Genomic DNA, 57,277 nt, shown 5'->3' on the forward strand with positions numbered 1-57,277 from the left:
CGCATCCTGTGGGGCGGCCGCATCTCGGTGCGCGACCGCGCCCCCGATATCATCGCGCGGTTATTGCGGCGTGATCTGCTGAAGGTCTATCCGCAACTGCACGACGTGCGTATCGAGTACGCCTGGGGCGGCCTGATGAGCTACGCGCGGCACAAGATGCCGCAAATCGGCCGCAGCACGGACGGCGTCTGGTACGCGGTCGGCTTCGGCGGCCACGGCATGGCGCCGACCACCGTCTCCGGCGAATTGCTGGCGGCGGCCATCTCCGGCGAACGGCCGGTGCCCGACGCGTTCGCGGCCTTCGGCCTGACGCCCACCTATGGCGCGCTCGGTCTCGCAGCCGCGCAACTCACCTACACCGCCATGCAGACACGCGATGCACTGGCCGCCCGGCGCACCTCGACCCGGTCGACGCCGTGACTCTATTCAGTACGCAGTTCGATACGCGATTCAATACGCGGCCGCTTATGCCCAAGACCCGCTCCAGAGGCCAGTTTCGCCATGCTAGAATGCGCCGTCACTGCCGCTCGAATACACAATGAAAAAGGGAAGCAAGGCCGCCGAGCCTGATACCAACGGCATCGCGTCCGGCGCCCCGCGTGCCGACGCCCGACGCAAGTACGATCCCGAACAGACGAAGCGCAACATTCTCGACGTCGCGACCCAGGAGTTCTCCGCGATGGGGTTGACCGGTGCGCGCGTCGACGCGATCGCGGAGCGCACGAACACCACCAAGCGCATGCTGTACTACTACTTCGGCAGCAAGGAAGGGTTGTACCAGGCCGTGCTGGAAAAAGTGTACGGCGACATTCGCGCGCTCGAACAGGATCTGCACGTCAGCGAACTCGATCCGGTCGAGGGCATGCGCGCGCTGGTCGAGTTCACGTTCGACTATCACGACCGCCAGCGCGACTTCGTACGCCTCGTGACGATTGAGAACATTCACGGCGCGAAGTACGTCGAGCAGGTGAAGAGCTTCAAAGGCCGCAACGTCACCGTCATTCATACGATCGAAGATCTGCTCTCGCGCGGCATCGCGGCGGGACTGTTCCGCAGCGACGTCGACGCGATCGACCTGCACCTGATGATCAGCTCGCTGTGCTTTCACCGCGTCGGCAATCGCCATACCTTCGGTACGGCGTTCGGCCGCGATCCGTCGCACCCGCGCCTGCGTGCGCGTCATCGTGCAATGATCGTCGACGCCGTGCTGCGTTTCGTGCGCAAGGAAGACTGAAGCACATCTGAAACGAAAGAAGGGGGACGCGGCCTCGCCACGTCCCCCTTCTCTATTCCATCAGGCTATTCGATCGCGCTATTCCATCAAGCCGTGCGGCTCAATCCACCAGCACGATCCGCTTGATATCGCCGACGATAAAGATGTACGACAGCGCGCCGATCAACGCGATCGCGCCGATGAACACCAGCGCACCGACAAACGAGCCGGTTGCCGCGACAATGAAACCCACCACCAGCGGCGTCACGATGCCGGCAAGATTGGCGGCGAAGTTGAAGATGCCGCCTGTCACGCCGAGCAGGCCATCGGGCGCAATATCCGACACCAGCGTCCAGCCCAGCGCCGCCATCCCCTGCGCGAAAAACGCCACCGACAGAATCACGATCACCACCACGTTGCTCTCGACATAGTTGGCGAGAATGATCGTCGACGCGAGCAGCAGGCCGGCGATGATCGGCAGCTTGCGCGCCACGTTCGGCGACTTGCCGCGCCGCAGCAGCCAATCGGAGAAGACGCCGCCGAACATCACGCCGATCGACGCGGCAATGAACGGCATGATCGCGAAGAAGCCGATCTTCAGCCATGCCATATGGCGTTCGGTGGCGAGATACGTGGGGAACCAGGTGAGGAAGAACACCAGCGTCGAGTTACCGGCGAACTGGCCGAGGCAGATGCCGGTCAACTGACGATGCTTGAGCAGACGTCCGATAGTGCGCCATTCGAAGCCGCTCTTTCCGGCTGCAGCCGCTGCCGCCGGTGCGCCGGAAAGACCGGTGTCCTTCTTCCGGTGCGTCAGACCGCCGCCTGCTTCGATATAGTCGAGCTCCGCCTGATTGGCGGACGGATGATCTTGCGGCTCGCGATAGAACATCCACCAGATCACGCCGAACACGAGGCCCACGCCGCCCACCGCGTAGAACAGCGAACGCCAGCCGAACGCGCCCATCAGCATGAACAGGAACGGGCTGAAAAACGCGAGGCCGATATATTCGCCGACCGTGTAGGTGCCGGTCGCCATCGCGCGTTCGCTCTGCGGAAACCATGTGGCAACCACGCGGCTATTGGTCGGAAAGCACGGCGCTTCCGACACGCCGAGGCCGAGCCGGAACACGAACAATGCGCCGATGCCATGCACGAGCCCTTGCGCCAGCGTGCACAGCGACCAGAACGTCATCGACAGGAAATACGTGAGCTTGCTGCCGAAGCGGTCGAGAAAGAGGCCGCCCGGAATCTGCGAGGCCACGTAGCTCCACGAGAACACGGAGAACAGCAGCCCCATGAGCGCGGCGTTGATGCCGAGCTCCTTGGTCAGTTGCGGCGCCGCGATGCCGAGCACCGTGCGGTCCAGATAGTTGATCATCGTGCCGACCGCTAGCAGCGAGAGAATCTGGTAACGGGCTTTCGAGCGGCGCGCGGTGCTTGCCGTGGCAGCCGTTTCGCGTGTCGCGTCGGCGGGCGTGGATTGAATCGGTTGTGGCATATCGTTTCTGTCTCCTCGGTCGGGTTACGTACCGGATGTGTATGGCTTATGCACTACTGCTGCTGGCCTGACGTTGCAACAAGGACTGGAAATGCGTGTAAACGCGCTCGGCGTCGGGTTCCAGGCCCGTGAAGATCCGCATCGCGTCGACCGCCTGATACACCGCCATGCCGCCGCCGCTCAGCGTGCGGCAGCCGAGCGCTTCGGCGGCCTGCAACAGCGCGGTGCGGATCGGGAAATAGACGATGTCCGCTACCCACAAATCGCGGTGCAGCAATTCGACCGGCAACGGCAAGCCCGGCAATTTCGCCATGCCGGTGGGTGTTGCGTGAATCAGGCCGTTAGCGGCGGCGAGCGATTCGGCCAGCGAGCTGCCCGCACTGACGGTGGATGCGGGGAAACGCTTCTGCAATTCCACGGCGAGCGATGCGGCGCGCGCGGCGTCCACGTCGAATAGGGTGAGCGTTTGCGCGCCCATTGTCAGCGCAGCATGCGCGACCGCTGCGCCCGCGCCGCCCGCGCCCAGTTGCACGACGCGTTCCAGCGAAACATCCGGCAAGCCGCGTTGAAACGCGCGGGCGAAACCCGACCAATCGGTGTTGTGGCCGATCCGTTTGCCGTCCTTGAACAGAACCGTGTTGACCGCGCCGAGTGCGCGCGCGTCGTCGGAGAGTTCGTCGAGCAGCGGAATCACGGCCTGCTTGCACGGGTACGTAATGTTCAGTCCGTTGTAGCCCATGCGTTCAGCGGCGACGAGCAAATCGGAGAGCGCTGTGACGTCCAGCTTCAACGCGTCCAGATCGATGCGCCGATACACGTAATGCAGGCCAAGCTTGCTGCCTTCTTCCTCGTGCATCGCGGGGGTGAGCGATCCGCCGATGCCCGAACCGATCAGACCGACGAGAAACGATTGCGGGCTCGCTTGAGCGTTCGCTTGTGTGTTCGCTTGTGTGTTCATTTAGCCGCCCTATTCTTAAGGATGACCGCCATCCGCTCCAGAGCGAGCACATAACCCTGCGTACCGCAGCCGATGATGATCGCCTCGGCCACCGCCGACACGTACGAGTGATGCCGGAACGCTTCGCGGCGATGCACGTTTGAAATATGCACCTCGATGACGGGTTTTTCGATCGCAGTGAGCGCGTCGGCAATCGCCACCGAGGTATGCGTGTAAGCCGCCGGATTGATCACGATGCCGTCGACCTTGGTGCGTGCCGCATGCAGCCAGTCGATGAGTTGGTGTTCTGCATTCGACTGACAGAAGTCGATCGACAGATCCAGCCGCTCGCCCGCGTCACGGCAAAGTTGCGCGACGTCGTCGAGTGTTTCCGAGCCATAAATGGCCGGCTCACGCGTGCCGAGCAGGTTGAGATTCGGTCCGTTGAGGACCAGCACTGATGCAAAACTCATGACGACCACTCCTGCAAAAGTAAGGCATAAAGCGGACCACGGCACGCGCCGCGGCTCTACAACATGAGCGCAGTGTGCGCGCATTGGCCGCAATCGTCATTCGGGGTTTATACGAATTTGTACCATCTAGTTAGTTTGTATAAACTGTCGAAAAATTGCGTTATTGCGGGTGCTTCCGGCCTGCGCCCAGTTGGTTACAGGTAACTAGCTAGACCATTTTTCGCATTGCAACATGGTGGACCGCAAGCCATGCGAACGCGGCACAGCAACCGCATGGCACCGTCCCAACAGCCGTTTCATTGTTTTTGCAGGAGCCGTTCATGCAACGTTCGATTGCCACCGTGTCGATCAGCGGGACCCTCGTCGAAAAGCTGACCGCAATCCAGGCGGCGGGCTTTGAAGGCGTCGAGATCTTCGAGAACGATCTGCTGTATTTCGACGGCTCGCCCGCCGATGTGCGGCGCATCGCCGGGGATCTCGGGCTGAAGATCATGCTGTTCCAGCCGTTCCGCGATTTCGACGGGGTGAGCCCGGAGCGCCTCGAGCGCAATCTGGATCGGGCGAAGCGCAAGTTCGACGTAATGCACGAACTGGGTACGGATCGGATTCTGGTGTGCAGCAACGTCTCGCCCGACACCATCGGCGACGATTCGCTGATGACCGACCAGCTGGGCGCGCTGGCCCGTGCGGCCGAAGCAGCCGGCGTGATCGCCGGTTATGAGGCGCTCGCGTGGGGCAAGCATGTGAAGACCTACCGCCATGCCTGGAAGCTCGTCAACGCGGTGAATCACCCGAATCTCGGGCTCGTGCTCGACAGCTTTCATACGCTGTCGCTCAACGATACGGTGGACGCGATTGCCGATATTCCGGGCGACCGCATCGCCTTCGTGCAAATCGCCGATGCGCCGAAGCTCGCCATGGATGTGCTCGAATGGAGCCGCCACTACCGCTGCTTTCCCGGTCAGGGCGATTTCGATCTGGCCGGCTTCACCGCGCAGGTCGTGAAAACCGGCTACGCAGGGCCGCTTTCGCTCGAAATTTTCAACGACGGTTTTCGCGCCGCACCGACCGCCATCACCGCGGCGGACGGCCATCGCTCGCTGCTGTTCCTCGAGGAACAGACTCGCGCGCTGCTTGAATCCACCCGGCAGCCGGTCGGCGAGCTCTATCAGTCGCCCGCCGCGCCTGCGCACGTCGGCTACCAGTTTCTCGAGTTCGCGGTCGATCACACCACCCGCGCTCATCTCGTCGACTGGCTCGGCAAGTTGCGCTTTCGCCAGGCCGGCCAGCATCGTTCGAAAGATGTGACGTTATTTCAGCACGGCGCGGCGTCGATCGTGCTGAACGCCGAACCGGATTCGTTCGCCAACGCCTTCTTCCAGCAGCATGGTTTGTCGCTGTGCGCATCGGCGTTTCGAGTGGACGACGCCAATCAGGCGTTCGAGCGCGCCGCCGGGTTCGGCTACGCGCCGTTCTCCGGCCAGATCGGGCCGAACGAACGCGTGCTGCCCGCCGTGCAGGCGCCCGACGGCAGCCTGAACTATTTCGTCGACGAGACGCCGGACCAGCCCACCCTGTTCGAGGCCGATTTCGTGCTCACGGACGTCAACGGTCCGACTGAAGTGGGGCCGCTCGCGCGCATCGACCACGTCTGCCTGTCCGTGCCGGCGCCTTCACTGGATACGTGGGTGTTGTTTCTGCGGACCGCGTTCGGCTTCCAGGCCGAGCCAAGCGTGCTGGTGCCCGACCCGTACGGGCTGGTGCGCAGCCGCGCGCTGCGCAGTCGTGACGGTTCGGTGCGCATCGCACTGAACGCGTCGGTGGACCATCACACGGCGGTGGCCGAGGCATTGCACACCTACCACGGCTCGGGCCTGAATCACGTCGCGTTGAGCACCGGCGACATTTTCAGCGCGATTCCCGAATTCGTCGCCGACGGTTTGCCGGTTCTGCGCATCCCGCGCAATTACTACGACGATCTCGCCGCCCGCTATGCGCTGCCGGACGAGACGCTCGAGGCGATGCGCGCACACAACATCCTGTACGACCGGGACGAGCGCGGTGGCGAGTTCTTCCACGCTTACACCGAACAACTGGATCAGCGCTTTTTCCTGGAAATTGTCGAACGGCGCGGCGGCTACGACGGCTATGGCGCAGCCAATGCGGCTGTGCGGCTCGCGGCGCAGGCTCAGCGCCGTAAATAGGCGTTCGGCTGACAACGCAGGCGGGCTGTGGGCTGTGGGCTGTGGGCTGTGGGCTGTGGGCTGTGGTTTGCAGCCTACCGTCTGCGAATTCAGGCGGATCGGGCACAGCCCGTGCTTCATCGGCTTAGCGGACGCCGCACCGATATAATGGCGGTTGATCCGCGGCCCGGTGCCGCGCGCACTCTGCCCCATGCGGGCGCCGCGCGAACCGTCGGCCGAATGAAACGCCAGGAGAGATATGAAGAAGTTTGCCGTAGTCCTGTCAGTTCCCCTGCTTCTCAGCGCTTGCGCGTACTTCCAGAAGAACCCGGATGCCGGCGAGCCCGTCACGGACACCACCACGCAGCGCTCGGTCAACGATGTAGTCGCCTGCCTGACACAAGTGGCGACCAGCCACAACGCCGCGTTCAAATCGACCGAAATCCCGCAAGGCCAGATGCTCGACTTCGGCGATTCGAATATCGTCAAGGTGCGCAGCGACAACGGCGCGACCACCTACCGCTTCTACGCGGGCAAACGCCACGTGAGCAATCTGTGGATTGAATCAGCGAGCAAAACTTGCGCGCCGTAAGGTAAGCAAAGGTAATAATCGGCCAAGTGTAACGATCGGTAACTTGTTCCGGCGCAATCATAGTGTCACGGTGTTACATCACAATGGTGTCTTAAGAATCGTTTAAGACTTCATCCGCATGATCCACCCGACAGACACTATCCCGCACAAGGTGCGCTCCATGAACCAGCCCGATCACAACACGAACGAGACGACGGCACCGGCGAAGCGGCCCACAATTCTGCGCCGCCTGCTGAGCCATCACGAACTGGCGACACTGCTGTTGTTGCTGCACGCGCCGATCGACGCGTCCGCGAAACCCGAGATTCCGCAGCTTCACGAAGCCGGCTTGATCGAAACGGTCTCCGGCGACGCAGGCGCCTCGCATATCCGTCTGACGCCTGAAGGCAATGCAGTGCTGCGCGGGCTTGGCGTGAAGTAAGGCGAGTTTTACGTTTTCATTACGCCTGCCATACGGCGTACCCCGCTTCGCGCAGTCCAATCGCCAATTCCACTTCCATATCCTGTGCGCCGCGGTAAGGCATTGGATTGAACACTTCATACAATTCGGGCAAGAGGCGCAGGCCGTAATCGCGCACATAGCGATTCGCCTGAATGCCGGCTTTGTGCCGGTCGAATCTCAGATCCGGATCCAGTCCCGTCATTCCCACGTACACGCAAGGCTTGTCGAACCGGTAATCCGGATTCGCGCGGCGAAAGCGCGCCTCGTTCCAGACGGTGTCGTCCAGCGCGACGACGTAGACGTAGTAATGATGCTTGCGACGAACCATGTGTGCCGCGGCTCAGCTTCGCGAGGTTCCGTGCAGCAGCATCCGGTACTCGGTCGGCGTGATGCCAACGGTCGCCTTGAATTGGCGCGTAAAGGCGCTGTGGTCGGTGTAGCCGCAGAGCGCGGCGACGTCGGTGACCTTGTCGTGCGAAACCAGCAGCGCGGTGGCGGCGTCCAGCCGCGTTTTCAGCAACACCTGGCGCGGCGTCAAATGAAACACTTTGTGAAAGTAGCGCTCCAGTTGCGCTACCGACATATCCGCCATTGCCGCAAGCTGTTTCAGATTTAACGGCTGCACGTAGTTTTCCTGAATGGACTGCACCACCGCGGCCAGCCGGCTGTAAGCGGGATGACTGCTTTCGTCCGCTTTCAGGTCGCGGGAGATGCCGGCGAGGCCGACCACCTTGCCCGCCGGATCGCGCAACGGCTGCTTGCAGGTCAGGCACCAACCCGGCTGGCGGCCGGGATACAGGTGCAATTCCAGCTGATCGATCATCTGGCTGCCGACGTTGATGATCGCTTTGTCCTGTGCGGTGTAGATTCGACCGAAGCGGCGCGGGAAGACGTCCTCGGCGGTCTTGCCGAGCAAGGCGGCCTTTTCCTTGAAACCACAGCGCGAAGCCAGCGTGCGATTGACCAGCGCGTACCGAGCGTGCGCGTCCTTGACGAAGAACACGACGTCCGGCATCGCGTCGAACACGGGCTCGAGCAAAGTGAAATGCGACAGCATGCCGGACAGCGTTGCGTCGTCCGGTTCGAGCGGATGAGCCAGCGTGTTCATCGTGCGGGTTCCGTGGTCGGTGCGGTTTTGCGTTGGTGCGGTGGTCGTGCGATGTCGGTGCGCTCTCGCCGGTGCATTCGCGGGTGCTTTTGCTCCTGCATTTGCCGGCACGTTCATCATGCGCGCAGCTATGCGGTCGGGCGTTTGCGGGCGCTCGCTTGCGCTCGATTATAGGACCACGCGGCTGGGGACAATATCCAGCGGCCGCATGGATGCTGGTGTCATTCAGCCGGCGGTGGCTCCCCGCCCGCCGCCATCAACGTACCGATTTGCGCCGGACTGAACGGCGGGCGCGGAGCAGCGGCTTCCCAGCCGAAATACAGCCCAGCCGCGGCGCCGCAGATTCGTCCCTGGCATGCGCCCATCCCGCAGCGGGTATGCAGCTTGGCCTCGCGCCAATCCGGATAGACGCGCACCTCGCCGAGGCTGACGTCTTCGCAACGGCAGAGCAGCGTGGCGTCGTCGGGTGGCGTGCGCGCGGCGGCTTGCAGGGCAAACGCCGCTTCGACGCGCTTGCCGAAACGGCGCCATCGGGCTCGTTGCGCATGCAGTGCGGTGCGGTTTGCCGAGGTACGGCTTGCCGGGGCGCCGCTCGCGGAGAGCCCGGCGATCTCGCCTTCCACACCCGCCAGTTCCGCACCGCCGACGCCCGTGCATTCGCCGGCCGCCAGCACGCCGTCCACTGAAGTCCGCTGCTCACTGTCGACGACGATCTCACCCGCTTCGTTGCTAGCACAGCCGAGTGCTTGCGCGAGCGTGATATTCGGCACGAGTCCATAGCCGCAGGCGATGCGGTCGCAGTCGAGCGTCGACTCCTGCTGACCGCGCAGGATCGTCACGCGCTCAACGCGGCCATCGCCATCAGCTTGCCGGACGATGCTGCCGGTCCAGTAACGCACTCGTGCGAAACCGCGCGTCATGGCAATGGCTTGCCGCAACTTCGCCGGCTCGCCTAACAGAGAGATTCCGAATCGGGCGACCTCGAACGCCGACGCCTGCTCCACTACCGCCACCACCTGCGCCCCGGCAACACGCGCGGTGGCGAGCGCGGCGATCAGCAGAGGACCGCTGCCTGCAATCACGATCCGTTCGCCGCGCACCGGCATGCCGCCTTTGATGAGTGCCTGCAGCGCGCCAGCACCGGTCACGCCGGGCAGCGTCCAGCCGGCGAATGGCAATAGCCGCTCGCGCGCGCCGGTCGCGAGGATCAATCGATCGTAGCTGATAGACACGCCACCATGCTCAGCCGACTCAAGCAGCAAACCGCGCGAGCCCAAAGGCGCGATCACGCGAGTCGACGGCAAAAGGATGACGTTGGTTTGCATGCGTAAGGCTTCGAGCAGCGCGTGTAACTGAGCTTGCGGCGGATGGCCGGGACCTTGACGCCAGATTTGACCACCGGCGCGCGGACTGTCGTCGAGCAACGCGACCGTGGCGCCCTCGCGCGCCGCGGCCTGCGCGGCGCTCAACCCGGCCGGACCGGCGCCTACCACGACGATATCGAAGTGCTGCTTCATCGTGTGCCCGTGGTGGTAGTCCCGTTAGGCCTGTTGGTCCCATTGGATACGTTGGTCCCATTGGCTACGTTGGTCCCGCTGGCTACGTTGGCTGCATCGGCCGAGGCCGTGGCGGCAGTCGTCCAAACCACTTGCCCTTCGCGACAAAGAATCTGACACGCCAACGCATGCGCCCGCCCGTCGATCATGACGCGGCACTCCTGGCACACGCCCATCCCGCACAGTGCTGCGCGCGGCTGGCCGCTAACCGACGTCCGCGTGCCGCTCACACCCGCTACGACAAGCGCCGCGGCCACGGTCGACCCCGCTTCGACCACGGCGCTTCTACCGTCGATCGTCAAGTGGACGCATGCTGCATCGGCGTTAGTCATAGGCCACCTCTTGCGCAAAACGGCCCGGCAAGTACGGCTCAAACGGAATCGGTGCGGCGTTCCCAGTGATTTGCGCGGCGAGCAACTTTGCGCTCGCCAGCGAGGTCGTCACGCCAAGACCCTCGTGTCCAACTGCGAGCCACACGCCGGGTGAAAAATCGCCAGCCGGACCGATCAAGGGCAATCCGTCAGGCGACGCAGCGCGAAAGCCGGTCCACGCGCGGATGCCACTGAGTGTCGGCAGGACCGGCAGATAGTACGCGGCGCGCTGCAGCATCTGAGCGAGCACCGGCATGTCGACGGCGGAATCGGTCATATCGAACTGGCGCGACGAGCCGATCAGCAACTGGCCTGTCGGCCGCGGCTGTGCATTGAACGCCACCGAAGTGCCGGCCGCATGATGCGCGCTCTTGATGTAGCCGAGTTCGAGCAGTTGATGGCGAATGAGTCCGGGGTAACGGTCGGTGATCAGCAAATGACCTTTTTTCGGCTGCAACGGGAGCGACCTCAGCAGTTGTTGAGCGCCCAGACCATTGGCAACGATCACATGCGCGGCGCTGATGTGTTCGCCATCGGCCAGCGTCACGCCGCTAGCATTGATTGCAGTAACCCGCGTGCCGAGCCGCACACGTATATTCTCGACTCCTGAGGATTTCGTCAGCAGCCATTCGGCAACGGTGGGCGCATACACGATGCTGTCGTGCTCGATCCTAAAGCCGCCCGCCATCGAGTGCGCCAGCGCCGATTCAGACGTTCGCAGCTCGAACGCGTCGAGCAATTGTGCACAGACGCCCTGTGCTTCGAACGCGGCATGCATGGTGCGAGCGGCTTGCCATTCCTCATCGTCGGCTGCGACCCATAGCGTGCCGCAGCGCGCGAACGCGTCGCGCATGCGCAGTTGCGGCGCGAGCGCCAGCCACAAGTCGCGCGAATAGCGGCTCAACGTGAATTCCGCGGGAGAGTCGTTCATCACGACGATATGGCCCATGCCCGCCGCCGTCGCGCCGCCGCCGATGCCTTGTGCGTCGAGTACCTCGACCCGCATGCCGAGCGCGGCCAGCTCCGCCGCGCAAGCCGCGCCGACAATGCCAGCCCCGACGATCAACACGTCCGCCGTCATGCCGTGCGGATGCCCCACGCGAACGGGTCGCGCTCGTCGAAACACAAACGCCCTTCAGCCATGATGTGCGCGTGGCCGGTGATGGTCGGAATCACCGAGACACCGTCGCCGGCGTGACGATAGCTCGCCTCGAATACGCTGCCGATGATGCTCTCCTGCCGCCACACCGCGCCTTCTACGAGCTTGCCATCGGCGGCGAGGCAGGCGATTTTCGCGCTCGTGCCGGTACCGCACGGCGAGCGGTCGTACGCGTTGCCGGGACAGAGGACGAAGCTGCGGCTGTCGATGCCGTCGCGCGAGCCGGGGCCAAAGAGTTCGATGTGGTCGATCAAAGCGCCGTCCGCGCCGGTGATGCGCTGCGCGATCAGCGCGTCGCGGATTGCCGAACTGAACGCGGTCAGCTCGGCAATCCGCGCCGCCTCCAGCGCGCGTCCGTGGTCGGCGACGAGAAAGAACCAGTTGCCGCCCCAGCCGATGTCGCCACTCAAGCTGCCGTAGCCCGGCACGTCCACCGGCACGCCTTGCCGGTAGCGATAAGCCGGCACGTTGCGCACGGCCACACTACCGTCCTCGTTGAGCGTCGCCTCGACGATGCCGACCGGCGTTTCGATCCGATGACGCCCCGGCCCGATCCGCCCCATGTGCGCAAGCGAGACGACGAGGCCGATCGTGCCGTGCCCGCACATGCCGAGATAGCCCACGTTGTTGAAGAAAATCACGCCGGCCGCGCACGCAGGGTCGTCCGGCTCGCACAGCAGCGCGCCGACTACCACGTCCGAGCTGCGCGGTTCGGTGACGATGCCCGCGCGCCAGTCGTCGAAATGCGTGCGCAACACGTCGAGACGTTGCGCCAGCGTGCCGCCGCCAAGCTCCGGGCCACCCGACACCACCAGGCGGGTCGGTTCACCGCCGGTGTGCGAGTCGATGATATCGAGGGTTTTCATGATGCACATGGTAGGAATGCCGGACGTCGGAGTCTTGGTGTGCTTAAGCGTGGATTGTGACGATTTCAGCATAGCCTTTGCGCCCGTGCTCGCCCGCTTCGATCTTTGAAAACGGGCAAAGTCCACGCCTGAACAGCGCATGGCAACCGAACTCAAGAACGCACGGAAGGCCCTGCCCATGCGACTTCGACACATTTTGCGTGCTGTCCTGAAATAGCCAGCCTGCCTGACCTTGCTGGGCTTACAGGCATCGTCACTATGCTGAAATCGTCATCCGTCACGCGTGAATCACGCAAGACGGCGGCATTTTCCCTGCTTACACTGCGCTTCAACTCAACACACTCAGGAGAGCAGTCGTGGCGCATATCTGGGAAGGCGTATGGCCCGCAGTGACCACCAAGTTCCACGCGGATTTCAGCATAGACCGCGAATGGACCGGCAAGAATATCGAGGCACAGATCGAGGCGGGGGTGGACGGCATCATCGTGTGCGGATCGCTCGGAGAAGCGTCGACGCTCTCACTGGACGAAAAGTTGCACGTGCTCGACATCGCCGTCGAGGCCTCACGCGGCCGTGTGCCGGTTTTGCTGACGATCGCCGAGAACAGCACGCTCGACGCATGCCGCCAGGCCGAAGCCGGCAGCCGGCATGGCGCGGCTGGTTTCATGGTGCTGCCCGGGCTGCGCTATCTGTCGGACCGGCGCGAAACGCTGCACCACTTTCGCAGCGTCGCCGATGCGAGCGAACTGCCGCTGATGATCTATAACAATCCGCTTGCTTATGGCGTCGACATGACGCCCGAGATGTTCGCGGAAATCGCCGACGAAAAGAAGATCGTCGCGATCAAGGAATCATGCGGCGACGTGCGGCGCGTGACCGATCTGATCAACGTGGTCGGCGACCGCTTCGCGATTCTGTGCGGAGTCGACAACCTCGCGATGGAAGCGATATTGATGGGCGCACATGGCTGGGTGGCCGGTCTCGTGTGCGCGTTTCCGCGCGAGACGGTCGTGATTTACAAGTTGCTGAAGGCGGGCCGTCTTGAAGAAGCGCGCGCGATCTATCGCTGGTTCGCGCCCCTGCTCGCGCTCGACGTCTCGTCGAAACTGGTGCAAAACATCAAGCTGGCCGAGACGATTGTCGGGCTTGGCACGGAGCCGGTCCGGCCGCCGCGCCTGCCGTTGGCCGGGGATGAACGCAAGGTCGTTGAAGCGTTGATTCGCGGTGCGATTCAAAAGCGGCCAGCATTGCCGCCACTTTAATTTGCCTCGATGAACCTGGGCCCGCTTTCAGCCGCGTGCCGGAAGCGGGTATTGCGGGCCGGCGCGGACGACCCGCAATACCCGCCGTCCCATCTGCCGGCGCCCCGTTCAGGCCGCCTGCTTCTCCGCACCCACTTCGCCTTGCCGCAGATGCAGGAGCCGATAGCCGCTCTTGTATACGGGTTGCAGCCGGAAGTCGTTTTGCGGCTCGATCTCGAGCAGCAAACGCAGACGCGACACATGGCTGTCGATCGTACGGGTGAACTCGCGGAACTCGCGGCCCCACACCATCGCGAAGATATGGTCGCGCGACATCACGCGGCCAATATTGGAAAAGAACAGCGACGCCAACCGGTATTGCGTGCCCGATAGCGGGACCGGTTGACCGCGCAGCATGACGAGCTGGCGATGCGTGTCGAAATGGTAGGGGCCGACATCGAAGCTCGCGGAACTGAAACGGTCCGGATAGGCGCGGCGCAGCAACGCCGTAACACGCTCGCGGAACTCGCCCGGCCGCAATGGCAGCCCGACATAGTCGTCTGCTCCGCTGGCAAAGGCCCGCACCACGCTCTCTTCCGACGTTTCCGCCGAAGCGAACAGGACCGGCAGGCGGTCGCCGCCGACCGCGCGCACCGACCGCAGGACCTCGGCGCCGGACAGGCGAGTGCCTTGCCAGTCCAGCACCAGCATATCCACGGTGGAACGGGCGAGCGCTTTCGACATGGTCAAACCGTCGTCATAGACCATGCACGTATGGCTGGCGCTCATGAGGACCTTTTCGATCGACTGACGCATGACGGGGTCACGCTGAAGGATGGCAATGCGCATGGGATAACTCTTAACTGATGGCTCGGACGCGATTCTCGGAGGGACGCCCAAGTCATCCCATAGGAGCATTCCTAATTTGCGCACCAATCGCCCCGCTCCGACAGTCGGACACGGCATTCCTACACTCGAAGGCTACGGCTCGCACGACGCGCAGCCCTCGCCGTCCTGCCACCGTCGAAAAGGCATGTCTCGGGGAACTTTTTCCAATCTAATTAAGTACTTCCCGAAGTCAAAGGCTTTCATCCTGTAAAATCTCCGGCCTGGCCCCAGTCGTCATCGCGCTTGCCCTATCCGGGCCGGCGCGCCGGTGTCCCGTGCTCTACCCAGCGCTTGCCACACTTCTCGCCCGACGATCGCCGTATTTCCACGCGCTTCGTGTGGCTCCCAATTCAAGACAAGACACAAGCAATGCAAGCGACAAATCTGGGTGGAGCGCATGCTGTCACCCCACGCCCTCTTGGGCGAAGCGATTACAAGACGCTCGGTCTCGCCGCGCTCGGCGGGGCGCTGGAGTTTTACGACTTCATCATCTTCGTATTCTTTGCGCCGGCGATCGGCCAGTTGTTCTTCCCTGCGGCGATGCCTGACTGGCTGCGTCAGGTGCAGACCTTCGGCATCTTCGCGGCGGGCTATCTGGCACGGCCGCTCGGCGGCATCATCATGGCGCACTTCGGCGACCTGTTCGGCCGCAAGCGCATGTTCACGCTGAGCGTGCTGCTGATGTCGGTGCCGACGCTGATGATGGGGCTGCTGCCCACCTACGCCAGCATCGGCGTGATGGCGCCGGTATTGCTGCTGTTGTTCCGCGTGATGCAAGGCGCGGCGGTCGGCGGCGAAGTGCCGGGCGCATGGGTGTTCGTTTCCGAGCACGTGCCGCAGCGGCACGTCGGCTATGCATGCGGCACGCTGACTGCCGGCCTCACGGCGGGCATCCTGCTCGGCTCGCTGATCGCATCGGCGGTAAACCGCAACTTCGCACCGGCGGAAATCTCCGCCTACGCATGGCGCATCCCGTTCCTGGTGGGCGGCGTGTTCGGCATGTTCTCGGTTTATCTGCGCCGCTGGCTGCATGAAACGCCGGTGTTCGCCGAGCTAAAGCAACGCAAGGCGATTGCCGCAGAAGTGCCGCTCAAGGCCGTGTTACGCGACCACGGTCGTGCCGTAATCGTGTCGATGCTGCTCACGTGGATGCTGTCGGCCGCGATCGTCGTGGTGATTCTGATGACGCCGACGCTGCTGCAGAAGCAGTTTCATATCGCGCCGGCCACTGCGTTGCTGGCGAACTGCGTGGCGACGCTGTGCCTGACGATCGGTTGCGTGATGGCGGGTTCGACCGCTGGCCGGATCGGCGCGGGGCGTACGATTTTCATCGGCGGCCTCGCGCTGGCGGTGACGTACTACGTGATGTTCCAGCAGCTCGCCGTCGATACGTCGGCGCTCGTGCCGTTGTATGCCGTGGCCGGCCTTTTCGTCGGCGTGATTGGCGCAATTCCGTTCGTGCTGGTCAAGGCGTTCCCGCCCGTCGTGCGATTCTCGGGCATCTCGTTCTCGTATAACGTCGCCTATGCGGTGTTCGGCGGCCTTACGCCGATCGCGGTTTCGCTGATGATGAAGTCGAACCCGATGGCCGCGCCGCTCTATGTCGGCGCGATCTGCATTCTCGGGGCATTGACTACGCTGTTTATCAAAGACGCGCCGCAAGCGCGCTAGGCGAGCTGTTTCGCAACGGCGCACGCGTGGTGCGCCGTTGTTCCATCAGTTCCACGCCCCGCCTTTCCAGCAGTTTCGGCGACATCCACACTTCACGTCGGGCCGAAACATCGCGCGCTGCATCGGCTTACGATGCGTCTCATGAACTCGCCCAACTCACCCCATTCACCCGCCCTCGGCCGCATTCTCGCGACCGTCAGTGTCGGCTTCGTCGTCACGCAACTCGACGTGACCATCGTCAACATCGCGCTGCCGAAGATCGGTGCGGAGCTGCGTGCGAATGTCGCGGGCCTGCAATGGGTCGTCGACGCGTACACGCTCGCGTTCGCCGTGCTGATGCTGTCAGCCGGCGCGCTCGGCGACCGGCTCGGCGCGCGGCGCATGTACGCGGCCGGCATCGTGCTTTTCGCGCTCGCGTCGCTCGCCTGCGGATTGGCGCTCGATGCCACCATGCTGGTCGCCGCGCGCGCGTTGCAAGGCATCGGCGCCGCCGCCATGCTGCCGAACTCGCTGGCGCTGCTCAACCAGTCATATGGACACGATCCGAAGCTCCGGGCGCGTGCCGTCGGGCTGTGGACCGCCGCGGGCGCGATTTCGATCGCGGCCGGACCGGTGGTCGGCGGTCTGCTGATTGCGGCGTTCGGCTGGCGCAGCATCTTTCTCGTCAATCTGCCGATTTGCGTAGCCGGTTTGCTGGCGACTTTGCTCTGGGTGCCACGGCCTGAATTCGCACAGAAAAGCGCGCAAGGAGCGGCTTCGGCTTCAGCTTCGGCGACGGTTACGACCACGACTGGCACTGGGGCAAGGACTGGAGCGGGGACTGCGGCTGGAGCTACAGCAACGGCATCGGCTGCAGCCAGGGCAAGCCTTCGTGGTATCGACCTGAGCGGGCGGGCCCTTGCGATCGTCGCGCTTACCGCTTTCGTTGCCGCTGTGATCGAATTGCGGCCGCTGGGGTTGAGCCATCCGCTGGTGGCCGGCGGTTTCATACTCGCGCTAGTCGCAACCGGCGCCTTCATCGCCGTGGAATCGCGCGTCGCGACACCCATGCTGCCGCTCGCGCTATTCAGCAAGCGCACCTTCAATGTAGCGGTGCTGTTCGGCATCTGCGTGAATCTGACGTACTACGGCATGGTGTTCGTTCTGAGCCTGTATTTGCAGCGCGTACGCGGCCACACCCCGCTGCAGGCGGGCCTCGCTTTCCTGCCGTTGACGGGCGGTTTTCTGCTCTCGAACGTGGCGAGCGGCTGGGTGGTCGGGCGCTTCGGTGTACGCGTGCCGATGATCGCCGGTGCAATCACCGCGGGGCTCGGCTATGGCCTGCTGCATTTCATCGATGCGTCGACACCGCTCGGCGGCTTGCTGCTGCCGTTCCTGCTTATTCCCTCGGGGATGGGCCTTGCGGTCCCGGCGATGACGACCGCTGTGCTGGCCTCCGCTGAAGCCAGGCGCGCGGGCACTGCGTCCGCCGTGCTCAATACCGCCCGGCAAGCAGGCGGCGCAGTCGGTGTAGCCGCCTTCGGAGCGTTGGCGAGCGGCGCTGCCGCCACGCAGATCGTCTCGGGGATGCAGGCCGCGACGGCCATCTCGGTCGGTCTGCTGGTGATCGGCGGCGTAATGGGCTGCCTTGTACATCCGGAGCCGCACGCGTTGGCCTCGAAGCCGCACAAGACTGGCCCCGGGCAAATTCCTGAATCGCGCTGATCAGATCGTTACTTACAGCGTCGCTTCCTGAATCGTGCTGGTGTCGATCGCGCGCTCGATCAGTCCTTCGTTTTGCGCCTTGGTGATCGCGTCAGCAATCAGTTTTTCCGGCTGTTCGATTTCGGCCTTGATCGTGCCAATGAGGCCGGATGCATCCAGAACCACCAAAGTCTTCGCTGAGTCGGCAAGGCTGATGATGACGCGATGCGGCGTAGACCCTTCGCCGAGACTTGCGCACAACTGCGTGACCTTGCCACCAATGGTTTGCTCAAAACTTTGAATCATTATCTGCTCCCTCGATTACAGCCAGAATCAAAAGCGGCCTGCACAGACTACCCCAACGGCGTGATCAGCGATTCAGCCCGCCGCGTGGCGCACGCGCGCCGTCGATACTGATACGGCCCGCTCCGGTCACGAACAACAGCAGGAAACCACCGGCGATACCGACGTTCTTCCAGAAGTGAATCACCATATCGCGTTGCAAAGCGGCATCCGTGACATTCCAGAAATCGTGGCCCAGCACCGCGGTTGCCACGGTGTAGACGGCCATGATGAGCGCTAGCGGGCGGATCTTGAAGCCGACGATCAGCAGCAGACCGCCGAGTGCCTCGACCGCTGTTGCAATCGGTGCGGCGACCGGTACGAACGGCACGCCCTTCGAATGCAGATAGCCGACAAAGCCCGCATAGCCCAGCAGTTTCATCACGCCGCCCCACAAAAACAGCACGGCAAGCGCGATACGCGCGAAGAGGATGACGCCGGAATCGACGGGACGCGTCATGAGGGGCTCCAGTAAATGAATAAGCAGCAGACCCGGCCAGGCGGCCGCAGTTCCCCACTTTGCATCTGAGAATATGTGCATTGCCCGCCTTTTCCAAGCGCGGGCAGCCGTGGTGAGGTGCTATTGCTGCGGCGCATCCGGCGCGAGCAAGACACCCTTGGTAAAAACGAAGCAGCCATAACCGCGCTCTTCGCCAGTAGCGATCACGCAATAGGCTTTGCGCGCCCGCTCATAGAAAGCGAAACGTTCGACCGAAGCAAACGGCACCTCGCGCCCTTCCGCCGCATTGATCTCGATCTGCGCCTCGCGCTGAACGGCCGGAATCGTATTCGGCTCGCCCACCACTTCCATCCGCGAGGCAGGGTGCTCGATGAATGTATCCAGCGGCATTACCGACAGAATCGCGCGAATTGCACGCGGTGCGTTCACGCCATCGAGGCGAAGCAGCTTGCCCAACACCGTCTCCTGCGCGACGGAAGCGCCCGGGAAGTTGGCGTCGCAAACCACCAGTTCGTCGCCATGTCCCATCGAGCGTAGCGCATGCAGCACATCGGCATTCAGCAGCGGATCCAGATTCTTCAGCACGGTGTCTCCTTGAGGTCCAGTTGGCGGCTAGCCGCTCGGGTTCGAACGGTTTGTCCCCGTAGTGTCCCTATAGTGTGTCGCGATCGATTGTAGCAAGACCGTGGCGCACGATCAGTTGCCGGCGGGTCATCGTCGATCAGTTTTTCCGCACGATGCGGTGAGCCGCTTTCTGGCGACACTGCCACCGCAGCCATCCGACTAACGCGAGCAGCACGAGACCCGCGCCGCCCACCACCGGCTCGCGCCAGGCCAGCAACGCAGTGAAGGTGAACGCGCGCGTGCCGGCCAGCAGTGCGAAGCCGGCGATCGCGCTGGAGAGCGCGTCGACGGCGCCCGAGAGGCGCGCGAACGTGAGGACAGTACCGGGAGCCGTAGCGGCAACGGACTCGTGCATGATCGTCTCCGTGAAAATTTGCGAGTTGTCAGGTGGCGGCAGGCACTTGGTCGAGGAAGCCCGTCACGGCCTGCAGGCGGCCATGTGTGTCGAGCACGCCGAAGTCGGAGCCCTTGACGATCCCCTCGCCGGCCGGCGTGGTGAGTGCCCACGAAAAGCGCAGGCGGTTCGCGAAGCCGTCGACTTCCGTCGTGCGGTGAAACGTGTGATGCGGGAAGCGTTCATGCACTGCACGGATCATCGCGTCGATGCCGTCATGGCCCGCGCCCGCCAGCAGCGGATCGCGATAGTCGGCATCGGAGGCCCACGTCGCGGCGATCAGTTCGCGGCGTCGCACTCCGTTGGTTTCATTCCATGCGTCGAAATAACGGTCGATCAGATCGGTATGCGCATTCATCTCAGACTCCTTGATTGGCATGACTGAGCACTACGCTCGGCAGACACGTTGTATGCGGCGGGCTCGGAGTGAAGATTGACCGCTCGAGCGCAGCGCGTCGATTACGTGGGAGGTAAGCATCCAGATGCGGCACGGTGCAGAACCGCGCCTTTTTTGCCCGCCGGATTGGCCATCCGGCCGAATCGTCACGGGCTGCGTTAGCCGCTAACCTCGTGGGGCAAATGGGGGCAGCGCAGCGTTGACGCGCGGCATGTGACGAACTGAACGGGTGCGGACGCGAGCCGCTTTTTTTTAAATATGGTTTTTACACTTGCAAGACCGTATCCATCAGGATACACTCATCAGCAAATCGGTTCACCGCCTGTGTACACGGTCAACCGCACCGAGGAATTCGACAGCTGGCTTGCCGGCCTCGCAGACTTAAGAGCGAGGGCAAAAATCCTGGTGCGGGTCCGGCGCGCGGAGCGAGGTCATTTCGGCGACGTAAAGCTGCTGGAAGACGGTGTATCCGAGATGCGTATCGATTGTGGTCCCGGCTATCGGGTCTACTTCGCGCGCGAAGGGCGCATGGTGTATCTGCTGCTCTGCGGTGGCGATAAGTCCACGCAGCCGGCCGACATCAAGCATGCCAAATCAATGTGGGCAGCAATCAGAAAGGAACTGTCATGAGCAAAGTCAAAACCGTACGGTTCGACGCATCGCACTACCTCGATAGCGAGGAGATGATCGCTGAATATCTCAATGCAGCGCTGGAAGAAGGCGACGCCGACCTCCTCCTTGCAGCGATCGCCGACATCGCAAAAGCACGCGGCATCGCGAAGGTCGCGGCCGACGCTGGGCTTGGGCGCGAAAGCCTCTATAAAACACTCGCGCCCGGCTCCAAACCGCGCATGGATACGGTGTTCAAACTGTTGCGCGCACTGGGCGTCAAGCTCAACGCGGTGCCGGAAGGTGTGGCGCACGCCTGATTCGCGCCTGTGGTGTTGGCGGTTGGGGCAACGCTCTGAATGTGCTGCTTATTCGCGCGTGCTCCTACGCTTTCCCGGGTATTCCATTACCTGTGAGGTAATGGATCGCTAACGCGCTTTGGCTATCATCGGTAGCATGAACACACTCTCTCTTGCGCAAACCATCCCGTCGAACGGGCCGACAGCAAGCCGCACGGTCGGCGATCTGCTGCGTGAATGGCGGCAGCGGCGAAGAATGAGCCAGTTGCTACTCGCCGCTGAAGCCGATATTTCAACGCGGCATCTGAGCTTCGTCGAATCAGGCCGTGCGGTGCCCAGCCGGGAAATGGTCATGCACCTCGCCGAGCGGCTCGACGTGCCACTGCGTTCGCGCAATGCGCTGCTGATCGCGGCGGGTTATGCGCCGCTGTTCCGCGAACGTCCTTTGACGGACCCGCAACTGGCCGCTGCGCGCGAGGCAGTCGAGTTGGTGCTCAAAGGTCACGAGCCGTATCCGGCACTCGCGATCGACCGTCACTGGACCATCGTTGCCGCAAACAATGCGCTTGCGCCGCTGCTTGCAGGCGCAAGCCCGGAACTGCTGAAACCGCCAGTCAATGCGATGCGGCTGAGCTTGCATCCAGATGGCATCGCAGCGTCGATCGTCAATTGGCATGCCTGGCGTGCGCACGCGCTGTCCCGACTCCAGCGGCAAATCGACGTGAGTGGCGACGACACGTTGAGTGCACTGCGCGACGAGCTAGCCGCGTATCCCGCTCCGCCCGGCGTGGAATTGACCGACCAAGACGACACCGCAAGTAATCAGGTCGCCGTGCCGCTGCGACTGCGCACGCCGATCGGCGAGCTGTCGTTCTTCAGCACGACCACGGTATTCGGCACACCGGTAGATGTGACACTGTCGGAACTTGCAATTGAGGCGTTCTTTCCCGCCGATCAGCAAACCGCGGCGGCATTGCGCGAGTTTGCCGAAAGCCAACGCGCCGAGGGGCAACACGCTGAAGCCGTGAAGCCATAGCAGGACCGCAGAACGGCAGAACGGCAGAACGGCAGAACCCTGAGCATCATCGAACACTGCGTTGTTACCGCTTGCAGCGCCATTCAAACCACATGGAGAGACGCACTTGATCAACAGCGCCCTACTGATCCGCCAACTCGGGCCGGCCGACCGCGACGCCTACTTTCAGCTTCGCCTGCGCGGACTGAAGGCACATCCGGAGTCGTTCGGTCAAAGCTACGAGGAAGCGCTGGCCAAGGGCGCGGCGCGGCATGACGCGATGTTGCAGGGCGCGCGCGCAGCCGAAGGGGACTTTTTGCTCGGTGCTTATGCATCGGCCAATGCACCGTTGATCGGTGTGGTCGGATTGCTGCGCAGCCAGCGCGACAAGGAACGGCACAAGGCCTCTGTCGTCGGTATGTATGTCGTGCCGGAAGCTGCGGGCCGCGGAGTCGGGCGCGCCTTGCTGAATGAATTGCTGGCCCGAGCGGCACGGATAGAGGGACTACGGCAAATCCAGTTGATGGTGAGTAGCCAGAACGAGGCGGCACGCAGGCTCTATCAGTCGCTTGGCTTTCGCAAATATGGCTGCGAGGTCGACGCGTTGAACGTGGACGGCGTGTTTCACGATGCCGATCTGATGGCGCGCTTCATGTAACAGCAATAGCGTACCGATCCTGCCGCAGGTCGTCTGCCCCTTCAGCCGCAGCGCTCGCCGGCCGTTACGCATCGGTCTGGAAGATGCCGGCCCGCTCGCTGATCGCGGCGGTGGTCGGCGGCCTAATGCTCGGCTACGGAGCCCGTCTGGCCTACGGTTGTAACGTTGGCGCCTATTTCAGCGGCATCGTGTCAGGCAGCTTGCACGGCGGGCTGTGGCGGGTTGCCACCTTCACCGGTAACGTGCTCGGCACCCCTACGCCCGGCGTTCGGCCTCGAGGTCGAACGGATCCGCGCAAACGGTTGCTAGACGTTACAAATGCAGCCTCGTTTGTAACCGGGGCCGCACCAACCTGTTACACCTCTGATTTGTCCCCATAGCAGCACCAATGAGCGGTATTTATTACTTTTAATTGGTCTCGCTTTCTATTTCCTTTCCGATTTCGTCCTGAGTTTCCGGCTGTTGGCTTGGTACATGCCATTGCTCAGATGAATGACTCTGGAGCCCACCACACAGGGGTTTCCACGGATCAGACGAAATTCTCAGGCCACAAAAAATCCACCTGGCACCATCTATTACAGAACCGTGAAAGAGTTACCGAAATTTGATGCATTTTTTTGAGATATTTTTTTGAGAGGGGATTGATTTCTTGTTTTGCCCTTCATACAATTCGTCCCAAGCTGTTACGAAATGTAACGTGATGTATCAAAAAGTCGCTGTCTGTATCAGGTGGTGACATGTAGCCGGAGGTTACCGTTTCCGGTGAGGCACAAAAGACATAACGGCAAAAAATGCCGACATAGTAATTCGGGGCTTCGGAAACACAGAAAATGGACCGTAGCAGCGAGACGCTGGATTCAATCCGCGAGATCAACTTGTCTTACATCATGCTCGCGCAACGTATGTTGCGTGAGGACAAACCGGTTGGCATGTTCCGGCTGGGACTGTCGTCGGAACTGGCTGATTTGCTTGCCGGGCTGTCGCTCGCGCAGATCGTCAAGCTGGCCGCTTCCGATCAGCTTTTATGCTTCTTCCGCTTCAACGACCACTCGATGTTGTCGGCGTTGACGCAAACGACGAAGCATGCAGCAGTTGCACCGACTCACGCGGCGATCCTGCTTGCAGGCCAGCCTGCCGAGCAGTTCGCTTAATCGAGGTGACCGCGATGCTTAAGCGTAGCCTGACGGAAGACGCACAAGAAGTATTCCGTGCCATCGCGCTGATTGAACTCGGCGCGCGCATGCAGGTGCTCGAAAGCGAGTTGACGCTTTCGCGCGACCGCATGATCCGCCTGTACCGCGAGGTCAAAGGTGTATCGCCGCCCAAGGGCATGCTGCCGTTCTCGGCGGACTGGTACATGACATGGCTGGCTAACATCCACGCGTCGTTGTTCTACAACACGTACCTGTTCCTGAAGAACGAAGCGCGTTGCTCGCACCTGGATGCGCTGACCAAAGGGTATCGGCTGTATCTGGAACATTGCCAGCACAGCGAATCCGAACCGGTGCTGGATCTGACGCGTGCATGGACGCTGGTGCGTTTTTTCGACGCCGACATCTTGCAGCTGACCAAATGCTGCCGTTGCACCGGCAAGTTCGTCGCGCATAAGCACGATCTGCAACACAACGTGGTGTGTGGCGCCTGCCAGCCGCCGTCGCGCGCCGGCAAGACCAAAAAGGCCGCCGCCGCGCGCCAGGAAGCGCTCGAAGCAGCGCAGATTGCGCAAGCCGCCTGAGTCGAGTTGAATCGATGAGGGCCGGTCCAGCCTGACTCGAACCGAAGCACCCAGAAAAAAGGTCCGCCTTCACACGGACCTTTTTTATATGGCTTTCGCCCTGACGCCTGACACCCGGCGCTACCCCGCTACCTCCAGCTACCACATCAGTCCAGAACGGCGCGCCTTGCGTGACGGCAACCGTGCCTTGCACTGCAGGCCGCCGCGAACCGCCTCAAGTGTACAAAGAGACCTCCGGCAATACCCCGCTGAGTGCATAGCGGCCGACGTCGCGCACGCGATAGTCGAGCGGATCGTGCAGCGTATGCACGCGAGCATTGCGCCAGAAACGGTCGAGCGCGAGCGGCGCGTGCGTGGCACGGGCGCCGCAAGCGTCGAACAGTTTTTCGCTGACATCGAGCGCGGCACGGTGCGCGACGATTTTCGCCTCCGATGTAGCGAGCGCCACGCGTGCACGGGTTTCGGCGTCCAAAGCCGGACCTTGTTGCCATGCGTCTTCGAGCGCATAGGCGGCTCGCACTGCCAGCGCTTCCGCGCTCACCGCCTGCAGGCGCATCTCGCCGAAACGCTGGACCAGATAGGGATCGTCTGTGGCTTTATCGACACCGGAAGAGATCCACGGCTTGCCATACCGTGTAACGTACGCGCGTGCTTCTTCGAGTGCGCCCTGGGCGATGCCGACGAACAGATTGGTCAGCACCTGCTGCGAGATCAGCGTGCGCAGACTTGCGTATGACGTGTCGGCCCGCTCCAGCACCTCATGCGGCTCGACCAGGACCTGCACAAAGGAGACGCTGCCGCTATCGGTTTGCCGCTGGCCGATCGGATTCCAGTCTTCATGAACGGTAATGCCCTCGCGCGTGGTCGGCACCACGGCGAATACCGCTTTGCCGGTGGCCTGATCGTGCGCGGAAACCGTCATCATGTGCGAACCGCGCGTGCCCGAGCAAAATCCTTTCTGCCCATCGAGACGATAACCACCGTCGCTGGTTGCGCTCGCAACGAGTCGCGTGTCGAGCGGATTGACCGCATTGCCCCACCACCAGCGCCCTTCCACCGTGCCGCTCAGATAGCGGGCACGTTGTTCCGCGTTACCCCATACATTGACGCTGACCACCTGCAGGCACGTGAAGCCCAGCAGATGCGCGAGCGCACTGTCAACTCGCGCGATCTGGCGGATCGTCTCGTAGATCTCAGGCCAGCGCGCGCCGAGACCGCCGAATTCACGCGGCACGGCGAGCGTAAGCAGACCCGCGTCGGCGATCCACTGCTTTTCCTGCGCGGCGTGGCCGCCGTCGCGATCACGCTGAGCCGCGCTGGCACGCAACGCTTCGAGCAAACCGGCGAGATCGCGCATCGCCATCATGCGCGTTGCGCAAGCCGTCGCACGAAGCGGTCGCCGACGAACTGCACCGCCGTCACAATCACGATCAGCAATACGATCACCGTCACCATCACGGTGGTATCGAAACGCTGATAGCCGTAGCGAATCGCCAGATCGCCGAGGCCGCCGGCGCCCACCGCGCCCGCCATTGCCGAGGAACCGATCATCGCGACAACGGTGATCGTGAAGCCGCCGAGAATGCCCGGCAGCGCTTCAGGCAGCAACACATGCCAGATGATATGCCGGCGTTGCGCACCCATTGCCTGCGCGGCTTCGATCAACCCGCGGTCCACTTCACGCAAGCTCACTTCGGCCACGCGTGCAAAAAAGGGAATCGCCGCGATACTGAGCGGCACGATCGCCGCCCATACGCCGATCGTCGTGCCGATCAGCAAACGCGTGAGCGGCAGAAGCGCGACCAGCAGAATGATGAAAGGCGTGGAGCGGAACGCATTGACGAGCGCGCCGAGCGCGCTGTTCAGCACCCGTTTTTCAAAGATGCCGCCCCGCGTGGTGGTGACCAGCACCAGCGCGAGCGGAATGCCGACCAACGCCGCGATGAAGGCCGATACGCCGACCATGACGATGGTGTCGCGAATCGCATCGGCGAGTTCCGAGAGCCAGAGATCAGACATAGCCGAGCACCTCGACATGATTGGCATAGTGACGCGCGCGTTCGAGCAGCGTCGCGATCTGCTTTTGCACCGTGCCGTCCGCATTCGCGCGCACTTCTGCCGACACCACCAGACGCCCTTGCGCATGCCCCTGAATCCGGTCGATGCCGCCATGCACGAAACTCACGCGGCCACCTTCAACGCTCAGTGCGGACGTCAACCCGCCCAGGTCAGGCTCGCGTGCATCGCTGCCGGTGAAGCGCACGTCGAGCAAGATCCGCGCATCCGCTTGCACGATCTCGTGCAATGGTTTGACGCGCGCGGCCAGATCCGCAGGCAGGTCATGCACCAAGGTACGCAGCAACGCGCGCGTCGCGTCATGCTGCGGGTCGCCGAACACGCGCCACACCGGACCAGTCTCCACCACTTCACCGCGCTCGATCACCGCCACCGTATCGCAGACCTCGCGAATGACCTGCATCTCGTGCGTGATCAGCACGATGGTCAGGTTGAGCCGCTGATTGATATCGCGCAGCAACGCGAGAATCGCTTGCGTCGTTTCGGGATCGAGTGCGGACGTCGCTTCGTCGCACAGCAGAATATCCGGGTCCGTCACGAGCGCGCGCGCAATCCCGACGCGCTGTTTCTGGCCGCCGGACAAACTCGCAGGATAGGCGTCGCGCTTGATCGACAGGCCGACTAATTCGAGCAAGGCATCGACCTTTTTGGCGATCGCCGCTTTAGGCGCGCCGGCGATTTTTAGCGGCAACGCAATGTTCTCGTGCACCGTTTTCGCGGAGAGCAAATTGAAATGTTGGAACACCATGCCGATACGCCGCCGCAACGTGACCAGCCCGCGTTCGTCGAGTTCACCGACGCTCACGCCATTCACGCGAACGGCGCCGGAACTCGGTTTTTCCAGACCGTTGACGAGCCGCAGCAGCGTCGATTTGCCTGCACCGCTGCGGCCGATGACGCCGAACACCTCGCCACGCGCCACATTCAGCGTGACGTTCGCAAGCGCCGCGGTCGACACGCCGCGCGTGTTGACGAACACCTTGCCCACGTCGTCGAATGCGACGGCTTCTTGCGCGGTATCGGCGGCAGCACGATTCAAGGCAAGGGACGGCGCGTCTTCAATGAACTGCGGCACGTCGAATAGATTGGCCATGGCTTCGTTCCTCTTATGCTTCCACTGTGGATCGTGTGCCGGTTTGCGCATTACGCCGATGCTGCGCACCGGCATGCACGTCAGGCAGCCGCGCGCGGCCGCCGCCGAATAGTTTTTCGCGCAGCGTCGGCGCCGGGTCGTAGTCTTCCTTGTAGACCCCGCGATTCTGTAATTCCGGCACCACCAGATGGACGAAGTCTTCGAACGATTCCGGCATGACAGTACGCGTCAGATTGAATCCGTCGACGCCGGCCTCTTCTATCCACGAGATCAACTCGTCCGCGATCTGCTGCGGCGAACCGACTACCGGCTTCGCGCGGCCACCGAGCGTCATCTGTTCGAGCACCTTGCGTTTGGTCCATACGCCACTCACGCTCTTCTTCGAAATCGCCTCGACGGCAGATTGCATCGATTCGGTCTTCACATACGAAATCGGTTCATCCAGCGCGTACTGCGAGAAGTCGATGCCGGTCGAACTGGAGAAATGCGCGATGCCGCCCTCGGCGCTCGCATAACGCCGGTACTCTGCGAATTTCTCCTGTGCTGCGCGTTCTGTTTCGCTGACTACAACGGTGATGCCGGCAAAGATCTTGATATCGTCAGGCGCGCGGCCGAAGCTCACTGCCCGAGCTCGAATGTCGTCGACAATGGAGCGCGTAAGCTGCTTGTTCTGGCCGCCGACAAACACGCATTCCGCATGACGCGCCGCGAAATCCACGCCCCGGCTCGACGAACCCGCCTGATACAGCACCGGCGTGCGTTGCGGCGACGGCTCGCTCAAGTGAATAGCGTCGATCGAATAGTACGGACCGTCGTGTTTCACGCGATGCACCTTGTCGGGATGCGAGAAGATACGTGCCGCGCGATCGCGCACCACCGCGTCGTCTTCCCAGCTTTGCTCCCATAGCTTGTAGACCACGTCCATGTAATCGTCCGCGCGGTCGTAGCGGTCGTCGTGGCCGATCTGTTGCGCGAGACCCATGCCGCGCGCGGCACTGTCCAGATAGCCGGTGACGATGTTCCATCCCACCCGGCCCTTGGTCAGATGATCCAGCGTCGACATGCGTCGCGCGAACAGGTACGGCGGCTCGTAAGTCAGATTCGACGTGACGCCGAAGCCGATATGCTTCGTCACATGCGCCATCGCGGGCACGATCAGCGATGGATCGTTGATCGGAATCTGTACTGATTCGCGCAACGGCGTTTCCGGGCCACCCTGATAAACGTCGTACACGCCGACGATATCCGCGAGAAAGATCCCGTCGAACTTGCCGCGCTCGAGCGTTTGCGCGAGGCTCGTCCAGTAGTCGAGATCGGTGTAATGCGCCGAACGGTCGCGCGGATGCGTCCACAGACCATGATTGATATGGCCGACCGCATTCATGTTGAACGCGTTCAGCAGGATCTTTTTCTTCGCCATCGTGCGGCTCCTTGCGGTATGCAACGCTAGCTGCGTGGCCTGGTTGCCTAACTTACCAGGCAACGGCGTAGAGATTGCCGAAGGCTTTGTCGAGCGCGGCACGCACAGCGGGCGAATGCTGATAGATCGAGATGAACTTGCGGATACGCGGATCGTTGACGCTTTCCGGGCGCACGACCCACTGGATCGCATAGTTCTTGTTTTCCAGGCCGTCGAACAGCAATGCGCTATTCGGATCGGTGGTGCCTGCGAGCTTGATGAAGCTCGGATAGCCTTGGGCGAGATCGACGTCGTCGAGCGAACGAGCCAATTGCGATGCCTCGAGCTGGACGATTTTCAGATGCTTCGGATTGTCGATGATGTCAAGCGTCGTGGCGCGATAGTCGATACCCGGGGTCAGCTTGATGAGACCGGCGCGTTGCAGCAACAACAGACCACGGCCGCCGTTGACCGGATCATTAGCGATGGCGACGGTGGCGCCGTCTTTCAATTCGTCGAAGCGTTTAATCTTCTTCGAGTACAAACCGATCTTCATGATCGTGCCCGGCGCGATCGCGACGAAGTTATAGCCGCCCTGCTTCTTGGCGTTCTCGAGAAACGGGATGTGCTGGAAATAGTTGACATCGATATCCTTGTTGGCGAGCGCCGCGTTCGGCGTATTCCAGTCGGTGAACTCGATGATCTTCACGTCCAGCCCCTGTTCCTTCGCTTCGCGCGCGGCGACTTTGAGCGCCTCGATTTGCGGACTGGTAGCGGTGCCGATTTTCAACGTGGGGGTGTCCGCCGCGGATGCAGGCGCAGCAGACAACGCCAGCGCGACGCCGAATGCGCCGATCAGCGTTAGTGCTGGCGCTTGGAAAAACCGCTGCACTGCAGAGAGAGAAATGCGCATGGTGAGCTCTTTAGGGTTGGGGCGTGGCGTGTTTCGAGGCGAGCCGATCCCACGGCACGCGGGCACGCGTGCCGGAATCGGTCGGACAACAGAAATCTGCAACGCGCGGTTTAACCGGCGCGCGGCAGCAATAGAACGCGCGAGCGGATCAGCGCGGACAGCAGCAGGTCGGACAGGTCATCGCCTCTCTCCAGATGAGGTGCGAATCATGATAGACGGCGGGAAACCGGCGGTCTACGAACGGATTTTGCGAAGGAAAGCGGGAAAAATGATTTGGGGGTGACAGGATCGCCAGGTGGACTTGAAAACCGCAAAAATATGTATAAAATCAAAATTTAGCCATTTAAATTTGATTTAATTGTGAAAAAAGCCCAGCTGCTCGACATGCTGCCGTTCGAAGCGGAGGAAGTCATCGCCGCCTTGGGATGCAAGATCGGGCTCGCGCGCCGAGCCCGATTGTGGACTCAGGCAGACCTCGCCGCAAAGATGGGCGTCAGTGTGAACACCGTGGTCAACCTTGAGAAGGGCCGACCGTCTGTTGCATTCGGGCAAGTCGTCATGGCGCTGTGGTTGTTGGATTCTCTGGACGTGCTTCGCCAGGCCACGCGCCCGGAAGATGACCCCGTGATCCAGAAAGAAGCGCTAAAGCGCCTGCCGAAACGCGTACGGGGATCACATGGCTGAAAAAACGCGGCCAGTATGGATATGGCTTCCCGGCGAAGTTGAGCCAGTCGCCTGCGGCACCTTCGAATGGTCGCCGGGGATCGGGCAATTCGCCTATCTTCCGGAATATAGGGCGCGCGCTGGCGCCCTGCCTATCGATCCCAGCAACCTGCCGTTCTCGCGCTCGACGAAACCTGCAACAACAACACTAATGAACGGTGTTTTCGGCGTACTACGCGATGCAGCGCCCGAAGGATTCGGCCTGGATTTGCTCCTCGCGAAACACGCCAGGCAGGATCTCGACGAAATCGACCGGATGGACCTTGCGGTCGGAGATGGTGTCGGGGCAATCGAAGTCTGTTCGCCCGAAATGATCGATCGAAAGATCGCATATCGGCCGCCATCCGAAGACGAATTGAAACTGCAGCTCGCCGACGCCGAGCCCGGATTCTCGGTACGTCGCGTCGTTGAGCAGCTATCCGGAATAGACGACGGCACCAGTCTTGGCGGAGAAAAACCCAAACTGACCATCACGCGGCAAAGCGGCAGCTCGACACAATGGTGGATTGCCAAGCTGCAGGAGCGCGGCGCGGCACCGTTCCTTCCGGCACGTGAATTCGCAGCGATGACGCTGGCTGCGCAATGTGGCGTTGACGCAGCCCAAGTGCACTACCGCAGGATGGGCCAACACGAGGTCGTGTTGGTTAGAAGATTCGACCGCGACGTGGTAGCAGACGGTGTCCAACGCTCGCAATTCGCGAGCGCTGCAACCGTGCTGCGACTGCGCAGCGATTCGACCCGGGAAGACCCGGACCGTTCGTATGTGAAGTTCGCGCATGAGTTGCGACGTTGGTGCGCAGATCGGAATCAGAGCTACGTCGATCAGCAACGTGAACTGTGGCGACGTATGGTGTTCAATGCGTTGGTCGGCAACTATGACGATCATCCACGCAACCATGGACTGCTTTACCGCTCCGGATCCTGGGCATTGTCACCGGCCTATGACATCGTGGCGATACCGCGTCGGCGAGAAGATCAGGCGATGGCATTGAACCGCCAGGGAAGTCGCATTGCAACGCCAGAAAGCCTGGTCGTCGACGCACCGGCATTTTCGTACGAGATAGAGGAAGCGTGGGACACGTTGCGTGCAATGGCCGACGCCGTGCATACGTCGTGGCGCGCGTTATTCGCCATGTCATGCGGTCTCACCGAACAAGAGGTCGAGATTCAGCGCCCTGCTTTTAAACTTGCGGAAGACATCTCGACCGGACAGCAGACGCTGGATTTGGTGCGGTTAGGCCGACGCCGTCGATAAAGGCTGTTCACCCATGCCGCCAACAGACGACAAAAAACGCCGGGCCGCGTTTTCGCACGACCCGGCGTTCAACACCCGCCAACAAACTAAAAGCAAACCCTAGCGCTTCGCCACCTGATCCACCGACACAGAAGCAGTTGCAGCAGAAGCCTGAGCCGGACCCGAAGCCGGCGCAACCGCCCCCACCGCTTCATCGCCCGCAGGCTTCACATCGCCCCAGCCGCCGCCCAGCGCGCGAATCAGATTAACCGTCGCCACCGCCTGCGTGCCCGACAGATGACTCGCCTGCAGTTGCGTAAGCAGCACCTGCCGCTCGCCGTCGATCACATCCAGATAACTGACCGCGCCTTCCGTGTACTGCGTGCGCGACAGATGTGCCGCACGCTGCGAGGCCACGACCGCATCGTTCTGCTCGCGCAACTGATCGTCGAGCAAACGCAGATCGGACAAGTTGTCCTCGACCTCACGGAACGCCACCAGCACCTGCTGACGATATTGCGCCACATCCTCGTCGTACTTCGAGCGAGCCTGCGCGAGGTTTGCCTTGCGGCGGCCACCGTCGAACAAAGGCAGCGTCAGTGCGGTGCCGGCGAACGGCCCGAGAATGAACGCGCGGCTCGACCACTTGAACAGATCGCCGAGTGTCGCCGACTCTAACCCAAACGCGCCCGTAATATCGAGCTTCGGGAAGAACGCCGACTTCGCCAGACCGACCCGCGCATTCGCCGCCATCATCGCCCGCTCCGCCGCCGAAATGTCCGGCCGACGTTCGAGCAGCGCCGAAGGCAAACCTGGCGGCACACGCGCCGTCACCGGCACGAGCGGCGCTTCCGCGAACGAGAAATCCGCCGGCGGCTTGCCGAGCAGAATCGCCAGACTGTGCTCGGAGGCCGCGCGCTGACGCGCCACGCCCACTGCATCCGCACGCGCACTCGCCAGTTCGTTGCGAGCTCGCGAAACATCCAGCTCGCCGATATCGCCTTCCCTGAAACGGCGCTCGATCAGCTTCAGCGTGTCCTCGCGCAACGCCACGGTACGGCGGTACAGATCCTGATCCGTGTCGAGCTCGCGCAACTCGAAGTAGTTCTGCGCGACGTCAGCCTGCAGCGACAACTGAACCGACCGGAACAGCGCTTCAGTTTGCTGCTCGTCCGCACGCGTCGCATTCACATTCGACCCGACTCGCCCGAACAGATCGGTCTCATACGACGCACCCACTTGTGCGCGCCAGATCGTGCCCGTCGTGCCACCCGCGCTATCCGGCTGGAATTGCGAGGCCGCCGACGCCCGTTCACGCGTCGGCCCGAAGCCCGCGTCGAACTTCGGGAACCAGTCCGACTTCGCAGCCTGCGTCACCGCGCGCGCCTGTTGCACGCGTGCCGCGGCCGCCTTCAGGTCCTGATTCGCGGCGGCCGCCTGCTCTTCCAGCGCGTTGAGTTGCGGGTCGCCGAAAATCGTCCACCATTCGCCGCGATGCGCGTCGTCGGCGGGTTGAGCCTGCTTCCAGGTACCCGTGTCTTGCGGCGATGCGGCGGACGTAGCCGATGTAGCCGATGCACCCGATGTAGCCGACGCAGCAGCAGGCGCTTCCTTGAACGCAACCGGCGTATCCACCTCCGGTCGCTTATACGTAGGCTCCACGGAGCAGGCCGCGAGCAACGCCAGCAGCAGACCGCTGGCAGCCGCTCTGCCCCACCCGCTTAAAGATTCAAAACGCTTCATTATTGTTTTCTCCTCAGGCGTCCGTCACCGGCGCCCCAAGGTGCGGCGCGTCTTTCTGCGCGACGTGAATCGTCCCGCCAGCCAGCGTACGCAACACCACATAGAACACAGGGGTCAGCATCAGACCGAACAGCGTCACGCCGAGCATGCCGAAGAACACCGCGATACCCATCGCGTGACGCATCTCCGAACCCGCACCACTCGAGATCACCAGCGGCACCACACCCATGATGAAAGCGATCGACGTCATCAGAATTGGACGCAGACGCAAGCGGCTCGCCTCGATCGCCGCCGCCAGCGGCGTACGCCCGTCATGCTCCAATTCCCGGGCGAACTCGACGATCAGGATCGCGTTCTTCGCCGACAGCCCCACCAGCACCATCAAGCCGATCTGCGTAAAGATGTTGTTGTCGCCACCCGTGAGCCACACACCGGTCAGCGCGGAAAGCACGCTCATCGGCACGATCAGGATCACCGCGAGCGGCAGCGTCAGGCTTTCATACAACGCCGCCAGCACGAGGAACACGAGCAGCACGCTGATCGGGAACACCCACAAACCCGCATTGCCGGCGATGATTTGCTGATACGTCAGGTCGGTCCATTCGAGCTTCACACCGTGCGGCAAGGTTTCCGCTGCGACACGTTCGGCCGCGGCTTGCGCCTGACCCGACGAGTAGCCCGGCGCCGGACCACCGTTGATATCGGCAGCCGTATAGCCGTTGTAACGCACCACCATTTCCGGACCATACGTAGGCGTCACCGTCACCAGCGACGACAACGGCACCATGTCACCCGCAGCATTGCGCGTCTTCAGTTGCAGGATGTCGTCAGCACGTTGACGGAACGGCGCATCCGCCTGCACCCGCACCTGATACACGCGGCCAAAGCGGTTGAAGTCGTTCACATACAGCGAGCCGAGATAAATCTGCATCGTGTTGAACACGTCCGTGACCGGCACGCCGAGTTGCTTGGCCTTCACGCGATCCAGATCGACGTTCAACTGCGGCACGTTGATCTGATAGCTGGAGAAGGTCGGTCCGAGTTCCGGCGTTTGCGCCGCCTTCTTCACGAATGCCTCCGCTGCCTTGTTCAATTCCGCGTAACCCACCGCTCCGTGGTCCTCCAACTGCATCTTGAAGCCGCCGAGCGTGCCGAGACCCAGCACCGGAGGCGGCGGGAACACCGCCACGAACGAATCCTTGATCGCACCGTACTGCTGGTTCAACGCGCCAGCAATCGCACCGGCCGAGAGCTTCTTGCTGCCACGTTCCTTGAAAGGCTTCAACGTGACGAACACGATGCCCGCGCTCGAACTATTGGTGAAGCCGTTCACCGACAAACCCGGGAAGGCCACCGCGCTTTCCACGCCCGGCTGCTTCAGCGCGATCGCACTCATATCGCGGATCACTTTTTCCGTGCGATCCAGCGATGCGCCGTTCGGCAACTGCGCAAACGCGATCAGATACTCCTTGTCCTGCGCCGGCACGAAACCACCCGGCACGACACGCGACATCAGCACCGCTGCGCCCAGCAGGATCGCGTAGACCGCGAGCATCGCGCCCTTTCGGCGCAGCACGCCCGTCACGCCACGGCTGTATTCCGTCGAGCCGCGATGGAACACTTTGTTGAAGCCCCTGAAGAACGGGCCCAGCACGCGATTCATCACACGCGTCAGGAAGTCTTCCTTGGCGCCGTGGCTGCGCAACAGCATCGCGGACAATGCCGGCGACAAAGTCAATGAGTTGAATGCCGAGATCACCGTCGAGATCGCGATGGTCATCGCGAACTGCTTGTAGAACTGGCCCGTCAAGCCGGTCATGAACGCGAGCGGCACGAACACGGCAACCAGCGTCAGCGCGATGGCGATAATCGGCCCGCTCACTTCCTGCATGGCCTTATAAGTCGCATCGCGCGCACTGAGCCCGCTTTCGATGTTCCGTTCGACGTTCTCCACCACCACGATCGCATCGTCCACCACGATCCCGATGGCGAGCACCATCCCGAACAATGACAACGCGTTGATCGAAAAGCCAAATGCAAGTAGCAAGGAGAACGTGCCGACAATCGACACCGGCACCGCAATCAACGGAATGATCGACGCACGCCACGTCTGCAGGAACACGATCACCACGATCACCACCAGCGCAATCGCTTCGAGAAGCGTGTGGATCACGGCCTCGATACTCGAGCGCACGAACTGCGTCGGGTCATAGACGATCTTGTATTCGACGCCCGCCGGCATGTCTTCCGCCAGCTCTTTCATCGCCGCACGAACCTGATCGGAAATCGCCAGCGAGTTCGCACCCGGCGCCTGATTGATAGCGAGCGCAACGGCTGGCTTGTTGTCGAGCAGCGAACGCAGGCCGTATTCCGACGCCGCCAGTTCGATACGCGCGATATCACGCAGGTACGTCACGCCGCCATCCGGCGCGGTTTTGACGATGATGTCGCCGAATTCGCCTTCAGTCTTCAAACGGCCACGCGCATTCACCGACAACTGCAATTGCGTGCCCGGCACCGAAGGCGATGCGCCGATCACACCGGCTGCCACCTGAATATTCTGCTCACGGATTGCGTTGACCACTTCGGTCGCCGTCAAACCGCGCTGTGCGACTTTCTGCGGATCGAGCCAGACGCGCATCGCGTAGTCGCCCGAACCCCACAACTGCACTTCGCCGACGCCCTGAATCCGCGCCAGCCGGTCCTTGACGTTGAGCAGCGCGTAGTTGCGCAAATACGTCATGTCGTAGCGGTTGTTCGGCGAGATCAGGTGGACCACCATCGTCAGCGTAGGCGAACTCTTGATGGTCGTGATGCCGAGACGCTGCACGTCTTCCGGCAGGCGCGGCAGCGCCTGGTTGACGCGGTTCTGCACCAGTTGCGTCGCAAGGTCCGGATTGGTGCCGAGCTTGAAGGTCACCGTCAGCGTGAGATTGCCGTCGCTATTGGCTTGCGACTGCATGTACAGCATGTTCTCGACGCCGTTGATCTGCTCTTCGAGCGGCGCGGCGACGGCCTCGGCGATCACTTTCGGATTGGCGCCCGGATATTGCGCGTGCACCACCACCGAAGGCGGTACGACTTCCGGGTACTCCGAAATCGGCAGCTTGAAGAGCGAAATAATGCCCCCCAGCAGGATCAATACCGATAGCACGCCGGCAAAGATCGGTCGATCGATGAAGAATTTGGATATGTTCATGGGAAGCTCTTAACGTTGGAGCATGCGCCCGCTACGGTCAATTAATGTGACTGGATAAGCGCGGCGCACGAGGCTCACGAATTCTTGTCCGCTGCTTTTGCTCGCGTCTGCGCGAGCGGCGCGCTGTTCGGATCCTGATCGGTGGTCATCGGCACCATGTGAGCGCGGACAGCATCGCCCGGACGCACGCGCTGGATACCGTTCACGACGATCCGGTCGGTTGCCTGCAAACCGCCCTTGACGACGCGCAGGTTGCCCTGCATGTTGCCCACCGATATTTCGCGATACACGACGTGATTGCTCTGATCGACCACCAGCACGAATTTCTTGTCCTGATCGGTGCCCACCGCGGCGTCGTCGATCAGCAGTGCCGGATGCGGCTCGCTGCCGCCGACCTTCACGCGCGCATACAGACCCGGAATCAATGCACCATCCTGGTTATCGAAACGCGCGCGCACCCGGATCGTGCCGGACGACGTATCCAGCCGGTTGTCGACGGATTCGATCGTGCCGCTGCGCGAGTAGCCGCTTTCATCCGCCAGCCCCAGGTCCACCGGCACCTTGCTGCCATCCTTTGCGCGGCTCAGGTACTGCAGGTAGGTTTGTTCGTCAACGTCGAACGACGCGTAGATCGGTGAAACCGACACCAGCGTGGTCAGCGGCGCCGAGCTTGCGCCCGCCGACACCACGTTGCCCACCGTGATTTCCGCACGCGAGACGCGGCCCGACACCGGCGCGACGATCTTCGTGTAGCCAAGATTGATACGCGCGGTTTCGACGGCGGCTTGCGCGGCCTTCAGGTTGGCGCTCGCTTCGCGCGCGGCGTTCTGCTTCTCGTCGTAATCGCGCTTGGCGATCGCGTTGTCGGCGATCAGGCGTTGCGCGCGTTCCCAATCGCTTTGCGTGTAACCCGTACGCGCTTGCGCCGCCGCGACCTGTGCTTCGGTGCGGTCCACTTCAGCCGCGTACGGACGCGGATCGATCACGAACAGCGTGTCGCCCTTCTTCACGAGCGCGCCGTCCTTGAAGTTGACGGACACGATCGTGCCCGGCACCTGTGAACGGACGTCCACTTTTTCGACCGCTTCGAGGCGGCCCGAATAGCTTTGCCAGTCGGTGATGGTCTTTTGCACCACGGTGGCCACATCGACTTCCGGCACGATGGTCGGTGCCGCGGGCGAGCTTGCGTCGACGCGAATCGCGCCGAACGTGCCCAGCCCGGCCACGACGATGACGGCTAGCGCGGCAATCGCCAGACGGCGACGGGAAAGAGGAAGGATAGTCATGTGAAGCTCCCGGTATCGTTGATTAAAGTTGTGCTTATTTCTGTCTCAGCGATGGGCGCGCGCATCGAAGCGCCACTGAAAAAATCTCACCGCTTCCTGCAATGCAGGCGGATGGTCGGCCAACGCGGCGTGCGAGACGCTGGGACAGCGGACCACCTGGGTCAGCACGCCCGCGTCGATCAGGCTGCTCGCGTATTTCTCCGCTTCCACATGCAGCACATCGTTTTGCGCCGTCACGATCAGCGTGGCCGGCAGCCCCGCGAGGCGCGACGATTCGAGCGGCGCGGCATATGGATGCATGCGCTGCGACGCTTGCGGCAGATACGCGCGATAACACGCCGCGCATTCCTTCGCGGTAATGTCCGACCCGAGACGCTGCTCGTCGCCAAGGCGCGTGAGGCTCGGATCGAGCATCGGCCCGAATAGCGCCTGCGCGGCGATGCGCACGTCGCCGCGATCGCGCGCGATGAAAGCGAGGCAGTTGGCCAACTGTCCGCCCGCATCGTGGCCCGCCACGCCGACCTTCTTGCTATTCCCGCCAAACGCGCGTGCTCTTGTCTGCACCCACAGCGCCGCGCGATGTGCGTCTTCAGGCGCCGCCGGAAACGGAAACTGCGGCGCCAGCGAATAACCGACCGAGACGACGAGAGCCGGTAAGTGTTCTGCGAAATAACGCGCGGCGAAGTCGGCCTGGTCGATCGAGCCCTTCGTAAAACCGCCGCCGTGGAAATAAAGCAGTACCGGCAGTGCGGTTTTCTGTGAGTGCCGGTACAAACGCAACGTAATGTCCTGTGCGTGCCCTTCGATCTGCACGTCAGTGACGTCGAGTGCCGTGCTGTCTGACTGTGCCGAGCCGCTGCCGGCGGGCACAAAGGAGTACGGCGGTTTAAATGCATCCATGTCGAGCCGCGCAATGCGCATAGAACTTCAATGGTGCGAATTGTGGGTTCGGCAGACTCGTAAATAAATGCCTATAATCCGGCAACACAATTCGGCGCCTCTGAACAATCGAATGCGATTGCTCTGCGGATTCGCTGCAGATTCGACCCCTGCTCAGAGCGCCCGGCCCTTTTAGGAGGTTTGCAATGGACCGGCTTCAGGCCATGCAAGTGTTCACGCGCGTCGTCGACACCAACAGCTTTACCCGCGCAGCGGAAACGCTCGACCTGCCGCGCGCATCAGTTACCACCATCATTCAGAACCTCGAAGCGTTCCTCGGCACGCGGCTGATGCACCGGACCACGCGGCGTTTGTCGCTGACGCCGGACGGCGCCGCGTATTACGAACGCTGCGTGCGCATCCTCGCGGACGTCGAAGAGACCGAGGCCAGCTTCCAGAGCGGCAATAAGAAGCCGCACGGCAAGCTGCGCATCGACATGCCGGGATCGATCGGGCGTTTGCTGGTGATCCCTTCGCTGTGTGAATTCCACACGCGTTACCCGGACATCGACCTGCAGCTTGGATTGACGGACCGGCCCGTCGATCTGTTGCAGGAAGGCGTGGATTGCGTGGTACGGGTGGGCGCGCTACAGGATTCCTCGCTGGTGGCGCGGCGCATCGGTTTGTTCGAGGGCGTGACATGCGCGGCCCCCGACTACATCGAGCGCTCGGGCATGCCGACTTCGCTCGAAGACCTCGAGAATCACAAAGCAGTCAATTATTTTTCGAGCCGCACGGGGCGCACGATCGATTGGGCCTTCATGGTTGATGGCAAAGAAATCGAAGTGAAGATGAAGAGCATTGTGTCGGTGAACGACGCCGATGCCTACGTAACTTGCGGACTGGAAGGCTTCGGCCTGATTCAGCCGGCGCTCTTCATGGTGCTGCCGCATCTGCGTTCGGGCCAGCTGGTTGAAGTGCTGCCGGAGCTGAAACCTTTGCCGATGCCGATTTCCGCAGTCTATCCGCACAGTCGGCATCTGTCGCCTAAAGTCCGTGTTTTCGTAGACTGGATTGCCGAGCTGTTCGACCGCTGCCCATTGCTGAGCGGACGCGGCAGTCTCGACGCGATGTGCACGAAGCGTACATTTGAAGAACGCGAATCTGCTCCGACGCTCGATACGCCGGTAATAACGGAATGGGTCGCTTAGTGCGGGCTATTTGAAGTACAAAATCTGGAAAAGTGAATTTCAACCGCGGCTCTAATGCCGCGGTTGCCCTGCAGTAACCGCGGTAACACGCGCGTTGTCGCGATTGTTCCGGAATCACGACAATTCATTTCGCGAAAGTGCGATTTATCCGCACCGCTTCGAAGTCTACATTTCACCCTGTCGCAGCGCCGTTTGTGCTGCAAACGAATCGACAGGAGTGGATCATGAAACGCAATCTCTTAGCAGGTCTGGTTCTTTCGCTGCTTGCCAGCGCGCCGGTGTTTGCTCAGAGCAACGGTGGCGGCATTGGCCATGCGGGCACATACGAAACGCAGCCCACGCCGACCACAGGCGGCAAAACCCGTGCTGAAGTTCAGGCCGAATTGGTTGCGGCGTATCGCGATGGTTCGCTGCCTGCGTTGAATCGTACGTCGTATCCGAATAAAGGTCTGATTGGTCAGACGCAGGCTGCGCGTATTGCATTGCAGGAAGGTGCTGGCGGCGACGTCACGCGCGTGGCCAACGGGCAGTAAGGCGGATACGCCGCAATGATTCGGTTTCCAAAAGAAATTTTCATTGCGGGGGTATCTGTTCACTCTTTACAAAGGAGCATGTTATGACACCGTCTGAACTTGATAATTGGGATGTGGATGCGCCTGTTTGGACGCCTTATCGGGCGCCGTAACGATAGAGGTTTGGTTTGGTTTGGTTTGGTTTGATTTGGTTTGGTTTTGGCCGCGCGGCGCTTGTTTGTCTGTGTGCCTACGGCGTTGGCCTTTCCTTGATCTGACTTCTTGGCCTTTCCTTGAATTGATATTGGTCTATTAGCGTCGCCCCTGTGCGGGGCAGGCACTTACTTTCTTTGCCGCCGCAAAGAAAGTAAGCAAAGAAAGCGGCTCCAACCGCTAATTCTTAAGCGGGTCCCCTGGCTTGGAGGGGATCGTGGTGCATCTGGAATCTGTGTTCTCGCACATTCGGCGTGAGTGACAAGGCCGTCATACTTCCGGCAGCGCTGCGCGTGCCGAAAGGCACTTCATGAAACCGCCGGAGTTTTTTTGCGCTGGCGGTTTGGCTACAGCGCAGTGGTTCCTGCTAGCGCGCAGTCGCGCGCGATGTCAGCGCTGGAGCAGGGTCACATCCGAACCACGAGCGCATTGCAGCGCCTCGCCGAGGCGAGGCCGATGGCCCCCACCGAACACGAACGAAGCCTGTGTTTTCTCATGGCCCCTTCCGGCGAGCACGTAGTGCGAGGCGGGAAGCATGACTGCCTTGTCACTCATGCCGAATGTGCGAGGACACGGATTCCAGATGCACCACTACCGCAACTGTGCGAGGGACCCGCTTAGCAGGGGGTTCGAGCCGCTTTCTTTTGCCTACTTTTCTTTGCGGCGGCAAAGAAAAGTAGGTGCCTGCCCCGCACAGGGGCGACGCTAATAATCCAATATCAAATCAAGGAAAGGCCAACGCCGTAGGCACACAGAAAAGAAGCGCCGAGCAGGCAAAAAGCACTACCTTTTTGGCACCCCCTCCCGCCACTCCCCCCAATGCGCAGCAATATCCTGCACAAGCGGATTCCCCGACCGATACAGGTTCTCAATAGCAATCGTAAAACCCCCTTGCGCAGCATAGTTAAGCAAATTATCCGCACTAGTCTGCCCATCGTATGGCCGATCAAAATCCGACCCAGCCCGCAGCACCGCAACGCGATTCAAATCAACCTTATGCACAGAGGCCGCGCGCTTAAGCGCCTCATACGTAGCGTTATCCTCCTGCTGCGTTGTGCAATAGACACCGTTGCCATCCGTCAGAATCTTGGTCCAATCCCGAGCCCGCTGACCCAGCAACGTTCCGGACCACCAGGTATCGCCCGCGAGCGTATCGCATTGAATAACAGTAGGCGGCCGATTCGCAGGCGCATACGAATATTTGGCCCGCGCAGCCTGCGCCTGAGCGTTATCAGACAGCACAACGCTACGCGACAAAGCAAACGCCGTATCGGCTAGCTGGGTATTCAACTGAAACACCTCCGTCCGATAGTCGAGCGGCGGCTTGTCCGCAGAACTCTTGGTATTAATTCCAAGGTACCCGGTATTCCAGCCAGACGGAATCTCCCGCCCATCGATCTCCCACTGAATCCCGAAGTCAACCAGGTACTTCGCCCACGCGGCGGACCCGACCGTGCCTTGTTGCGGATCGATCCCGGCAATGCCGGCAACCATAAAGTACGTATGCCGCAAATCGAAGCGCGGCGAAAAGGTCAACGCCATGATCGACGCGGCAGCGTTGCTATGCCCCATGCCAGTGGTCATGACACACACGTCCTGCTTATTGCAATGAACCGTCGGGTAATCGGGCGATAGCCCGTCGACCGCAATCTCGCGCCATGGCCCAAGCCGGTCGAGCCATACCTGCCCCTCCGGCCCGAACATCGAAATGATCATTACCTTGACCGGCCGCCCGTGCGGGCCGCCGTCGTCTTGCGAGAAACCATCGTTGTCGTCCGCGCTGGCAGGGCCGGATGTGAAGGCGGCGCAAGCCGCGAGTGTAATTGCGGAGATTGCGCCAAGTGTGCGAGTCAGCATCGTGAATCTTCCTTTTTGCTTGTGATGCAGATTGGGAGAGGGCTGCGTTCAAGCCGAAGAAAGTATAGATGCGAAGAAATTATTTTCCACTACGTATCGCGGCATTTCATGCGCCGTGATTGAACCCTGGAGGAGCCTGCGCGGAGACCTAAGTGGCGGCCTAAGTGGCGGCCTGAGTGGCGGCTTGGGCCGAATCCGCCGGCCGCGGCTGGACCGGACGCCCCCCGCAAGCGGAACAACGCATCAAACCCGCGGCACGTCCGGTTCGAAAAACACCCAGCGCACTTGCGGAAACGCCGCCTGCAGGTCCGCTTCGATCACGTTGATCGCATCGACCATCGCGCGGCCGCTCGCGTAGTCGATCATTTCGGCCTGAACGGCCACCACCACGTGACGGCCCCACTGCAGCGTAATCATGTTGATGATGCTGCGAATCTCGGACCGGGCTCGCAGATGCGTCTCGATCGCGCGACGCACTTCCGGGCCCGCCGATTCGCCGACGATCATCGACTTCACTTCGCGCGCCACCAGCCAGGCAATCACCATTAGCAGCAGACCCACGCCGATGGAGCCCAATGCGTCGTAGACAGGATTTCCGGTCACCATCGTCAGCAGCACGGCGACGAAGGCCATCGCAAGACCCGCTAACGCGGCAATGTCCTCGCCGGCCACCACCAGCAGATCGGACTCGCGCGTTTCGCGAAACCAGCGCCATAGGCTTTTGTCGGGATGCGTCTTGCGGATTTCCTTAACCGCGCCCCACAACGAGAGGGCTTCGAGCACCACCGAAACGCCGAGTACGACGAGCGCCACATACGCATACTGCAAAGGCTCGCGCGCAAACAGACGATGCACGCCCTCATACACCGAAAACGCGCCGCCGACAAAAAACAGCAGCAACGCCACCAGTAGCGAATAGAAATTGATCTCGCGGCCACTGCCCATGGGATGCAACGGGCTCGCGGGCTTGCGCGCTTCACGCAAGCCGAATAACAGCAGCAACTGGTTACCGCAATCAGCGGTCGAATGAATGGCTTCGGCGAACATCGAGCCGGAACCGGTAAACGTGGCAGCAGCGAACTTGCAGATTGCGATGCCGAGGTTGGCGGCGAGCGCATAGAAAATGGCTTTCGGCGATTCTTCTTTCATCGTCGTGGAGGGGGTCCGTGAGTTTGCAGAACGCTTTCGGTTGGCAAGAGTTCGTATTGTGGACATGCCCGGCGGCATGCGTCCAACCCCGGCGCGGTTTTGCGCCGGGTTCCGTGACGCATGCAGCGCCTCGACCCTCGCTCGCGGTCCGTCGCGCTATGCCCTTTCGAGCGCAGCCATCTCCCGCACGATCACCAGCAGCATCGACAAGCTTGCGCCGCCCGTGGCCCTCAGATCGGCAAGCAGGCGCGCGTAACGCTCGAGTTGCGCGGCGCGCTTCTCGCGCCATGCCTGAACCAATACTTCCGGCGTCGACGCCTCGTCGGCGTCGGCCAGCGCGCTCGTGGTCAACGCGCGTTTCAGGCGTGCGAGTTCCGCCAGCGCCGTGGCGCGCGCCAGCATGTCCCAGTGCGTGGGCGCCGGCAGAGCGGCCGCGCGCTCGCTGATCCAGCTGTAGTTCAGCAACGTACCGAGCGCAAAGTAGACGCCCGCCACGAGTTCGAGATCGCGCCCGCAGGTCGACGACACCTCGGCGATGTCGAGCAAAGCCGCCGAGATCTCGCCGCTGGCGATTCGCACCGCCAGTTCGCTATCGACACCGGCGTCCACGAGCACGCGCTGCCGCTCGGACAGCGCTTCGAGATCGGCGCTCGGCAGCAGCGCGGGCCATTGCGGCGCGAGGCGTTGCGCCGCGTCGCGACAACGTGCGAGCAAGCCGGCGACATCGCCGTCGCTAACCGCCCCCGATTGCAACTGCCGCAGGAACCATAGCGCCGAGCGTTCGACGAGCCGCGCCACTTCGACAAACATGCGCGCCTGTAAATCATCGGCGACACGGTTATCCAGCGCGTCGATACTGCGCCACACGTCGTCGAGATCGAACACGTCGCGCGCCATGATGCAGGCCCGCACGATGTCGCCGGGCTTCGCATCGGTCTCCTCCATCAGACGATGCACGAACTCGCAGCCCACGCGATTCACCAATGCGTTGGTCAGATGCGTTGCGAGGATTTCGCGCCGCAACGGGTGACGTTGCATCGGTTCGCCAAAGCGCTGCCGCAACGGCTTCGGAAAGTATTCGATCAGCATGTCGCTGACGAGCGGATCTTCCGGCATCGACGATTCGAGCAGTGCGTCGTACAGCCACATCTTGCTATAGGCAAGCAGCACCGAACGCTCGGGCGTGGTCAGCCCTTGTTTCGCAGCCTGGCGTTCGGCGACTTCTTCATCGGACGGCAAGAACTCGATCACGCGGTTCAGGCGGCCCGCGCGTTCGAGATAACGCATCAAGCGCGCTTCGGCATCGAGCAATTCGACGCCGTAGCGGCCCGCAATCGAGAGCGCCTGGGTCTGGTAATAGTTGTCCTGCAAGACGAGCAAGCCGACTTCATCGGTCATTTCCGCGAGCAGTGCATTGCGCTGCTTCTCGGTCATTTCGCCGTCGGAGACGACCAGGCCCAGCAGAATCTTGATGTTGACCTCGTGGTCCGAACAGTCAACGCCCGCGGAGTTGTCGATCGCATCGGTATTGATGCGTCCGCCGCGCTCTGCGAATTCAATACGCCCGAGTTGCGTGAGACCTAGATTGCCGCCTTCCGCGACGACCTTGCAGTGCAGATCGGCGCCGTTGACGCGGATCGCATCATTGGCGCGGTCGCCAACCTGCAGATGCGTTTCACGGGTCGCCTTCACGTAGGTGCCGATGCCGCCGTTGTAGAGCAGATCGACGGGCGCCTGCAGAATCGCGCGCATCAATTCAGCGGGCGCGAGCGCCGGCGCGCTGATGCCAAGCACCGACTGCACGGCTGGAGACAGCGGAATGGTCTTGGCGGTACGCGGAAACACACCGCCTCCTGCCGAGATCAGCGACGGATCGTAGTCAGCCCAACTCGACCGATCCAAAACGAACAGGCGCCCACGTTCGGCAAGGCTTACCGCTGGATCGGGATTCGGATCGAGGAAGATATGCCGGTGATCGAACGCGGCCAACAGCTTGATATGCGGCGACAACAGCATGCCATTGCCGAACACATCGCCCGACATATCGCCGACGCCAACCACGGTGAAATCAGTCGTCTGCGTATCGACGCCCATTTCCCGGAAGTGCCGCTTGACCGACTCCCACGCGCCGCGCGCCGTGATCGCCATTTTCTTGTGGTCATAGCCGACCGAACCGCCCGACGCAAAGGCGTCGTCGAGCCAGAAACCATATTCCTGGGAGATCGCGTTCGCGTAGTCGGAGAAGGTGGCGGTGCCCTTGTCGGCGGCGACCACCAGATAGGGATCGTCGGGATCATGCCGCACCACATCGGGCGGCGGCACCACCGTCGTAACCTCGAGGTTGTCGGTCAAATCGAGCAGGCCGCGCAGGAACGTCTGATAGCAGGCGATGCCCTCACGCATCCACGCGTCGCGTTCGGTCTGCGGCGGCGGATTCTTCACGACGAAACCGCCTTTTGACCCGACCGGCACGATCACCACGTTCTTCACCATCTGCGCCTTCATCAAGCCGAGCACTTCCGTGCGGAAGTCCTCACGCCGATCCGACCAGCGCAGCCCGCCGCGCGCGACACGGCCGCCGCGCAAATGCACGCCTTCCACACGCGGCGAATACACCCAGATTTCGAACATCGGTTTCGGTTCGGGCAAACCGGGCACGTGCGCGGGATCGAATTTGAACGACAGATACGGCTTCGGATGGCCATCCGCATCGAAGCGATAGTAGTTCGTGCGCTGCGTCGCCTTGATGACGCCGAGGAATTGCCGGAGTATCCGGTCCTCATCGAGATTCGGCACCTGATCGAGCGCGCTGTCGATTGTCTTCAACAAGCCGTCGACGCGGGCCTCGCGCGTATCGCCGAGTACCGGATCGAAGCGCGCAATGAACAACTCCACGAGCATGCGGGCTATCGCCGGATTGCCGGTGAGCGCGCGTTCGATATAGGCGTCGCTGAAGGTCGAACCCACTTGCCTCAGGTACTTGGCATAAGCTCGCAGAATCGTCACCTCGCGCGCACTCAGTTGCGCGCGCAATACGAGGCGGTTGAAATCGTCGCTTTCGATTCCGCCCGTCCACACCTGTTCGAACGCATCTTCGAAAAGATCCTTCACGCGTTCGATATCGAACTCCGCATCGTCCGCGAGTTCAAGGCCGAAGTCGTGAATCCAGGCGGGTGTGGCATCGAGCGCTTCGATCAGATAAGGCCGTTCTTCATCGACGCGTACGCCGAGATGCTCGAGCATCGGCAAGCTGCGCGACAACGCAATGGGCAACCCTGCACGATAAACCTTGAAACGAAACGAGCGCGGCCCTGCTTCGATCGGGCGGTACAGGTTCATGGCGAGCCGCTCGCTGCCCTGCACTCGCTCGATCAGCTCGATATCGCGCACTGCGGTACGGGCCGGATAATCGTCGCGATAGCCGGGAGGAAACGAATCCGCATAGTGTTGCAGCAGACGGTTGCCCTGCTCTTCGCCGAATGCGTCAAGCAAAGCATCGGCGAGATCGTCCTGCCAGCGGCGCGTGACGTGTACGAGCCGCGCTTCGAGTTCGCGCGTATCGACACGGGGCATGCCACCCGGCTTTGCGTGCACGACGAAATGAATACGCGCGAGGGTCGACTCCGACAACAGCGGCGTGAATTCGACACTTGCGCCGTTGAATGCATCGGCCAGCAGGTTGGCGATGCGCTGCCGCAGATCGGTGTTGTACTTGTCGCGCGGGACGAACACGAGACACGACACGAAGCGGTCGAACCGGTCGCGCCGCACGAACAGCCGCGTGCGCTGATGCTCCTGCAAACGGAGCACACCCAGCGCGATATCGTAAAGCTGGTTTTCCTCGGCCTGAAAGAGTTCGTCGCGCGGATAGGTTTCGAGCACCGTCACCAGCGACTTGGCAAGGTGGCCCTTGGGCAGGAAACCGGCCCGCCGCACGATGTTCGCGCATTTGCGCCGCACGATCGGAATTTCCGAGGCCGAAACCAGATAGGCGGTAGACGTATACAGGCCGATAAAGCGCCGCTCGCCGATCACCTTGCCGTCCGCACCGCTCAGCTTGATGCCGACGTAATCCAGATAGCCCGGCCGATGCACCGTCGCGCGCGAGTTGGCCTTGGTCAGGAAAATGGGCGACGAGCCGGAGATGATATCGGCGGCCGCCGGCGGCAACGGCGTGACTTCGGGCTCGCCCGCGGGACGCTGCGCGTCGCGCAGGATGCCGAGCCCGGAGCCCGGGATCGCGCGCAGCCCAAAACCGATGTCGTGCTGCACAAGTTCGTAGTCGCGCTGGCCGAGAAACGTGAAATGATCGGCCACCATCCATTCGAGGAACGCGCGGGCCTCGACGCCTTCCGGCCCCGCCTCGCCGGCCTTCATGCCTTTGACCGTGGTGCGCGCGAGCTCGACGATCTTCGGCCAGTCTTCCACCGCCGCGCGCACGTCGCGAAGCACCTTGGCGATCTCGTCACGCAATGCGTCGAGCTTCGCTGCATCGCCGCAACGGTCGACTTCGAAGTGAATGAACGAGGCGAGCTGCGAGCGCATATCGGTGGAATCTTCAGCACCCTGACTCACTCGCACGATGCTGCCATCCGGGCCGCGCCAGATGCGAAACACCGGATGCACGACAGAATGCAGCGCGAGCCCGAGGCGGTTGACCGCCATCGAGACCGAATCGACCAGAAACGGCATGTCGTCGTTAACGATCTCGATCACCGTGTGATCGGAATGCCAGCCGTGCTGTTCGAGTATCGGGTTGTAGACGCGCAGCCGTTCGCTGCCTGGCACGAAGCGCTGCGCGGTTTGCCAGTGCGCGAGCGCTGCGCCGTAAAGATCGGCGATCGAGCGGCTCTGCAGGTCGTCGGCGTCGACGAAATCGTAGTAGTGCCGCAGGAACGGCTCGACGACTTTGAAGGTCGGCTCGGGCAAGCGCCCACGCGCAAATTCGACGACATCGTTGAGCAAGTGAGTGACGGCTTCTTCATTCTTTGCTTGCATGATCAACTCCCCCGGCGGGCGGCAATAGCGAGTATCGCTTGATTCGCATGCATCGTCTGAACGGGGATTATGCACCTGCCGCCAGGAAAGCGATGCGCGAGCTCACTTAGGTTATACCCGCTGCCGGTGAACGTGCTGCCGCTGTTTAAAGCGCGGCCTTCGGTCCCCCAGCCTCTTCTATCAGCCATGCTTGAACCTGTTCGCTGGTCCAAGCCGGGTCGTCGTGCGGCAGGTCGTGACCGGCCCATTGATGCTCGCGATGCGTTGCGCCCCACGCCGCCGCCAGCTTCGTCGAACACACCGGGTTGACCAGCTTATCGGCGCGTGACGAAAGAATCAGCAAGGGGCAATGCGGTTTCGTTGCCGCCGCACTAAAGCGCGCGGCGGCCCACAGCTGCCGTAACGCATTGCCCCGGCTCACCGGCGCACTCCGGCGAATTTCGCTCCATGCATCGAGATCCGCGCCCAGCGTGTCCACGTTATTGCACGTCAGCCGATGAATGCCGCTTTCCGCGCGCGGCGCGTCGCGCCAGTGCGCTGCGACGTCCAGAAGGCCCGGCCATGCGGATGGACGCAAGCGTTCGTGCATGCGGCTGAACGGCCGCATGCTGGTATTGATCAGCACGAGCCGCTCGATCTCGCCGGGATGCCGTTGCGCCCAGTCGGTCGCCACCATGCCGCCGAGCGACATTGCCAGCACGCGATAGGGGCCTGCTGCTCCGGTTTGCAGCGCAGCAATCCGCACGAAACCCACCATATCCTCTACCGCAGCCGGCGCGCGCAAGTTGGTGAACTCGCCGTTCCCGGGCAGATCGAGCAGCAGCAGGCGATCCGTGCCGATCGCCTCGCGCAGCAAGCCGGGCAAACGCCCCCAGTGGCGTGTTTCGCGCGTTAGTCCACGCAACAGAATCCACGTGCTCATGACGCTTCCGTTCTGGTCCAATGGTCGGTCGCGCTTTGCAGCAATTGCTCGCGACGATCGCCTTGCGGCAACCAGCGTTGCGCCGAGAACGCCGCGCGCGCGAGGAAATCGAGCAGATTCGCATGACGCCGCAGCACGCGTGCGGTGCGATGCGCCTTCACCGGATTAAACATGCCCTGGCGCGAAAACAGTTGGCGCGGATTCTTCTTGATCCACAGCCACGACCCGAGTTCGAGCGTCATCGGCAGGAAGACGTTCGGCGGCGGCGTACGGTCGTACGCGAAGTCCCACAGATCGCCGTGCAACAGATACTGGTGGCTCTGCGGTTCGAACGCGTAGCCATGATGCGGATGCGCGCGCTCGAACATGGTTTTCAGCACGTACATTTCCGGCAGATGCGGCATCAGCTTGCGCGTGCGCGCATAAGGAAACCAGATGCTATCCCGCCAGCCGTAACCCGAGTGACAGTCGAGCGCAATGCTCAGGGGCCGCGCGGCCATTTCGGTTTCGACCACCCGCAGGAGCGCCGCCGCCTCCGGCTCCATGGGGTCGCCTTGCTTGCCGCGATACCAGGGCAGCCATGCGCCCACCCGCTGGCCGCCGGCGAGCAGCGGCACGCGTTCGTCGGCATCCTGCGGCGCGTTGCGCATCAGATCGACACCGTTGGGATTGGCACGCGTGGCGGCCCACATGCCGCCCGGATTGACGATCGGCATAAAAATTAGACGAATCGACTGCAATTGCCGCACCAGCAGTTCGTCCCATTCCAGCCGGGCGAGCAGCGCGCGCATATAGTCGAGCACGAGTTGCGAGCCAATCCGCTCGAGTCCGTGAATGCCACCAAAAAACCCGATTGCCGGTGCGAGCGGATCGGTCGAACCGATACTCGCGGTGTGCACGGCGAATTGCCGGCCCCGCACCGTCGTCTCGCAGACGGTGCGAATCTCGAAGCTGGCGCTGCCCTGGTCGAGGATCGTCTTGAGATCTTCGTACTCCGCAAAACTGTCGGGCAGAAAGCTCAAAGGCTGCATGACGACGTCGAAAGGAACTGCAAGGTTATTGGGGACGGCACACCGAATGACGCAATATAGCCTGGCTGCAGGCGATCATGCGCAGCGAGCCCCACCCAATGCAAATCGTGTCATACAGGTGTCACTTTTTGTTCGAACGAATGACTTCTTCCTGCCTTTCTGGCGACGCAAAAAAGACACGTGAAGATATAGTCGTCTAGACGTTGCGATGCCTTCACTCAACCGTCACAGACGCTTCCTAGAATGGGCCCCACACATGCCGGCAATGACCGGATGCATCAAGGGGTACTTATGGAAGCAATTCGGGAAGCAATTCGGGAAGCAATTCGTATCGAACGGTTGAGCAAGACGTTCAGCAACGGCCGCAAGGCGCTGGACGAAATCGACCTGCGTGTCGAACCGGGCGAAATGGTTGCCTTGATCGGTGCCTCGGGCTCGGGCAAGTCGACGCTGCTGCGCCACATCGCGGGCTTCACGGCCTCGGATGCGCAACCGTCGCAGATCGCGATTCTCGGCCGGCCGATCCAGCAGAACGGCCGCATCGTGCGGGAAGTGCGCAGCATTCGCCGCGATATCGGCTTCGTGTTCCAGCAATTCAATCTGGTGAACCGGCTTTCCGTGGAGAGCAACGTGCTGATCGGCGCGCTCGCGCGGCTGCCTTTGTGGCGCCGCCTCACCGGGCGCTTTCCGGGCGCGGAGCGGGCGTTGTCGATGGCCGCGCTCAATGAAGTCGGCATCGGCGACCATGCGCGCGAGCGCGCCGCCAACCTCTCCGGCGGTCAGCAGCAACGCGCGGCATTGGCGCGAGCGCTGGTGCAACGCGCGCGCATCGTGCTCGCCGACGAACCGATCGCCTCGCTCGACCCCGAATCCTCTCGCCGCGTGATGGAGATGCTGCGCACGCTCAACGTCGAGCATCAACTGACCGTGCTGGTGTCGCTGCATCAGGTCGACATCGCCATGCAGTATTGCCCGCGCACCGTTGCGCTGCGTCGCGGCAAGGTGGTCTACGACGGCCCCTCCGCCGCGTTGAGCCCTGCCCTGCTCAAGAAACTCTACGGCGACGACGCCCGCGAACTGCTCGACGAGGCCAGCGCCGATAGCGCAACCGATCATGCGGACAACAACGCTAACGAGGGCGACACCGGCGCACCGGCGCAAGACACCGCCCCCACCTCGACGCGTTATGCGTTCGCCCTCAATCCGGCGCACTCGAGCTGAGCGCGCCCACTCATTCTGTTCACTCAACCGGACCTCAAAGCGATGAAATTCCTGCGTTCATTGATCACGCTGACCGTCGGCGCGGCCGCATTCGCCTGCGTCGCCACCGCACAAGCCGAGGACATCAACCTCGGCATCATCTCGACCGACTCGTCCTCCGTGCTGAAACAGCGCTGGGAACCGCTGATCGAGGATATGAACAAGCAAACCGGCCTGAACGTCAAAGCGTTCTTCGCGACCGACTACGCCGGCATCATTGAAGGAATGCGCTTTAACAAGGTACAGGTCGGCTATTTCGGCAACGCGTCGGCGATCGAAGCGGTGGACCGCTCGCAAGGCGAAGTGTTTGCGAAGGTCCTGTATTTGAATGGCGAAGCCGGTTACAACTCGGTGCTGATCACCAACGTGAACAGCCGCTTCAAGACGCTCGACGACGTGTTTAAAAATACGAAGGACGTCACACTCGGTTTCGGCGATCCGAACTCCACCTCGGGCACGCTGATCCCCGGCTATTACCTGTTCGCCAAGCACAACACGCCGGTCAACACGTCGTTCAAGGCCGTGCTGCCGTCGAGCCACGAAGCGAATCTGCTGGCTGTGGTGAACAACAAGGTCGACATCGCGACCAACAACACCGAGGAGCTCGACTCGCTGAAGAAGCAGCATCCGGACAAGTTTGCACAAGTACGCGTGTTGTGGACGTCGCCGCTGATTCCGTCGGACCCGCTGGTATGGCGCAAGGATCTGCCGCAAGCCACCAAGGACAAGATCCGCAACTTCTTCGTGAACTACGGGAAGACCGCTCCGCATGAAAAAGCGGTGATGGCGGCGATTACGGGCTACGCCGGTTTCGCGGCGTCGTCGGATGCGCAGTTGCTGCCGATCCGTCAGGTCGCGTTGTTCCAGCAGAAGCAGAAGATCGAGAGCGACACGCATCTTTCCGACGACGACCGCAAGACCCAGCTGGCGGCGCTCGATGCGAAGCTGAGCGCACTCAACACCGCCGTCGCCAAGCAATGAACACGGTTGATCTGATCACGTCGCCCACGCGTGCGAGCGAAGCGCTCGCCGCGCAGGCGGCGCGCCGTGCCGCCCCTGACGCAGGCAAGCGCAGCTGGCTGTCGCTCATCGGCTGGATCGCCGTGCTTGCCGTACTGGGTGGCGCATGGCACGGCGCCGATATGCGTCCGCTCGACCTGCTCTCCGACTCCGGCAACATGGGTCAGTTCGCCAAGGACTTCTTCCCGCCGGACTTCACCGAATGGCGGAGCTATCTTCACGAGATGTACGTGACGCTGTCGGTAGCGGTGTGGGGCACGGCCCTCTCGTTGGTATGCGCGGTGCCGTGCGGACTAATGTCCGCACACAACATGGCGCCGATGTGGATCGTGCAGCCGATGCGCCGCATGATGGACGCATGCCGCGCGATCAATGAAATGGTCTTCGCGATGCTGTTCATCGTCGCGGTGGGACTCGGTCCGTTCGCCGGCGTGCTGGCGTTGTGGGTGCACACCACCGGCGTGCTCGCCAAGCTCTTCGCCGAAGCGGTCGAGGCAATCGATCCGCTTCCGGCCGAAGGCGTGCGCGCCACCGGCGCGACCAGTCTTGACGAAATCATTTACGGCGTGCTGCCGCAAGTGCTGCCGTTGTGGATCTCGTACGCGTTATATCGCTTCGAATCGAACGTGCGCTCGGCGATGGTGGTCGGCATGGTCGGCGCGGGCGGGATCGGCGTGGTGCTGTACGAGGCGATCCGCTCGTTCAATTACGCGCAGACGGCCGCGGTGATGATCATGGTGATCGTGGTCGTGACGGTGATCGATCTGGCGTCCGCGTGGCTGCGCGAACGGGTGACGTGACCGCTCGCGATTCCTGAATGGCAAGGGGTTGGCGAGACGCGCTTCGCCAACCCTCATTCAGGTCGCTTCGATACTGCGTGCCAGCGTGTAAGTGCGCCGGCGTGCAAGCGCTGCGCCTGCGCCGAGGTTTAGCAGCGGGTTTTCGTTGCCACAAATTGCCGGTTTTCGCCACACAAAACCCCTTCACTTTAGTCGTCCACCCCTCCATTCCGGCGTTCTGCTGGAATAATCACGTGCTTGCGGCCGGCTCCCCTGGCCTTCTTTCTCCTCTCCCTGGTCTTTGATGGACACCTTTGTCGTCATGCTGGTGCTGCTCTCCGCGCTGCTTCACGCCACCTGGAACGCGTTTCTGCACCTATCCGAAGACCGTGTATGGCTGCTCGGCATGATGGCGATTCCGTATATCGCCGTCAGCTCGGTTGGCGTGATCGTGCTGCCCTTGCCTGAACTGGCGGCCTGGCCTTACATCTTCGCCTCGGTAGTACTCGAATTCGGCTACCTGCTGGCCCTGATCCGCGCTTACAAGAGCGGTGACTTCGGGCAAATTTATCCGATTGCACGCGGCCTTTCGCCGATGCTCGTATTCGTCGGCGCGCTGGTGTTCGCGCACGAAACGCTCAAACCGCTGGCGGCGATCGGCGTGGCGCTGGTGTCGCTCGGCATGGTCTCGCTGGCGTTCCGCCGCGGCATGCGGTTCTCCGGCGAAAGCGTGCCGTTCGCGCTGCTGACCGGCTTCTTCATCGCAACGTATTCGGTGGTCGACGGAATCGGCGCGCGCGTGGCGGGCAATGGCCTGAGCTACATCATGTGGGTTTATCTGATCTGGAATGTCCCGCAGTTTCTGCTTGCCTGGCATTGGCGCGGCGGCGCAAAGGGGCTGTTCATCGGCCGCACGGTGGTGCTCAAGGGCATCGCGTCCGGCGCGCTCGCACTCACCGCCTATTGCCTGATCATCGAGGCCTACCGCACTCTGCCGATTGCGATGGTTTCCGCGCTGCGTGAGCTGAGTTCGATCTTCGCGGTGCTGATCGGCTGGCTGTTCATGCAGGAGAAGCTGACGACGCGGCGTATCGTGGCGTGCGCACTGGTTACGCTAGGGGCTGTGTTGATTCGGATTTAAAGCACAGTGGCGCTATGTTGATGCCACGTTGTTGCCGCCTCGTTGCTCCGCTCTGAAACCGCTTTGAGGCCGGTTTGAAGGCGTAGAGCGCCCTCGCCCACGCTCACGCAAACTGCACAAGCGTCGCGTCGATCGCATCAGCCAGCGTATTGAAAGCAGGCGCGATCTCCTCGTCCGGCACGCACGCATAGCCGATCAGCAGACCCGACGGCGCCAGCGACGGTTGCGCGTAATACCCCGACAAAGGCCGCACGACGATATTGCGCTCCAGCGCGGCAGCCGCCACTGCGCGGTCATCGCTGCCTTCAGGCAATTGCATCACCAGATGCAACCCGGCATCGCCGCCCACAGCCGGCAGCGCATCGCCATAACGGTGCGCGGCAGCATCCAGCAGGGTCTGGCGACGCTGCCCGTAGAGGGTCCGCATCTTGCGGATATGCGACGTGAAATGCCCTTCCGCGATGAACTCCGCGAGCATCGCCTGCTGCAACAACTGCCCTTCCCGATAGAGCTCCGCGCTCGCGGTCGCAAAGCTCTCGGCGAGCGCCTCGGGCACGACCAGGTAGCCAATGCGCAAGCCCGGAAACAGCGTCTTGCCGAAGCTGCCCACGTAAATCACCTGCCCGGACCTGTCCAGACCCTGCAGCGATGCCAGAGGCCGGCTGCCGTAGCGGTATTCGCTGTCGTAGTCGTCCTCGATGATCCAACACTGGTTTTGTCTTGCGTATTCGAGCAGCATGCGGCGCCGCGCGAGGCTCATCACCATGCCGAGCGGATATTGATGCGACGGCGTGACGAGCATCAGCTTCGGCGGCTGCGCGAGATCGTCGGCGGAGGGATTGATGCCTTCTTCGTCGACGGCGATCGGGCGCGATTGCAAGCCGGACACGTGCAGCACGCTGCGCACGCCCCAGTAGCAAGGGTCTTCGGTCCAGATCACGTCGCCCGGATCGGACAGCAGACGCACAGCCAGGTCGACCGACTGGTGGATCCCGGTCGTGATAATGATCTGCTCGGGCGTACAACGCACCGAGCGCGACGTGCGCAGATAGTCGGCCAACGCATGCCGCAACGAGGCCAGCCCGCCGCCCGGCGCGTAGGTCAGCAAGTCCGGGCGCAGCCGGCGCCAATACTTGTTGTGCAGGCGGCTCCACACGCGCGCCGGAAACTTCGTGACATCCGGCACCCCGGGCATAAACGCGCCCCATTGCCGCTTCGACACGCCCGCCCCCGCAATGAGCCGCGCGCCGCGTGTCGACAACGCGCGGTTGCCCTGCAACGGCAGTGGCGGCGGCAATGACTCGAGCGGCGCGGCCGGCGTCTCGGCGTCGGGTACGCCGACGATCTCGTCCGGCGCGCTATCGGCGACGAACGTGCCGCGACCGGTTGCCGAACTCACATAGCCCTCGAGCACCAACTGCTCATACACTTGCGTGACGGTATTGCGCCCGATGCCCAATTCCTGCGCCAGCAGACGAGATGACGGCACCTTGCTGCCCGCCGGCAATTCGCGCGACAGGATCGCCTGCTGCAACAGCCGATGCAGCTGACGATAGATCGGCTGGCCATTGCCACGGTCGAGGCGCTGCGCCAGCCAGTCGGACAAAACGCTCGCGCGCATGAATGGCTCCTACATTTTTATTGAAATGGCTCTGAAATTAAGAGCCAAATCTCATTATAGTCGCTGCATGTGCTGCGCTGAGCGCGCGGTCCCCGCAAAACCGAGGAGCGAAGGAGATAACCATGAAGAATGCTGAACTGAAGAGCCGCAAAGACGCCGCCACACCGCGTGGCGTCGGGGTGATGTGCGATTTCTACGCCGAGCGCGCGGAGAACGCCGAATTGTGGGACGTCGAAGGCCGCCGTTTCATTGATTTCGCCGCGGGTATTGCCGTGTGCAACACGGGCCACCGTCACCCGAAGATTCTGGCGGCGATCCGTGACCAGCTCGATCATTTCACGCACACCGCGTATCAGATCGTGCCGTACGCGTCGTATGTCGAACTGGCTGAGAAGATCAACGCGCGTGCGCCGGGCGACTATCCGAAGAAAACCGCCTTCTTCACGACGGGCGCCGAAGCCGTTGAAAACGCGATCAAGATTGCGCGTGCCGCGACCGGCCGTCCGGGCGTGATTGCGTTCACCGGCGGCTTTCATGGCCGCACGATGATGGGCATGGCGCTGACCGGCAAGGTTGCGCCGTACAAGATCGGCTTTGGTCC

52 protein-coding genes and 2 pseudogenes (2 of these 54 cut by a window edge) are annotated in these 57,277 nt (G+C 62.1%); 24 read left to right on the top strand and 30 right to left on the bottom strand.

Going from position 1 to position 57,277, the window contains the following annotated elements:
• Positions 1–420: the 3' end of an NAD(P)/FAD-dependent oxidoreductase gene (locus GNZ13_RS05870; protein ID WP_172161431.1), read on the top strand. 882 nt of this gene lie to the left of the window's left edge; only the last 420 of its 1,302 coding nucleotides appear in the window; the start codon falls outside the window, past its left edge; the stop codon is at positions 418–420.
• A 118-nt stretch (positions 421–538) separates the two neighbouring features.
• A complete protein-coding gene (locus tag GNZ13_RS05875; RefSeq protein WP_172161342.1) occupies positions 539–1,234 on the top strand; it encodes a TetR family transcriptional regulator in 696 nt (231 codons plus the stop codon).
• Between the two features lie 100 nt (positions 1,235–1,334).
• Here the strand turns inward: GNZ13_RS05875 and GNZ13_RS05880 are convergent, their stop codons facing one another.
• From GNZ13_RS05880 to aroQ, 3 genes are read right to left on the bottom strand one after another with little or no spacing between them, the layout of a single operon-like run.
• The gene (locus tag GNZ13_RS05880; RefSeq protein ID WP_172161343.1) at positions 1,335–2,714 is read right to left on the bottom strand and encodes an MFS transporter; all 1,380 of its coding nucleotides are present in this window, start codon (positions 2,712–2,714) and stop codon (positions 1,335–1,337) included.
• Between the two features lie 46 nt (positions 2,715–2,760).
• A complete protein-coding gene (locus GNZ13_RS05885) occupies positions 2,761–3,672 on the bottom strand; it encodes a shikimate dehydrogenase (RefSeq protein WP_172161344.1) in 912 nt (303 codons plus the stop codon).
• Positions 3,669–4,124: a type II 3-dehydroquinate dehydratase gene (gene aroQ / locus GNZ13_RS05890; RefSeq protein WP_172161345.1), complete on the bottom strand. Its 456-nt coding sequence runs from the start codon at positions 4,122–4,124 to the stop codon at positions 3,669–3,671. Before aroQ ends, GNZ13_RS05885 begins: the two co-directional genes overlap by 4 nt.
• Before the next feature lie 320 nt (positions 4,125–4,444).
• Here aroQ and GNZ13_RS05895 point away from each other — a divergent pair, with 320 nt between their 5' ends.
• The 3 genes from GNZ13_RS05895 to GNZ13_RS05905 all read left to right on the top strand — a co-directional run bounded on the left by GNZ13_RS05895 (position 4,445) and on the right by GNZ13_RS05905 (position 7,320).
• Positions 4,445–6,328: a bifunctional sugar phosphate isomerase/epimerase/4-hydroxyphenylpyruvate dioxygenase family protein gene (locus tag GNZ13_RS05895; RefSeq protein ID WP_172161346.1), complete on the top strand. Its 1,884-nt coding sequence runs from the start codon at positions 4,445–4,447 to the stop codon at positions 6,326–6,328.
• Between the two features lie 238 nt (positions 6,329–6,566).
• On the top strand, positions 6,567–6,899 hold the full coding sequence (locus GNZ13_RS05900; RefSeq protein WP_172161347.1) for a hypothetical protein: 333 nt from the start codon (positions 6,567–6,569) through the stop codon (positions 6,897–6,899).
• 160 nt (positions 6,900–7,059) lie between these two features.
• Positions 7,060–7,320 carry a hypothetical protein gene (locus GNZ13_RS05905; RefSeq protein ID WP_172161348.1) on the top strand — a complete coding sequence of 87 codons (261 nt, stop codon included), beginning with the start codon at positions 7,060–7,062 and terminating at the stop codon, positions 7,318–7,320.
• Positions 7,321–7,339: 19 nt separating this feature from the next.
• On the opposite strand, the gene GNZ13_RS05910 is transcribed toward GNZ13_RS05905, so the two are convergent.
• From GNZ13_RS05910 to GNZ13_RS05935, 6 genes and pseudogenes are all read right to left on the bottom strand, one after another.
• Positions 7,340–7,669 carry a hypothetical protein gene (locus GNZ13_RS05910; RefSeq protein ID WP_172161349.1) on the bottom strand — a complete coding sequence of 110 codons (330 nt, stop codon included), beginning with the start codon at positions 7,667–7,669 and terminating at the stop codon, positions 7,340–7,342.
• Between the two features lie 12 nt (positions 7,670–7,681).
• Positions 7,682–8,449 (bottom strand): AraC family transcriptional regulator, encoded by a 768-nt coding sequence (locus GNZ13_RS05915; RefSeq protein ID WP_153142323.1) that lies wholly within the window; start codon positions 8,447–8,449, stop codon positions 7,682–7,684.
• A 221-nt stretch (positions 8,450–8,670) separates the two neighbouring features.
• Positions 8,671–9,966: an FAD-dependent oxidoreductase gene (locus tag GNZ13_RS05920; protein WP_172161351.1), complete on the bottom strand. Its 1,296-nt coding sequence runs from the start codon at positions 9,964–9,966 to the stop codon at positions 8,671–8,673.
• A gap of 104 nt (positions 9,967–10,070) precedes the next feature.
• Positions 10,071–10,337 (bottom strand): annotated as a pseudogene (locus GNZ13_RS05925) (2Fe-2S iron-sulfur cluster-binding protein); the annotation flags it as partial.
• Entirely contained in the window at positions 10,330–11,457 is a 1,128-nt protein-coding gene (locus GNZ13_RS05930) for an NAD(P)/FAD-dependent oxidoreductase (RefSeq protein ID WP_172161433.1), read from the bottom strand. The pseudogene GNZ13_RS05925 and the gene GNZ13_RS05930, both read right to left, overlap by 8 nt.
• Positions 11,454–12,410, bottom strand: a complete 957-nt coding sequence (locus GNZ13_RS05935) for a 4-hydroxyproline epimerase (RefSeq protein ID WP_172161435.1) — start codon at positions 12,408–12,410, stop codon at positions 11,454–11,456. Before GNZ13_RS05935 ends, GNZ13_RS05930 begins: the two co-directional genes overlap by 4 nt.
• 347 nt (positions 12,411–12,757) lie before the next feature.
• On the opposite strand from GNZ13_RS05935, the gene GNZ13_RS05940 reads away from it, so the two are divergent.
• A complete protein-coding gene (locus tag GNZ13_RS05940; protein ID WP_172161355.1) occupies positions 12,758–13,663 on the top strand; it encodes a dihydrodipicolinate synthase family protein in 906 nt (301 codons plus the stop codon).
• Between the two features lie 108 nt (positions 13,664–13,771).
• Here GNZ13_RS05940 and GNZ13_RS05945 read toward each other — a convergent pair whose 3' ends face one another.
• Positions 13,772–14,491 carry a response regulator transcription factor gene (locus GNZ13_RS05945; RefSeq protein ID WP_172161356.1) on the bottom strand — a complete coding sequence of 240 codons (720 nt, stop codon included), beginning with the start codon at positions 14,489–14,491 and terminating at the stop codon, positions 13,772–13,774.
• A 408-nt stretch (positions 14,492–14,899) separates the two neighbouring features.
• Here GNZ13_RS05945 and GNZ13_RS05950 point away from each other — a divergent pair, with 408 nt between their 5' ends.
• Positions 14,900–16,201, top strand: a complete 1,302-nt coding sequence (locus tag GNZ13_RS05950; protein ID WP_172161357.1) for an MFS transporter — start codon at positions 14,900–14,902, stop codon at positions 16,199–16,201.
• A 132-nt stretch (positions 16,202–16,333) separates the two neighbouring features.
• Entirely contained in the window at positions 16,334–17,905 is a 1,572-nt protein-coding gene (locus GNZ13_RS05955) for an MFS transporter (RefSeq protein WP_407945607.1), read from the top strand.
• Between the two features lie 12 nt (positions 17,906–17,917).
• Here the strand turns inward: GNZ13_RS05955 and GNZ13_RS05960 are convergent, their stop codons facing one another.
• From GNZ13_RS05960 to GNZ13_RS05980, 5 genes are all read right to left on the bottom strand, one after another.
• Positions 17,918–18,190 (bottom strand): hypothetical protein, encoded by a 273-nt coding sequence (locus GNZ13_RS05960; protein WP_172161359.1) that lies wholly within the window; start codon positions 18,188–18,190, stop codon positions 17,918–17,920.
• Between the two features lie 64 nt (positions 18,191–18,254).
• A complete protein-coding gene (locus GNZ13_RS05965; protein WP_172161360.1) occupies positions 18,255–18,686 on the bottom strand; it encodes a DoxX family protein in 432 nt (143 codons plus the stop codon).
• A gap of 120 nt (positions 18,687–18,806) precedes the next feature.
• Complete coding sequence (locus GNZ13_RS05970) at positions 18,807–19,271, bottom strand: RbsD/FucU family protein (RefSeq protein WP_172161361.1); 465 nt, start codon at positions 19,269–19,271, stop codon at positions 18,807–18,809.
• Between the two features lie 136 nt (positions 19,272–19,407).
• Positions 19,408–19,665 (bottom strand): hypothetical protein, encoded by a 258-nt coding sequence (locus tag GNZ13_RS05975; protein WP_172161363.1) that lies wholly within the window; start codon positions 19,663–19,665, stop codon positions 19,408–19,410.
• A 28-nt stretch (positions 19,666–19,693) separates the two neighbouring features.
• Positions 19,694–20,062 (bottom strand): nuclear transport factor 2 family protein, encoded by a 369-nt coding sequence (locus GNZ13_RS05980; protein WP_172161365.1) that lies wholly within the window; start codon positions 20,060–20,062, stop codon positions 19,694–19,696.
• A 297-nt stretch (positions 20,063–20,359) separates the two neighbouring features.
• On the opposite strand from GNZ13_RS05980, the gene GNZ13_RS05985 reads away from it, so the two are divergent.
• The 7 genes and pseudogenes from GNZ13_RS05985 (at position 20,360) to flhC (ending at position 24,417) form a co-directional block, all read left to right on the top strand.
• Positions 20,360–20,731 (top strand): type II toxin-antitoxin system RelE/ParE family toxin, encoded by a 372-nt coding sequence (locus GNZ13_RS05985; RefSeq protein ID WP_216674725.1) that lies wholly within the window; start codon positions 20,360–20,362, stop codon positions 20,729–20,731.
• Positions 20,728–21,030: an addiction module antidote protein gene (locus GNZ13_RS05990; protein WP_172161369.1), complete on the top strand. Its 303-nt coding sequence runs from the start codon at positions 20,728–20,730 to the stop codon at positions 21,028–21,030. Before GNZ13_RS05985 ends, GNZ13_RS05990 begins: the two co-directional genes overlap by 4 nt.
• A gap of 136 nt (positions 21,031–21,166) precedes the next feature.
• Positions 21,167–22,045, top strand: a complete 879-nt coding sequence (locus tag GNZ13_RS05995; protein ID WP_172161371.1) for a helix-turn-helix domain-containing protein — start codon at positions 21,167–21,169, stop codon at positions 22,043–22,045.
• Between the two features lie 106 nt (positions 22,046–22,151).
• Complete coding sequence (locus GNZ13_RS06000) at positions 22,152–22,682, top strand: GNAT family N-acetyltransferase (RefSeq protein WP_172161373.1); 531 nt, start codon at positions 22,152–22,154, stop codon at positions 22,680–22,682.
• A gap of 44 nt (positions 22,683–22,726) precedes the next feature.
• A pseudogene (locus tag GNZ13_RS06005) lies at positions 22,727–22,991 on the top strand (YeeE/YedE thiosulfate transporter family protein); the annotation flags it as partial.
• Positions 22,992–23,512: 521 nt separating this feature from the next.
• Entirely contained in the window at positions 23,513–23,833 is a 321-nt protein-coding gene (flhD, locus tag GNZ13_RS06010; protein WP_028194930.1) for a flagellar transcriptional regulator FlhD, read from the top strand.
• A 14-nt stretch (positions 23,834–23,847) separates the two neighbouring features.
• Positions 23,848–24,417: a flagellar transcriptional regulator FlhC gene (gene flhC, locus GNZ13_RS06015; RefSeq protein WP_105505973.1), complete on the top strand. Its 570-nt coding sequence runs from the start codon at positions 23,848–23,850 to the stop codon at positions 24,415–24,417.
• A 214-nt stretch (positions 24,418–24,631) separates the two neighbouring features.
• Here the strand turns inward: flhC and GNZ13_RS06020 are convergent, their stop codons facing one another.
• From GNZ13_RS06020 to GNZ13_RS06040, 5 genes are read right to left on the bottom strand one after another with little or no spacing between them, the layout of a single operon-like run.
• A complete protein-coding gene (locus GNZ13_RS06020; protein WP_172161375.1) occupies positions 24,632–25,783 on the bottom strand; it encodes an acyl-CoA dehydrogenase family protein in 1,152 nt (383 codons plus the stop codon).
• The gene (locus tag GNZ13_RS06025; protein WP_172161377.1) at positions 25,780–26,436 is read right to left on the bottom strand and encodes a methionine ABC transporter permease; all 657 of its coding nucleotides are present in this window, start codon (positions 26,434–26,436) and stop codon (positions 25,780–25,782) included. Before GNZ13_RS06025 ends, GNZ13_RS06020 begins: the two co-directional genes overlap by 4 nt.
• On the bottom strand, positions 26,429–27,586 hold the full coding sequence (locus GNZ13_RS06030; RefSeq protein WP_172161379.1) for a methionine ABC transporter ATP-binding protein: 1,158 nt from the start codon (positions 27,584–27,586) through the stop codon (positions 26,429–26,431). The genes GNZ13_RS06025 and GNZ13_RS06030 overlap by 8 nt, the downstream gene beginning before the upstream one ends.
• A gap of 13 nt (positions 27,587–27,599) precedes the next feature.
• On the bottom strand, positions 27,600–29,006 hold the full coding sequence (locus GNZ13_RS06035) for an LLM class flavin-dependent oxidoreductase (protein WP_172161381.1): 1,407 nt from the start codon (positions 29,004–29,006) through the stop codon (positions 27,600–27,602).
• 52 nt (positions 29,007–29,058) lie between these two features.
• The gene (locus GNZ13_RS06040) at positions 29,059–29,898 is read right to left on the bottom strand and encodes a MetQ/NlpA family ABC transporter substrate-binding protein (protein ID WP_172161383.1); all 840 of its coding nucleotides are present in this window, start codon (positions 29,896–29,898) and stop codon (positions 29,059–29,061) included.
• A gap of 360 nt (positions 29,899–30,258) precedes the next feature.
• Between GNZ13_RS06040 and GNZ13_RS06045 the strand changes: the two genes are divergently transcribed.
• Together GNZ13_RS06045 and GNZ13_RS06050 are read left to right on the top strand one after the other, a co-directional pair.
• Positions 30,259–30,582 (top strand): helix-turn-helix domain-containing protein, encoded by a 324-nt coding sequence (locus GNZ13_RS06045; RefSeq protein ID WP_328807187.1) that lies wholly within the window; start codon positions 30,259–30,261, stop codon positions 30,580–30,582.
• Positions 30,575–31,876, top strand: coding sequence for a type II toxin-antitoxin system HipA family toxin (locus GNZ13_RS06050; RefSeq protein ID WP_172161385.1), 1,302 nt, complete (start codon positions 30,575–30,577; stop codon positions 31,874–31,876). The genes GNZ13_RS06045 and GNZ13_RS06050 overlap by 8 nt, the downstream gene beginning before the upstream one ends.
• 99 nt (positions 31,877–31,975) lie before the next feature.
• Here the strand turns inward: GNZ13_RS06050 and GNZ13_RS06055 are convergent, their stop codons facing one another.
• From GNZ13_RS06055 to GNZ13_RS06070, 4 genes are all read right to left on the bottom strand, one after another.
• Positions 31,976–33,598 carry an efflux transporter outer membrane subunit gene (locus GNZ13_RS06055; protein WP_172161387.1) on the bottom strand — a complete coding sequence of 541 codons (1,623 nt, stop codon included), beginning with the start codon at positions 33,596–33,598 and terminating at the stop codon, positions 31,976–31,978.
• Positions 33,599–33,611: 13 nt separating this feature from the next.
• On the bottom strand, positions 33,612–36,797 hold the full coding sequence (locus GNZ13_RS06060) for an efflux RND transporter permease subunit (protein WP_172161389.1): 3,186 nt from the start codon (positions 36,795–36,797) through the stop codon (positions 33,612–33,614).
• A gap of 74 nt (positions 36,798–36,871) precedes the next feature.
• Positions 36,872–38,083, bottom strand: a complete 1,212-nt coding sequence (locus GNZ13_RS06065; protein WP_172161391.1) for an efflux RND transporter periplasmic adaptor subunit — start codon at positions 38,081–38,083, stop codon at positions 36,872–36,874.
• A gap of 45 nt (positions 38,084–38,128) precedes the next feature.
• Positions 38,129–38,983, bottom strand: a complete 855-nt coding sequence (locus tag GNZ13_RS06070; protein WP_172161393.1) for an alpha/beta hydrolase — start codon at positions 38,981–38,983, stop codon at positions 38,129–38,131.
• A gap of 185 nt (positions 38,984–39,168) precedes the next feature.
• Here GNZ13_RS06070 and GNZ13_RS06075 point away from each other — a divergent pair, with 185 nt between their 5' ends.
• Entirely contained in the window at positions 39,169–40,173 is a 1,005-nt protein-coding gene (locus tag GNZ13_RS06075; RefSeq protein ID WP_172161395.1) for a LysR family transcriptional regulator, read from the top strand.
• A gap of 224 nt (positions 40,174–40,397) precedes the next feature.
• Positions 40,398–40,706 carry a DUF4148 domain-containing protein gene (locus GNZ13_RS06080; RefSeq protein ID WP_172161397.1) on the top strand — a complete coding sequence of 103 codons (309 nt, stop codon included), beginning with the start codon at positions 40,398–40,400 and terminating at the stop codon, positions 40,704–40,706.
• A 975-nt stretch (positions 40,707–41,681) separates the two neighbouring features.
• On the opposite strand, the gene GNZ13_RS06085 is transcribed toward GNZ13_RS06080, so the two are convergent.
• The 5 genes from GNZ13_RS06085 to GNZ13_RS06105 form a co-directional block, all read right to left on the bottom strand.
• Entirely contained in the window at positions 41,682–42,755 is a 1,074-nt protein-coding gene (locus GNZ13_RS06085) for a purine-nucleoside phosphorylase (protein ID WP_172161399.1), read from the bottom strand.
• A gap of 243 nt (positions 42,756–42,998) precedes the next feature.
• Positions 42,999–43,904 (bottom strand): cation diffusion facilitator family transporter, encoded by a 906-nt coding sequence (locus GNZ13_RS06090; protein WP_172161401.1) that lies wholly within the window; start codon positions 43,902–43,904, stop codon positions 42,999–43,001.
• Between the two features lie 156 nt (positions 43,905–44,060).
• Entirely contained in the window at positions 44,061–48,902 is a 4,842-nt protein-coding gene (locus tag GNZ13_RS06095; protein ID WP_172161403.1) for an NAD-glutamate dehydrogenase, read from the bottom strand.
• A 145-nt stretch (positions 48,903–49,047) separates the two neighbouring features.
• Positions 49,048–49,824, bottom strand: coding sequence for an alpha/beta fold hydrolase (locus GNZ13_RS06100; RefSeq protein WP_172161405.1), 777 nt, complete (start codon positions 49,822–49,824; stop codon positions 49,048–49,050).
• Positions 49,821–50,855, bottom strand: coding sequence for a M14 family zinc carboxypeptidase (locus tag GNZ13_RS06105; RefSeq protein ID WP_172161407.1), 1,035 nt, complete (start codon positions 50,853–50,855; stop codon positions 49,821–49,823). Before GNZ13_RS06105 ends, GNZ13_RS06100 begins: the two co-directional genes overlap by 4 nt.
• Positions 50,856–51,146: 291 nt before the next feature.
• Between GNZ13_RS06105 and phnC the strand changes: the two genes are divergently transcribed.
• The 4 genes from phnC (at position 51,147) to GNZ13_RS06125 (ending at position 55,055) form a co-directional block, all read left to right on the top strand.
• Positions 51,147–52,076: a phosphonate ABC transporter ATP-binding protein gene (gene phnC, locus GNZ13_RS06110; protein ID WP_236001823.1), complete on the top strand. Its 930-nt coding sequence runs from the start codon at positions 51,147–51,149 to the stop codon at positions 52,074–52,076.
• A gap of 42 nt (positions 52,077–52,118) precedes the next feature.
• Positions 52,119–53,096 (top strand): phosphonate ABC transporter substrate-binding protein, encoded by a 978-nt coding sequence (gene phnD / locus GNZ13_RS06115; protein WP_172161409.1) that lies wholly within the window; start codon positions 52,119–52,121, stop codon positions 53,094–53,096.
• Positions 53,093–53,935, top strand: a complete 843-nt coding sequence (phnE, locus tag GNZ13_RS06120) for a phosphonate ABC transporter, permease protein PhnE (RefSeq protein WP_236001824.1) — start codon at positions 53,093–53,095, stop codon at positions 53,933–53,935. Before phnD ends, phnE begins: the two co-directional genes overlap by 4 nt.
• Before the next feature lie 283 nt (positions 53,936–54,218).
• Complete coding sequence (locus GNZ13_RS06125; protein WP_172161411.1) at positions 54,219–55,055, top strand: DMT family transporter; 837 nt, start codon at positions 54,219–54,221, stop codon at positions 55,053–55,055.
• A 103-nt stretch (positions 55,056–55,158) separates the two neighbouring features.
• Here GNZ13_RS06125 and pdxR read toward each other — a convergent pair whose 3' ends face one another.
• Positions 55,159–56,676 (bottom strand): MocR-like pyridoxine biosynthesis transcription factor PdxR, encoded by a 1,518-nt coding sequence (gene pdxR, locus GNZ13_RS06130; protein WP_172161413.1) that lies wholly within the window; start codon positions 56,674–56,676, stop codon positions 55,159–55,161.
• A 122-nt stretch (positions 56,677–56,798) separates the two neighbouring features.
• Between pdxR and GNZ13_RS06135 the strand changes: the two genes are divergently transcribed.
• Positions 56,799–57,277, top strand: the beginning of a protein-coding gene (locus GNZ13_RS06135) for a 4-aminobutyrate--2-oxoglutarate transaminase (RefSeq protein WP_172161415.1). The gene runs 805 nt beyond the window's last position; only the first 479 of its 1,284 coding nucleotides appear in the window; it begins with the start codon at positions 56,799–56,801; its stop codon lies beyond the right edge, outside the window.

It is taken from the genome of Paraburkholderia elongata (genome assembly GCF_013177735.1).
Taxonomy (GTDB): Bacteria; Pseudomonadota; Gammaproteobacteria; order Burkholderiales; family Burkholderiaceae; genus Paraburkholderia; species Paraburkholderia elongata.

Bases quoted from the DNA above. Each gene is read 5' to 3' on its own strand.
- GNZ13_RS05875 (WP_172161342.1), top strand. From the start codon at position 539: ATGAAAAAGGGAAGCAAGGCCGCCGAGCCTGATACCAACGGCATCGCG.
- GNZ13_RS05880 (WP_172161343.1), bottom strand. From the start codon at position 2,714: ATGCCACAACCGATTCAATCCACGCCCGCCGACGCGACACGCGAAACG.
- GNZ13_RS05885 (WP_172161344.1), bottom strand. From the start codon at position 3,672: ATGAACACACAAGCGAACACACAAGCGAACGCTCAAGCGAGCCCGCAA.
- aroQ (WP_172161345.1), bottom strand. From the start codon at position 4,124: ATGAGTTTTGCATCAGTGCTGGTCCTCAACGGACCGAATCTCAACCTG.
- GNZ13_RS05895 (WP_172161346.1), top strand. From the start codon at position 4,445: ATGCAACGTTCGATTGCCACCGTGTCGATCAGCGGGACCCTCGTCGAA.
- GNZ13_RS05900 (WP_172161347.1), top strand. From the start codon at position 6,567: ATGAAGAAGTTTGCCGTAGTCCTGTCAGTTCCCCTGCTTCTCAGCGCT.
- GNZ13_RS05905 (WP_172161348.1), top strand. From the start codon at position 7,060: ATGAACCAGCCCGATCACAACACGAACGAGACGACGGCACCGGCGAAG.
- GNZ13_RS05910 (WP_172161349.1), bottom strand. From the start codon at position 7,669: ATGGTTCGTCGCAAGCATCATTACTACGTCTACGTCGTCGCGCTGGAC.
- GNZ13_RS05915 (WP_153142323.1), bottom strand. From the start codon at position 8,449: ATGAACACGCTGGCTCATCCGCTCGAACCGGACGACGCAACGCTGTCC.
- GNZ13_RS05920 (WP_172161351.1), bottom strand. From the start codon at position 9,966: ATGAAGCAGCACTTCGATATCGTCGTGGTAGGCGCCGGTCCGGCCGGG.
- GNZ13_RS05930 (WP_172161433.1), bottom strand. From the start codon at position 11,457: ATGACGGCGGACGTGTTGATCGTCGGGGCTGGCATTGTCGGCGCGGCT.
- GNZ13_RS05935 (WP_172161435.1), bottom strand. From the start codon at position 12,410: ATGTGCATCATGAAAACCCTCGATATCATCGACTCGCACACCGGCGGT.
- GNZ13_RS05945 (WP_172161356.1), bottom strand. From the start codon at position 14,491: ATGCGCATTGCCATCCTTCAGCGTGACCCCGTCATGCGTCAGTCGATC.
- GNZ13_RS05950 (WP_172161357.1), top strand. From the start codon at position 14,900: ATGCAAGCGACAAATCTGGGTGGAGCGCATGCTGTCACCCCACGCCCT.
- GNZ13_RS05955 (WP_407945607.1), top strand. From the start codon at position 16,334: ATGCGTCTCATGAACTCGCCCAACTCACCCCATTCACCCGCCCTCGGC.
- GNZ13_RS05960 (WP_172161359.1), bottom strand. From the start codon at position 18,190: ATGATTCAAAGTTTTGAGCAAACCATTGGTGGCAAGGTCACGCAGTTG.
- GNZ13_RS05965 (WP_172161360.1), bottom strand. From the start codon at position 18,686: ATGACGCGTCCCGTCGATTCCGGCGTCATCCTCTTCGCGCGTATCGCG.
- GNZ13_RS05975 (WP_172161363.1), bottom strand. From the start codon at position 19,665: ATGCACGAGTCCGTTGCCGCTACGGCTCCCGGTACTGTCCTCACGTTC.
- GNZ13_RS05980 (WP_172161365.1), bottom strand. From the start codon at position 20,062: ATGAATGCGCATACCGATCTGATCGACCGTTATTTCGACGCATGGAAT.
- GNZ13_RS05985 (WP_216674725.1), top strand. From the start codon at position 20,360: ATGGTTTTTACACTTGCAAGACCGTATCCATCAGGATACACTCATCAG.
- GNZ13_RS05990 (WP_172161369.1), top strand. From the start codon at position 20,728: ATGAGCAAAGTCAAAACCGTACGGTTCGACGCATCGCACTACCTCGAT.
- GNZ13_RS05995 (WP_172161371.1), top strand. From the start codon at position 21,167: ATGAACACACTCTCTCTTGCGCAAACCATCCCGTCGAACGGGCCGACA.
- flhD (WP_028194930.1), top strand. From the start codon at position 23,513: ATGGACCGTAGCAGCGAGACGCTGGATTCAATCCGCGAGATCAACTTG.
- flhC (WP_105505973.1), top strand. From the start codon at position 23,848: ATGCTTAAGCGTAGCCTGACGGAAGACGCACAAGAAGTATTCCGTGCC.
- GNZ13_RS06020 (WP_172161375.1), bottom strand. From the start codon at position 25,783: ATGATGGCGATGCGCGATCTCGCCGGTTTGCTCGAAGCGTTGCGTGCC.
- GNZ13_RS06025 (WP_172161377.1), bottom strand. From the start codon at position 26,436: ATGTCTGATCTCTGGCTCTCGGAACTCGCCGATGCGATTCGCGACACC.
- GNZ13_RS06030 (WP_172161379.1), bottom strand. From the start codon at position 27,586: ATGGCCAATCTATTCGACGTGCCGCAGTTCATTGAAGACGCGCCGTCC.
- GNZ13_RS06035 (WP_172161381.1), bottom strand. From the start codon at position 29,006: ATGGCGAAGAAAAAGATCCTGCTGAACGCGTTCAACATGAATGCGGTC.
- GNZ13_RS06040 (WP_172161383.1), bottom strand. From the start codon at position 29,898: ATGCGCATTTCTCTCTCTGCAGTGCAGCGGTTTTTCCAAGCGCCAGCA.
- GNZ13_RS06050 (WP_172161385.1), top strand. From the start codon at position 30,575: ATGGCTGAAAAAACGCGGCCAGTATGGATATGGCTTCCCGGCGAAGTT.
- GNZ13_RS06055 (WP_172161387.1), bottom strand. From the start codon at position 33,598: ATGAAGCGTTTTGAATCTTTAAGCGGGTGGGGCAGAGCGGCTGCCAGC.
- GNZ13_RS06060 (WP_172161389.1), bottom strand. From the start codon at position 36,797: ATGAACATATCCAAATTCTTCATCGATCGACCGATCTTTGCCGGCGTG.
- GNZ13_RS06065 (WP_172161391.1), bottom strand. From the start codon at position 38,083: ATGACTATCCTTCCTCTTTCCCGTCGCCGTCTGGCGATTGCCGCGCTA.
- GNZ13_RS06070 (WP_172161393.1), bottom strand. From the start codon at position 38,983: ATGGATGCATTTAAACCGCCGTACTCCTTTGTGCCCGCCGGCAGCGGC.
- GNZ13_RS06075 (WP_172161395.1), top strand. From the start codon at position 39,169: ATGGACCGGCTTCAGGCCATGCAAGTGTTCACGCGCGTCGTCGACACC.
- GNZ13_RS06080 (WP_172161397.1), top strand. From the start codon at position 40,398: ATGAAACGCAATCTCTTAGCAGGTCTGGTTCTTTCGCTGCTTGCCAGC.
- GNZ13_RS06085 (WP_172161399.1), bottom strand. From the start codon at position 42,755: ATGCTGACTCGCACACTTGGCGCAATCTCCGCAATTACACTCGCGGCT.
- GNZ13_RS06090 (WP_172161401.1), bottom strand. From the start codon at position 43,904: ATGAAAGAAGAATCGCCGAAAGCCATTTTCTATGCGCTCGCCGCCAAC.
- GNZ13_RS06095 (WP_172161403.1), bottom strand. From the start codon at position 48,902: ATGCAAGCAAAGAATGAAGAAGCCGTCACTCACTTGCTCAACGATGTC.
- GNZ13_RS06100 (WP_172161405.1), bottom strand. From the start codon at position 49,824: ATGAGCACGTGGATTCTGTTGCGTGGACTAACGCGCGAAACACGCCAC.
- GNZ13_RS06105 (WP_172161407.1), bottom strand. From the start codon at position 50,855: ATGCAGCCTTTGAGCTTTCTGCCCGACAGTTTTGCGGAGTACGAAGAT.
- phnC (WP_236001823.1), top strand. From the start codon at position 51,147: ATGGAAGCAATTCGGGAAGCAATTCGGGAAGCAATTCGTATCGAACGG.
- phnD (WP_172161409.1), top strand. From the start codon at position 52,119: ATGAAATTCCTGCGTTCATTGATCACGCTGACCGTCGGCGCGGCCGCA.
- phnE (WP_236001824.1), top strand. From the start codon at position 53,093: ATGAACACGGTTGATCTGATCACGTCGCCCACGCGTGCGAGCGAAGCG.
- GNZ13_RS06125 (WP_172161411.1), top strand. From the start codon at position 54,219: ATGGACACCTTTGTCGTCATGCTGGTGCTGCTCTCCGCGCTGCTTCAC.
- pdxR (WP_172161413.1), bottom strand. From the start codon at position 56,676: ATGCGCGCGAGCGTTTTGTCCGACTGGCTGGCGCAGCGCCTCGACCGT.